Genomic DNA, 57,234 nt, shown 5'->3' on the forward strand with positions numbered 1-57,234 from the left:
CATGATCCGAACCCGCGCGGAAAAGCAGGGTGATAAATGGATCGTCAACGGCCATAAATGGTTCATCACCGGGGCCGGTGTTGCCAGTCATTTCATCCTGATTGCCAGAACATCCGATGACACACGTAAAGGCCTGACAGCCTTTATGTTCCATAAGGACCAGCCCGGCTGGGAAATCATCCGGCGGATCGCGATCATGGGACCGGAAGAACATGGCGGGCATTGTGAGCTGAAATTCAACGGGCTGGAAATTCCGGATGAAAATCGCCTGATGAATGTGGGGGATGGGTTGAAGCTGACCCAAATCCGCCTGGGCACGGCGCGCCTGACCCATTGCATGCGGTGGCTGGGCCTGTCACAGCGGGCCCTTGGCATTGCGCGGGATTATGTTGAAAACCGTGAAGGGTTCGGCATGCGACTGGCAGATCGTGAATCCGTGCAATTGATGCTGGGCGATGTCGCCATGCAGATTGAACTGGGGCGTCTGTTGACCATGCGTGCGGCCTGGACACTGGATCAGGGCGACAAGGCCCGCAAAGAAGTCTCCATGGCCAAGATTCAGGTGGCCGATACGCTGCATACGGCGGTGGATACTGCCATCCAGTTGAATGGCGCGCGGGGATATTCCAAGGACACGGTGCTGGAATGGATATATCGCTATGCCCGTCAGGCCCGCTTGGTCGATGGTGCATCGGAAGTTCACAAAATGGTGCTGAACCGTTTCCTGACGGCAGAGGGCGATGATTTCTGGCGGTGGGGCGTTTGATCATGCAGGGATTGTCCGCACAGGATAAGGAACGCCTGTGTCAGTGTTTGGCGGACGTATTTTCCGCCCGGTCAGTATCAATAGACGCAATGTCAATTCTGTCTGGTGGCGCGATCCAGGAAAACTGGGCACTGGACCTGACCATTACCGGGGGCCAGCGGGACGGGCATTTGTCGACTGTTTTGCGCACCGACAGCCCCACAGGGGTCGCAGTCAGCCTGTCACGGGCGCAGGAATTTTCGTTGCTTCAGGCGGCATGGGATGCGGGGGTTACTGTTCCCGAACCCTTGCTGTGCGTCACGGATATGGCTGTGATTGGCAAGGAATTCTGCCTGATGCGCCGGGTGGGCGGAACCGCCTTGGGACAGCGCATTACCCGCGATATGACCGTTGGCGGCGACCGGGAGGCCTTGACGGAACGTCTGGGGCGAGAGATGGCGCGTATTCATTCTATCACCCCACAGACCCATCAATTCGCATTCCTGGATGCACCACCTGATGATCCGGCGGCGGCGGAATTGGCGTCCATGTGCCGGTTTCTGGATGAAATGGACCGGCCGCGCCCTGTTCTGGATTGGACAATCCGGTGGCTACAGCGCAATCGGCCCGAACCGCAGGGCACTGTTCTGGCCCATCATGATTTCAGGACCGGAAATTATATGGTCGACGAATCTGGATTGACCGCCATTCTGGACTGGGAATTCGCAGGCTGGTCGGATCGGTGTGAGGATATCGGCTGGTTTCATGCCATGTGCTGGCGTTTTTCCGGTCGCGATAAACCAGCCGGTGGTATTGGCAGCAGGGAGGCGTTTGCCCGTGGATATGAGGGCGTCTCAGGAATCAAAATTGATCAGACACGTGTCTATTATTGGGAAGTTTACGCGCATCTGCGCTGGGCCGTGATTGCCCTTCAGCAGGGGGACCGGTATTTGGTCGGCGGGGAACGAACCCTGGATTTGGGACTTACCGGACGACGGCCGGCTGAAATGGAATTGGAAATGTTGCGCATGACTGCGCCTCACACTCTGGGAGAGGCCGCATGACGCCCGATAAGCCAGAATCGCAGGATTTACTGAAAGCCGCCCAAGATGTGATGAAATCGGTCCTGATCCCGGCGTTGCCAGAGGAAAACCGCCTGGATGCGTTGATGGTCCTTTCCATTATGGCAGGGGCACAGCGGGATCTGGCGGATCATGGTGGATTGGCGGAACGACAGGCCGCGCGATTGCAAAAGATTCTGCCGGATGGCGGCACTGTTCGGGATCTGTGTGCAGCGATACGCAAGGGTGACTTCGATCAGGGGGAGGCGGCACAGGCCTTACACGCCGTGTTGATGGAAGATGTTAGGGATCGCCTTGAACTGGTCAATCCGAAATACCTGAAAGCAGCGGGTTAGGACGGCTGCGGGTTAGATAAAAGCATCTTCCATCTCAACCCGACGCTCTGGTCCTTTGTATCTCGGGTCGATGCGGCGGCGTCGATCCGGTCCGAAATATGTCGGGGACCTGACAAATTTCTTCGGGTTCTTGAAGGTAGCATCCACCCGCTGTTTAATGGACTGCATGGTCAAGGGTTTGACCAGGAATTCAGAAACACCGGCGTCGCGGGCTTCATAAACCACCGGCAGGGAGGTTCTTTCGCTCATAATAATGATCGGAAGATAGCGGTTTGGACTTTCATCTGACAATCGAATGTATTTGGTCAATTCGATGCCATTCATGGGTTCCATATTCCAGTCAACGATCAACAGATCGGCGGTGTTCAAGGACAGTTCATCCAGAACGTGATGAGAATGGGTTACGGTCGTGATTCTAGAAATGCCGAATCCCCCCAGAATGAACCGTGTCATGCTGAGGATCGAACTGCTGCCATCGGCAATCAGGACTGAGAGATCGTCATAACTGTTAGGCATATCTGGCCAGCGCCCTTTGTATTCGGTTTAAAGAGTGCCCGATTGATTAAGGACAAAATGGTTCGCAACCGCCCAAGATGATTGATCATACAATCGTGCCCCGAATGATCGAGTTTGTCATCCAATAGGTTTCGTCATTTCGCAAATAGTGACTGGGATGCATGCGTGTTAACTGTTCCGAGGGGCGGTGTTTAGTTTGTCGAACTGCGCTGCTTGGTCCCTGGGGCTTGTTTTTCCGGGCGGAATGCCTCATACCCTTCGCCACGCAGTCGAATGACCCTCTCTCTTGAGGGTTTGTGCTGATGTAAAGTTTCATAGATCAGGTTTTGCGGCAGTGTGCCGTTTCACTTAAAATTCGAAAATAAGGCCTGGATGGCGCATAGATGTCAAAAGAAGAACTGATTGAATTTCAAGGAACTGTTGTCGAAAAACTGCCCAATGCAACATTTCGGGTAGAGCTGGAAAACGGGCATGAGATTATTGCCCATACGGCCGGCAAAATGCGTAAGTTTCGCATTCGGGTTATGGTTGGCGACAAGGTCGACGTGGAAATGACCCCCTATGACCTGACAAAGGGACGGATTACCTTCCGCCACAAGTAAGTTCCAATTTCTGTTATGAATAACGTTATGATCCCTTATTTTTAAAGGGGTTATTATGTCTATGCGATTGTCGAAAATTTTACTTTAAATCGTACTCTTTCTTCCTATCTGATGATGAATCATGAATAGGAAGGTAAGCACATGAAATATTTATTAAAATCACTGATTGTATTAGTGGTGATAATGTTTGGAAACACCACTTCTTTCGCACAAGACCAAGCCGTCATTGGAAAGGTTACGCGCCTGCAAGGCAGCGCAAGCGAACTGCGTGGGACAGCAGCCCAGTCGCTAGAGGCTGGGTCGTTAATTCACGCCGGGGCGGTGGTCGAAACCGGCGCGGAGTCGAGGCTGGAAGTCGTTTTCATTGATGCTTCTCAATTAACCATGGGCGGTGATGCGCGCATCCAGATGGATGAACTGGTATATTCCACATCCAACCCTGACGCTAGCGGCCTTCAGGCATTTGAGGTTCTTGCCGGAACCTTCCGGTTTCTTAGCGGGGCGGTTGGTCGCAATGACCCCCAATCTGTTCGGATCAGCACACCTGTGGCCACGATTGGTATTCGCGGGACGGATTTGTTCGGCGGGCCCTTGGAGGCTGGAATGCCGCCGGGACAATTGCATTATGGTTTCATGCTGATATCAGGTGCCATCGATGTTCGGGGGCGGCAGGGCACGGTCACTCTGGATGAACCCAATGAGGGAACGTTCCTTCCTATGTCGGGAGAGGCCGCGCCAACAGAACCGACCATATGGTCACAGAATGCCATTGATGAGGCCTATGCCTCCGTCGCCTTTGAATAAGGTTTAACCTGTTCAGGATGTCAGCTTGATCGATGCTTCGATCAGATGTGTCCGTAACAGTTTCACAGCACGGCGCGCGTCTCGTTGCTCTATGCAGCGATACAGCGCGTCGTGCTGTTCCAACCAATGGGGCTCGTTTGTCGCAAGGGTGGAATACTGTGCCCAATAGGCCTGAACGCTGGCTCGCAGCGACTCTATGATCTCCACCTGTTTAAGACGTCCTGACAGGCGGTAGATCGTTCTGTGGAACTCATTATCTGCCGCCCGCCAATCACCACCATCCGCTTCCAATCGACACAATCTTAGCGCCCGTCGGATGGCAGGAAGGTCTTCATTCTTTATGGCCTTTATCGCCCGGTCTAATGCGTCGCATTCCAGGATCAGTCGCAGGTCATAGATTTCTGTTATCTGGTCGGTTGTCAGCTTTGTGACAACTGCGCCGCGATTGGCTTCGATGCTGACCAATCCTTCGGAACTGAGTTTGAACAGGGCATCGCGTACTGGGACTCGGCTTACGGCGAACCTTTTTGCCAAGTCTTCCTGATGCAAATGGGTGCCGGGCAGGATCGTTCCCGCCTGAATATCCGCTTTTAGTGTTTCCACGATAGCATCTGCCAATGAGACCGATTTTCTGAGCATTGACAATGGCTTCATCCTGCATGTATAAATGTATACATTGAATTATAATCGATTCTTGCTTCTGTGCAACCATCCAGATGTGAAGGGAGGCTGAGGCAAAAGGCGGTTCATAAGGATCATCATGGCCGGAAAAACACATCACTATGAAATTACCGTTGAATGGACCGGCAATCGCGGGCAGGGGACGTCAAGCTACACGTCCTATGGCCGGGATCATGAAGTAAGAGCGCTGGGCAAGCCGCCAATATCGGGATCCGCGGACCCGGCCTTTCGAGGCGATAGCGAGCGCTGGAACCCTGAAGACCTGCTGGTCGCGTCTCTATCAGCCTGTCACAAGCTTTGGTACCTGCACCTGTGTGCTGTCTCGGGAATCGTAGTTAGTGCGTATGAGGACACGGCGACCGGTCGGATGGTGGAAGACCCCCAAAAGGGTGGCTACTTCACGGAAGTGACTTTACGCCCCAAGGTCACAATCACGGGATCGTGCGATATGGACCAGGCTCGGTCCCTGCACCATCAGGCCCACGAAAAATGTTTCATCGCGAATTCTGTTACATTTCCAGTTCTGTGTTATCCCGAAATCGTGCAGGCCTGACAAACCGCATTCCGTATTATTGGCGCAGAAAGAATTGAACCGGCAGAACCAGTTCCATTTGTTGCATCGGCATATCGTCGGGTATGCTGGGAAGCGGCTGGGCCCGCTCGATCATCGCCATCACTTCCTTGTCCAGCACACGATAGCCTGAGCTTTGTCGCAGTCGGTGCTCCAGCACTCGACCGTACCGATCAATGACAAAATACAACAGCGCGGTTCCTTCCTGGCCCCGTTTCTGGGCCGATCTGGGATATTCCTTGTGTCGCGCTAACCAGGCTTGCAGCGTAGCAATGTAATCGGCCGTGCTGCCAGGAATACCGCCAGCAGCCTGGGCATCCGCACTGCCTGCCTCTCGGCTGTTTTCGTGACCGGCCTTTCCCTGATTGCCCGAAACTGCCGCGGGGGCCGACGCGGTCTGCACCTCTTGTACCGGGTTTGGTTCGGCTGTCTGCACCGCTGGCGCTTCGACAGGCTTCGGCGTTTCTGGTTGTTCTGTGACCGGCTTTTGTGCAACCGGCTTTTCCTGCGGTTTGGGTCGCTGAGGCTCCGGCGGTTTTTCCGGCATGACAGGCAGCTCTTCAGATATGATTTCGATCACCTCCTCGGGTTCCGGCGGGGTGATCGGCTCCTGAACATCAACAACATCAACAGCCTCAGCGATTTCAATCACCTCTTGAGGGGGAGGGGGCGGCTCTATTGTTTGCACATCGGGCGGAGGATCCTGCGGGGTTACCGTTTCAACAGGCGCCTCGACCATTTCGGCCTCTGATACGTCAGGTTGGACGGGAACTGCGCTGCCCGGTGATCCCCCGATTGGCCCCAGGGATACCTCGATGCCGCCTGTCCCGGCACTAACCGCCCCAGGGGGTGGGTCGTTTTGCCATAATACTGCCCCCGCAACCCCGGCATGCAGAACCACAGCAAGACAAAGGCCCAGGGACCATTGATGCGGTTTGATCCAGTAGGTAGGCGCGGAGTCTAACGTTACGCTCATTGAAGCACTTCCGGTTCAGGGACAGGAACCGTCAGCAGTTTCAGGCGAGTGACACCGATTTTATGAAGCTTTTCCATCACACTGATAACTGCCGTCGCGTTGATTCCGCCATCGGCCCGCAACCGCACCAGAGTTTCCGGGTTTTCCGCAAGGCGTGGCGTCAGCGTCGCGATCAGGTCCGACTGTGACACAACCACGCCATCCAAGGCGATCTGGCCGTCTGATCCCATCAGGATCTGGACATCCATTTCCCCAGGAGAAGCCTGGCTGGCGGAGTGTGCCGGATCAATCTTGAAGGGATCACTGGCGCTCAGGCTGCCTGCCAACATGAAGAAAATCAGCAGCAGGAATACCACATTGATCAAGGGTAGGATGCGGTCATCCTCATTCTTTGGGCGTGGGGGGGTAAAATGCATGGCTTTATTGCCCCTGGCTCTGGATCAGGGACATATCCACCACATTGCTGGCCGCAATACGATCCAACAGATCAATGGCCTGTTGATAGGAAATTCCGGGCGCGGCCTTGACGATGACTTTCTGTTCCGGATTCTTTGCAACACGCGCGGAAATTTTCTCGCTCAAGACCGCCATAGAAACACGTTCCCCGGAAAGGCGAATGCCATCGGGGCGCAACTCAACCATCAGGGCCCCTTCCGCTGACGACCGCCCACGCGCATCACTTGGCGTATTCAGGTCAATTGCACGCCAATCCAGAAAGGAAGAGGCCAGCATGAAGAACACCAACAGGATGAAGACAACATCGATCAACGGCGTCAAACTGATCATGGGTCGTTTTCGCTGACCCTGTGCCGCAAGCGATGTTGGGATACCGGTATTCATGGACCCTATTCTCCTGCCAATGCGGGTACTGTATGGAATCTGGGCTGTTGACGGGATGAATTGGCCGCAGAAGCCGGCACCACCTCATCGGTGGACAGATCCTGTGTGAAAAGCTGGGTGACATAATTGTCCATGTTATGCGCCAGTCGGTCGACGCGGCGTTCCAGCCAGTTCAAAATGACAACAACAGGCATCGCCACGGCCAGGCCAACGGCGGTGGTCAGCAGGGCAACCCAGATACCACCGGACAAAATTGCCGGATTTACCTGATTTCCAGCAGATTCCAATTGTTGGAAGGCGGTGATCATGCCCAAAACCGTGCCAAACAAGCCCAGCAGGGGCGCCAGGGAGGCGATTACTTCGAGCGGCCGGAACCAGGCCCGCATATTCTGTAGAACATCGCCGCCATAGCGCATGACCTCTTCCCGGATCATGGTGTCGGGCAGGCCCCGATGATGCCCCCTGAGACCACGCGCGATTGCTTGTGCAACAGGGTTCCGCGATTTCCCTGCCGTCGAAATAGCCTCTTCAATGCGACCGGCGCGCCATAACGCCAAAGCGGTCTTTGCGGGTTTTAGGTCATTCAGGCGCGCATTTCTGAACTGCAACAGTTTCACCAGGATAATCGCAAGCGCTATGACCGACATTGCGACCAGAATCATCACAACCGGGCCGCCTGCCTGCAGGAAGTCATATGCCCGGTCCAGAAGGGTAGTATCCATCGCACCGTCTGGCACGGATCCATCCAGTGCGGGCGTCCCATCCAACGTGGTGGCATCTGCGCCAGTCCCCTGAACTGGGTCCTGTATCTCGGGAACAGGGGCGGGCGTTTGTGTTTCGGTTTCCATTGCGAATGATCCTCAGTTGCACATTTCGTCCGCACCATATTGTGACTGAGAAGCATTATCAAGGTAGGTTGTTGTGATTGATACTTTTTGTCGAAAGATCAAAATTAATAATGATCCAACAATCGAGCCTGTAATAATTGCCCGCGCCGTTCTGTCCCATTGATTGCGTTGCCTGTCCTATAGGGGCGGCAATGGTTTTCGCAGATCATTTAGGAAATTCGTGCATTTTCAGCATAAGACCACTGACATTTTATCCTGCGGTGCATGCATTGTGATTGTCCGCAAGGGGGCCACTTATGGGACGACGCCTATGGGGACTTTTTAAAGATCTTGGAGATATGACATGGACCACAGCCTTCCCTTGAGCACGGATATCCTGTTCCGGCCCTTGACGCTTAACGGCCTGGCGCTGAAGAACCGGATTGTGATGGCGCCGATGACGCGCAAGTTGAGCCCGAATGGGGTTCCTGGCGCAGCAGTAGCGGACTATTACCGCCGTCGCGCCGAAGGCGGCGTTGGTCTGATCCTTACAGAAGGCACCACAATCAATCGGCAGGCCGCGTCAAATGACTCTGGCATTCCGAATTTTCATGATCCGGAAAGTCTCGCAGGCTGGGCCAACGTCGTTTCTGCGGTTCATGCTGCAGGTGGGCGGATCGCCCCGCAACTGTGGCATCAGGGATTGGTGCGCCAGGCGGGCACGGGCCCTTATCCGAATGCACCTACAGAGGGGCCATCGGCCACCGTGCCGGGAAGCAAGGCGATGACGGACACGGATATTGCCGAGACAATCGATGCCTTTGCCACGGCGGCGGCAGCGGCCAAGAAGATCGGCTTTGATGCGGTGGAGCTGCATGGCGCGCATGGCTATCTGATCGATGAGTTCCTGTGGTCTGGCACGAATAGCCGCACTGACGGCTATGGCGGCGATGCCATCGCCCGCACGCGCTTTGCCACAGAGGTTATATCGGCCGTACGTGCTGCCCTGGGACCGAACTTCCCGCTGATATTCCGGTTCTCCCAGTGGAAGGGCCAGGATTACGATGCGCGTCTTGCGGAAACGCCAAAAGAGCTGGACGCCCTGCTGACCCCTCTGGCCGATGCGGGTGTTGATGTATTCCACGCCTCAACCCGTCGTTTCTGGCAGTCAGAATTTGAAGGGTCTGATCTGAATCTGGCTGGCTGGACCCGCAAGCTTACCGGCGTACCAACCATCAGTGTTGGCTCCGTCAGCCTGGGCGGAGAAGATTTCTTTGGCCAGATCCGGGGAGATTCCACCGGTGCCCCCATCGCCAGCCTGGACGACCTTGTCCAGCGGATGAGCGACGACGAATTCGACCTGATCGCCGTCGGCCGCGCCCTGATCAGCAACCCCGACTGGGCCAATCTGGTCCAGACCGGCAACGCGGACCAACTGCGCCCATTTGAGAAGAAGATGCTGGCGACATTGGACTGATGTGGTGGGAGTGCAATATGAATATCGATCCCGAGCCATGTCGTGGGATATCATCATAATTGGGAAAGTTCAGGAGAAATGGCGGGCCGTGCGGGATAGCGATGAGAACTATCTCTACTCCATAGCCCTCCATGACCCTGCAAAATAAATGTAAGCATGAAGTAATGGCCTTGACGACGCCTGACCGATGCCAACGGCCTGACGGTAGAAGGTGCGGATGATCTGGATCAGCTTTGCCCGGTACAACGGCTTTCTTGAGCCGGGGTTGGACGTGAAGTTCACAACGAGGTTGCGCCGATGCTCCGATACCGGCGCTTGATCAGTTGACTTGGATCAAACCCACCCGCGCTGCGTATGAGTACAGTCCATCCCACTCGATCCAAACGACGCACGCGCTCTGCCGCGCGCCGGGAGAAATCGAGTCGTCGCGCGGTTCGGTCGTGTTCCTTGTGCATCTTCTGGCCGATGCCACAGGAAGACGAAGGGAAGGCTGCGGCAGTTCGACCAGACAATAGCGTCAAGCACCTAGAAGGAAGAAGCGACATGCTGACAATCCACCACCTTTATCCGTCGCGCGCCGAGCGCATCCTGTTTCTGGCCCATGAGCTGGACATCGAACATGAGGTCGTCGCCTATCACCGGGATCCCGAGACACGGCTTGCGCCGCCCGAACTGAAGACGATCCATCCGCTGGGATCATCGCCAGTGATCGTGGACGATGGGCTGTGCATCGCTGAGTCGGGGGCGGCGGTGATGTATCTGACACGAAAATATGGCGGCGGCCGGCTGTTACCCGAACCGGGCAGCCCCGAGGCGATCCGCTGCGAGGAATGGGTGCATTTCAATGAAGCCACGCTCATGGCCTGGGTCGTGAACGTGATGATCCTGCAAATGGCGGGCGCGGCAGGAACGCCAACCCACGAATTCGCGACTTTACGGGTCGGCCGCTATATCGCCTATATGAACGATGCGCTGGAGGGGCGTGATTTTCTCTGCGGCGACGCGATGACCATGGCCGATATCATGACGGCCTTCTCGCTCGATTTCATGATGAATGTCTCGATGCCGGGCCTGTTCGATTTTCCCGGCATGGCCGAGGCCACGGCATTGACCGCCTACGCCGAGCGCCTGCGCGCCCAGCCCGGCTATCTCTACAGTCAGCGTCGGGACTTCTGAAGTCCCGGCGTCAGCACCGGAGGTGCTACGCTACCTGGTTTGGAGTGCGAGAACCGCGCTTGCGACGCAATGATCAGAAAACTCTATCTTATTGGTATTCAATAAAATACTTGACTTGGCATGCGGTAATCGGCGGAATTTGGCGGACAGGGTGGGATTCGAACCCACGGTACGGTTTCCCGCACGCTAGTTTTCAAGACTAGAGCCTTCAACCGCTCGGCCACCTGTCCGCTGTTCTGAGGGGTGAGCTGCCCATCAGGTGGCGGTGATTAGCATTATCGGGAGTGATCTATCAAGCCTGGATCACAGAAATTGTAACATTCTGTGCATTACTGTGTCTGAATGGGCAATTGCAGGTTGTCCAGGCTTTCAACGGGTTCGCCAAAATAGGGGCCGCTGCACAGCGCACCATCAATTTTTGACAACATCCGGGCGGCGGCGGATTCCAGGACGCCATCAAAAACGATTGAGATATCATGTTCGGCACAGCGATTCACCATGCCCGCCAGCATGCCAAGGCCCCGTTTCAACTGGTCCAGATTGGTCACAAAGCTGGGATCCAGCATGATGTAATCGGCGGGCAGGGCTTTCAGTTTCTCTGCCGTGACCGCGCCCACATCTTTGCCATACAGGGCGATGGAGAAACCGGCCCGGCGCAGGATATTGAGTGCCTGAACCTTTTCCCAGGGGATCTGATCCAAACCCGACAGGCGCAGGATAACGCGGCGCTGCGGGGCGCGGCTTCGGAAATCCAGCAGCATGCCTATCACATTGATATCCAGCAGGGAATGAATGGCGACATTAACCGCAACGCTGATGGAATCGACATCTGGATGGGTCAGAATGTACCGGCACTGGGCAATATCGACCTGGGTGCGCAGGTCCACATCCTCTTTGGTCAGCTTTAGAATTTCCGCGGCGCCCAAACCATCATCATCCAGATTTGCCCGGAATTCCGCGATCAGGTGATGCACGGTCCAACTTGCAATAGTGCAGACCGGCGCAAAGGCACAGGTCAAAACATCATCGGCGAGACACCTGTTTAACAGCGTTGTACGGGTTTCCCGCAGATCCAGATAGGACGCCTGACTGTCGGCCAAAGTATCAAAGATGACGGAATCGATTCCCGTATCGGCAAATTGATCAACGGCATGTTCCAAGGCCGTGCGAATTGCATCCGTTTCCATAGTCTCTGCGTCCAAAGCCACCGTTGAGGTGCCAATAGCAAGAGCCATGCCTTCCGGATCGATGTCTTTGGCGTAGGATTCAATTTCCGTGCGCAGACTGGATAAATCGGCATCCCGATTGTGGACCAGCCCGTATTTTCCGCGATCAACGCGCCCCAGAGAATCGCCGCCCAGGCTTTCGGCCTTTAATCGGGATTCGATGCGATCGGTAAAACGGCGCATCCCTTCCGCATCCAGGCCGGAAATCGATCCCAGGCGCCCGACATCGCCAATATCGACAAATGTCATGTCAATATCGGCCTCATTCTGCGCGGCACTGTCGATTGCACGTTGCACCGCGCCCACAAAGCCGGTGCGCGAATTTTTGGATTGGGGCCCATATTCCATGCGCGGATCCTGCACGAAATTCAGCCGGTAGAGATCGTTAAAACTTTGCGGTTTCCCGGTTACCTCAAACCCACTGACTGAGCCGGTTCGACCATCACGCATGAAAAAGATGCTGGGCGGCATGAATTCGCGCAATGCGGCATGGACCAGAATTTCACTGACCGCGAATTGCGATTCCTCTGCGGCGAATTCGACAATGGAATGGCCTTCTAGATCTTCCAGACTAGAACCCAGCCACCGATCCGCATTTCCCCGGGCCATGGATATGCGCCCGCTTTCATCGATATAGGCCTGGAATGTCCGCCGTTCCGCATCGCTGTCGGTATGGTCTTCTTGGCCGCTCATCTGCGGGTGCTGTTCCTGTTGCTGTCAGAGTGTTTTGATATTGTGAGTTATACCAGCATAAGGGGGCAATCAATTATCAATTGGCGATTCGTCGCATTTGATATTCCCGCAGTGCTGTATCAATTCAGAAGGGTCAATAGTAACATGACCTTGCGACCGGGTCTTGCAGTTCCAATCTGCAATGCCGTATGCGTAACAGTCCCTAGAAATTAAAGGCAGAAAAGCCAATCATGAGAAAATTCATCACCATCGGGTCGATTTCCCTGTTCATGGGCCTGGGCGGTGTCGCCCCTGGTTTCGCTCAGGACACCACAGTTGCGCAGGTTTCCACCGTTCCTGCCGACACAGTGCCGTTTGTTGTCTGGCTGGAGGGGGTGAAGGCCGAAGGGCTGGCGCGCGGGCTGAAACAATCAACCCTGGACGCAGCGCTGGATGGGGTCGAACCGATAGAGCGCGTGCTGGAACTGGACAAGCGACAGCCGGAATTCACCCGGACATTCTGGGGGTATCTGGAGTCCTTCATTACCCAAGACCGGATTGATCGGGGTAAGAAACTGTTGGTGACGCATGCGGATCTGCTGGAACGCGTCGCCCGGCAATATGGCGTTCAGCCGCGGTTTCTGGTTTCCTTCTGGGGAATGGAGACCAATTTTGGGGATTATACGGGCGGGTTCCCTGTGATCGGCTCAGTTGCGACCCTGGCCTATGATGATCGCCGGGCCGCGTTTTTCCGGGCAGAGCTGTTTCATGCGCTGACCATCCTGGATCAGGGGCATATCAGTGTGAAGGATATGAATGGATCCTGGGCCGGGGCCATGGGGCAGGTGCAGTTCATGCCATCCACATTTACCGGCTATGCGGTCGATGGCAATGGTGACGGGCACAAGGATATCTGGACCAATTTGCCCGATATCTTTTCGTCTGCTGCCAATTACCTGTCCCAGATCGGTTGGGACGACACGGAAACCTGGGGGCGGGAAGTTCAATTGCCCGACGGATTCGATCTTGATCTGGTTGATCTGAAAGCGCCGAAGCCGATTTCCGAATGGCAGGCATTGGGTGTGCGGCGCGCCGATGGACGGGACCTGCCACAGGCGGATATCGAAGGGGCCATCGTGCTGCCGGCCGGGGTGAAGGGACCCGCCTTCCTGGTCTATGGAAATTTCAATGCGATCATGACCTGGAATCGCTCCATCTATTACGCGCTGGCAGTTGGATATCTGTCCGACAGGCTGGACGGGAAGGGCCCGCTTGTGGCGCAGAAACCTGCGGATGATGCGCCGCTATATCGAAAGGATGTCCTGGACCTGCAGTATCTTCTGACAGCGGCGGGATTTGACACGGGCAAGCCGGACGGGATGGTCGGGCCAATGACCCGCGCTGCAGTCAAAGCCTATCAGAAGGCCAACGGCCTGCCGCCAGATGGATATCCGACGCAGGACTTATTATCAGATCTGCGGAAGCGATAGGGGGAGACGAGAGCATGCCGGATCATGGGGCGGTTGATAGGAGCGTCAGTGTGCCAGGGGTGTTAAGACCAAGTATGTCAGGAAAAAGACGCTTCGCGGGGCGCATTTCTGTTCTTGCCATTATTTTGATGGGGCTGAGTGGATGTGCTGAAATGCAATTCCTGTCCGAGGCGTCCAAGCAGGTAAACGGAACTGTTTCGCGGCCGCCCAGCGACCCTAATATGCCGGATTTGGGCAGCCGTTATAAGATTGGCAATCCCTATCAGGTTGGCGGGATCTGGTATTATCCTAAAGAGGATTTCACCTATGCGGAGGAGGGGATCGCGTCCTGGTATGGGCCAGGATTCGATGGCAAGCCCACGGCCAACGGCGCTATTTTTTATGAAAACAGGGTATCTGCCGCACACCGAACCCTGCCAATCCCTTCTATGGTGCGGGTGACAAACCTGGAAAACGGACGCTCCATAAAGGTGATTATCAATGATCGGGGGCCATTCGCGCACAGTCGGATCATTGATATGTCGCGCCGCGCCGCTCAGCTTCTGGGGTTCGAGCGCAAGGGGACAACCCTGGTTCGTGTCGAAATGCTGGAGCAGGAAAGCCGCCAATTGGTAGCAATGCTGAATGGGGGCGGTGTCGTGGCAAACAACACCATGACTCCAATCGCGTCCAGCGCACCGGAATCTCCTGCCCCGGCTGCGGCCCCGACAGCCCAGGTCAGTGGCGAGGATTTAGCCCCGCCGCCGGGCGTTGCCGTCTCTGAACCCAGTCAGGTCGCAAGCGCCCCCCGGGCGCCCGCAGACCCGGGAGAGCGCCCTGCAATCGTTGAACAATCGCTAGACAGCGGTACAGTGGAACAGATGCCTGTGGAGCCCAATCCGCATGTCTTCATTCAAGCCGGTGCCTTTGGGCAGTATGACAATGCCAATCGGGCGCGATCCATGCTGGGCTATCTGGGTCCGGTCATCGTGGAAGAGATCACACGATCTGAAACGCCGCTGTTCCGGGTGCGGATCGGCCCGTTGGCGGATGATGATAAGCTGGAATCTTTGTTGGTTGCGGTAATTCAGGCTGGCTATACGGATGCTGCGATTGTTGTTCCGAAGAAATAGACGTGATTTTGTCAGGATCCTGCCTGGATTTCGCCCCCGTGCTTGGGCACACTAAGGGCCGCCGCATACTTTAGGGTGTCGCATGGCAGTGTTAGGGTTGCCAATGTCGGCACCGGTATTCAACAGTTTGCCCGTTGTTAACGTTTGGAGGAACAATGTTCTCGCGCCTCGCCAAAATATCATTCGCCGCGCTTTTTCTGTCTGTCGGGTTTCTGATTGGCATGTCGGTGCAACCCAGTGCTGCACAAAGCAATGTCTATGACCTCGATACCAAAGCCAAACAGATGATATTGGTCGACTTCAAGACCGGAACAGTACTGTCGGGTAAGAACCAGGACGAGAAGATGTATCCGTCCTCCATGACCAAATTGATGACTGCTTATCTTGCGTTTGAACAATTGAAAAACGGAACATTGTCTCTGGATGATACGTTTTCTGTCAGCAAGAAGGCCTGGGAAACGGGCGGGTCCAAGATGTTCGTGCGGGTCGATACTCGTGTGCGGGTCGAAGACCTGTTGCGCGGGATTATCATCCAGTCCGGCAATGATGCGACCATCGTGGTGGCAGAGGGGTTGGCGGGCAGTGAAGAGGCCTTTGCCCGTAAGATGACCGACAAGGCCCGTGAGCTTGGCATGATGAACACCAATTTCAAAAATGCCAGCGGCCTTCCAGACCCGGACCATTATACAACGGCGCGTGATCTCGCGACTCTGGCGGCCGCCCTGATCCGGAATTTCCCGGAATATTATCATTTCTATTCTGAGACGGAATTCACTTTCTCGGATATCACTCAGCAGAATCGCAATCCGCTTCTGTATCGTGATGTCGGGGTGGACGGGCTTAAAACCGGCCATACGGAGGCTGCGGGCTATGGTCTGACGGCTTCTGCGGTGCGCAACGGACAGCGGTTGATTGTTGTCGTGAATGGGCTGGAGTCCACCCGCGAACGGGCACAGGAGCCAGAGCGTATTCTGGATTGGGGCTTCCGTGAATTTGGTACATTCCCCCTGTTCGCTGCCGGTGAAACCGTTGCCGATGCGACCGTCTGGCTGGGTACGGAAGCCCGCGTGCCTCTGATCGTGCAAGAACCTGTTTCAATCGTGATGCGTCGCGCCGTGCGGGATGACCTGAAGGTCACGCTGAAAACCCAGGAACCGATCGCCGCCCCGATTGAACCCGGCAGCGTTCAGGGCGAATTGGTGATATCCGCACCCGGCCTGGACACGATCACCGTACCTGTCGTTGCCGGCGAACCGGTTGAGCGTCTGGGATCGTTTGGGCGACTGCAATCGGCCGTGCAATATCTTGTGTTTGGTGAGTCCGGTCAGTGACAAATACGCCTGCGCCCTTACGTGGAAAATTCATTTCCCTGGAGGGGGGCGAGGGTGCAGGTAAATCCACGCAATGCGAGTTGCTGGCAAGTCATCTGCGCAAACGCGGGCTGGACGTCGTGCTTACGCGAGAGCCGGGCGGGACACCCGGTGCACAGGCGATCCGTGAATTGGTCGTTTCTGGGGCCGGGGATCGATGGAACCCGATCAGTGAAGCATTATTGATGTATGCGGCCCGCCGGGATCATGTGACGCGGTTGATAGAGCCGGCTTTGGCTGGGGGTTCTTGGGTTGTTTGCGACAGGTTCAGTGATTCGACCATGGCCTATCAGGGATATACGAAGTCATTGGGTCGCGACTGGGTGGAAACGCTGGATGCGCTTGTTTTGGGTGCATTTCGGCCCGACCTGACGCTGCTGTTGGATATTGATGCCAATACCGGCCTGATGCGCGCTGGCAATCGTGGTGGGCCTGACCGGTTTGAGAAGCTGGGGCTGGATTTTCACGTGGCGCTGCGCGAGGCGTTCCTGGATATCGCGCGCCTGGAACCAGATCGCATTGCGATAATTCAAGCAGATCAGACAATTGAGGCCATTGCCCGTGATATTGAAATCGCGGTGTCTCAGCGCTTGTTGTCCCGGGATCAGGCATTATGAAAAAGCCTCTCGATGAGGATGAAATCGACTCCTATGCGCCGCGTCGAAATCCGGACCTGTTCGGGCATCAAGAGGCGGAAACCACGGTTGCGACGGCCTGGGAGTCGGGGCGTTTTCCCCATGCCTGGCTGGTCTGTGGGCCGCAGGGAATTGGTAAGGCGACCCTGGCCTATCGCATGACCCGCTGGGTCCTGGCGGGTGGCGTTTCGGATCAGGGGGGCGGCATGTTTGGTGATGCGCCGCGCAGCCTGTATCTGCCGCCGGAAGCCGGTACCTTTCGCCGGGTCATTTCTGGGGGACACCCGGACTTTCGCGCTTTGTCCCGGCCAGAGGGTAAGGCCAGCATCCCCGTCGATGATGTGCGCACAATTCTGAATTTCATCCATCAGACCCCGGCGGAGAGCGCCTGGAAAGCAATCGTCGTTGATAGTGCTGATGAATTAAATACGTCGGGTGCCAATGCGATCTTGAAGGTGTTGGAGGAACCGCCGCCCCATACGATGTTTGTGCTGGTCAGCCATGCGCCAGGCCGGTTGCTGCCAACCATCCGGTCGCGTTGCCGAAAGCTGGTTCTGTCGCCATTGAGCGACGATATTATGCTGAAACTGCTGGCCCAGCACGCACCGGAGGTTTCTGAGACCGATGCGCGTCTTTTGGTGCAACTGGGGGAGGGCAGCATTGGCACCGCCCTGGATTATGCCCAGGCGGGCGGCATTGATCTGTATCGCGCAGCGATGGTTCTGTTGTCCAATCCGGCCCAACCGGATGCCAAACAACTGTATGGTCTGGCCGATATGTTGTCGGTTAAGTCAGCCGAGCAGAGCTATAATGCCTTTCGCACAATGCTGGATTGGTGGATGAAGCGCGCGATCCGTGCCCAGGTCACGGGAGAGCGCCCGCCAGTCGTGCTGAAGGAAGAAGAAAAGGCCCTGGATCGCTGGGATGCGTTGGGCGGCCTTGAAACCTCCATGCAGCTATGGGAAAAGCTTACCGGCCTGCTTGCCCAATCGGACAATCCGGCCAATCTGGATAAACGTCAGTTGATCGTATCCGCGTTCCTGGAAGTCCAGAAGGCGGCGGCTCAGCGGCACTGACACTTTGGTGAGCCCGAACTGGATCAATATGACGCCCGACCCTAAGAAGACTTTCTATATCACGACTGCGATTTCCTATGTGAATGGACCGCCCCATCTGGGTCATGCCTATGAGGCGATTTCCTGTGATGTGATCGCCCGGTTCAAGCGGTTGGATGGCTATGACGTGATGTTCCTGACCGGCACCGACGAGCATGGTCAGAAGGTGGAAAAAACGGCCAAGGCCAAGGGGGTTGATCCCATGGCCTTCAGTGACGGCATTTCCGCCCAGTTTCAGGCGATGGCGACAGAGTTGAACATCTCCAACGACGACTTTATCCGCACGACGGAACCCCGCCATTTCGCCAGCGTTCAGGAGATATGGAAGCGCATCGCCGATAAGGGCGATATCTATCTGGATAAATATGCCGGCTGGTATTCTGTCCGGGACGAGGCGTATTTTGGCGAAGACGAGCTGACCAAAGGCGAGGGGGAGAATAAGGGTAAATTCTTTGCCCCCTCTGGCGCCGAAGTGGAATGGGTGGAGGAGGAGTCCTATTTCTTCCGTCTGTCAGCCTATGGCGACAAGCTGCTGGCGCATTATGAAGCAAATCCGGATTTCATCCTGCCGCATTATCGCCGCAACGAAGTGGTGAATTTCGTGAAACAGGGGCTGACGGATCTGTCCGTTTCGCGCACCAGTTTCAATTGGGGCATTCCGGTGCCGGGCGATGACAAGCATATCATGTATGTCTGGCTGGACGCGCTGACCAATTATATCACCGCGACCGGTTTTCCCGATGAAGCCTCTGAAACCTATATGAAATTCTGGCCCGCCGATATTCATGTCATCGGCAAGGATATCATGCGGTTCCACACGATTTACTGGCCTGCCTTCCTGATGTCCGCAGACCTGCCGTTGCCCAAGCGGGTGTTTGGGCACGGTTTTCTGAATATCGAAGGCCAGAAGATGTCCAAATCCTTGGGCAATGTCATCACGCCCCAGGCGATTGTTGGTGAATTCGGGCTGGATCAGGTGCGCTATTTCCTGATGCGCGAAGTGCCCTATGGCAATGATGGGTCGTTTTCCAAGGAAAGCATGGTCAACCGCATCAATTCCGATCTGGCGAATGATCTGGGCAATCTGGGACAGCGGGTTCTGTCCATGATCGCCAAGAATTGCGACGGCAAGGTTCCAACACCCGGCCCGTTCACGCCGGAAGATGAGGCCTTGTTGTCTGCCGCTGCCCAAGCTTTGGTTGATATGCGCAATCAGATGGATGCCCAGGCCATCCATAAGATGCTTGAGGCTGTTTGGAAGGTTGTGGGTGACGCCAATCGCTATGTGGATGCCCAGGCCCCCTGGACCCTGAAAAAGACCGATTTCGCGCGCATGGAAACGGTGCTGTATGTACTGGCCGATGTCATCCGTGTGCTGGGAATTTATGTGCAATGTGTCGTGCCGGCCTCTGCCGAGACCTTGCTGGGGCAGTTGGCTGTCCCCATGGATCAGCGCAGCTTCGCTGATACCGATGCGCGTCTGGTGCCGGGAACAGCATTGCCAACCCCATCGCCCGTATTCCCACGCTATGTAGAAGCAGAGGAGGCGTAAGCCTGATGCTGGTCGATAGCCATTGCCACCTGGATTACCTGCAGCGCGACGGGCGAGACCTGAATGAGGTTGTGGCTGCCGCGCAACGGGCCGGGGTTGGAACATTGGTGACAATCTGCACAAAGGTGCGTGAATTCAATGTGATTCGCGGTATCGCTGATGCGCATGATGAGGTGTGGTGCACCGTCGGCATTCATCCGCATGAGGCGGAAAAAGAGCCGGAGGTCACGACCGAACAACTGGTGGACTTCGCCCGGCATCCAAAAGTCGTGGGGATTGGGGAGACGGGGCTGGACTACTTTTATGAACACAGCCCCCGGGATATCCAGAAGCGCAGCTTTCGCGCCCATATTGCGGCGTCCCGAGAAACAGGTCTGCCGCTGATCGTCCATACCCGCGATGCCGACGAGGATACGATTGAAATTCTGGAAGATGAAATGGCCAAGGGTGCATTCCCTGGCGTCATTCATTGTTTCAGCAGCAGCAAATGGCTGGCGGAACGCTCTGTCGCCATGGGATTTGCGATTTCCATCTCCGGCATTCTGACCTTTAAATCTGCGGAAGATATCCGAAACTCCGTTGCGGCGGTGCCATTGGAAAACCTGCTGGTTGAAACCGACTCCCCCTATCTGGCCCCGGTGCCAAAGCGGGGGAAACAGAATGAACCGGCCTATGTCGTGCACACGGCGGAAAAACTGGCGGATCTGATGGGGGTTACGGGGGAAGAACTGGCAACCCGCACCACGGATAATTTCTTTCGCTATTTCAGTAAGACCAGACGCCCTGGAGCAACCGCATGAAGGCACGGATTTTGGGCTGTGGCTCTTCTGGTGGGGTCCCGCGTCTGGGAACCGGATGGGGGGCCTGTGACCCGAAAGAGCCGCGCAATCGCCGGACCCGCTGTTCCCTGCTGATCACAGACGGGGATCGCCGCATCCTGATCGACACTGCGCCGGATATGCGGGAACAATTGCTGCTGGCCGATGTGCATTCCCTGGATGCCGTTTTCTACACCCATACGCATGCGGATCAGGCGCATGGAATTGATGACCTGCGTGGCCTGTCTTTGTTAAGCCGCAGTCGGGTCCCCGTCTATGCGGTGCCAGAAGTCATGGACTTGTTGAAAGACCGCTTCAATTATTGTTTCAAACAGGTGAAGGACTATCCGCCCATCCTGGATTCACATGTCCTGGAGGGGCCGGTGGATGTCGCCGGGTTTCCGGTCACGCCGTTCCAGGTCCGCCATGGATCGATTGATGCCACGGGCTATCGCGTTGGCGATATTGGATATATTCCGGATGTGTCGGACATTCCTGACGATGGCATGGCGATTCTGCACGGCGTATCGGTGTTGATTGTTGACGCCCTGCGGTATCGTCCCCATCCCAGTCATACGCATTTGGACAAGACCCTGGCCTGGATAAGGCGGATACAGCCACAGCAGGCTATTCTGACCAATATGCATGTCGACCTGGACTATCGTACCCTGGTGCATACATTGCCTTCCGGGGTCATTCCGGCCTATGACGGGTTGGAAGTCGAGGCTTAAGAAACCACTCTGTACGGGAGAATTAAAATGGCGAAAGTTGCATTCATCGGTTTGGGCGTTATGGGCTATCCAATGGCAGGCCACTTGAAAACCAAGGGTGGACACGATGTAACCGTCTATAATCGCACCTTCGCCAAGGCGGCCAAATGGGTGGAAGAATTCGGCGGCACCGCCAAGAAAACCCCACGGGAAGCAGCGGAAGGGGCAGATATTGTCTTGTGCTGTGTCGGCAATGACGATGATTTGCGCGGTGTCATTCTGGGTGAGGATGGCGCATTTGCAGGGATGAAGGCCGGCAGCATCCTGGTAGACCACACCACGGCCTCAGCCGATGTCGCGCGGGAGCTTTATGCAATTGGCAAAGAGCAGAAGATCGGGTTTATCGATGCGCCTGTTTCCGGCGGTCAGGCTGGCGCTGAAAATGGCGTGCTGACCGTGATGTGCGGCGGCGATGAAGATGTCTATGCCAAGGCAGAAGGCGCGATCAACAGTTTCGCGCGGTCCTGCCTGTTGATGGGTGAGTCCGGGGCTGGACAATTGACCAAGATGGTCAATCAGATCTGCATCGGCGGATTGCTGCAGGGCCTGTCTGAGGCGATGAATTTCGGCTCAAAGGCCGGTCTGGACATGGAAAAGGTGATCAACGTCATTTCCAAAGGCGCAGCCGGGTCCTGGCAGATGGAAAATCGCGGCAAAACCATGGTCGATGGCAAGTTCGATTTCGGGTTCGCGGTGGATTGGATGCGTAAGGATTTGGGTATCTGTTTGGCTGAGGCCAAAAACAATGGCGCCCGCTTGCCGGTGACCGCTCTGGTCGATCAGTTTTATGCTCAGGTTCAAGGGCGTGGCGGCAATCGATGGGACACATCCAGCCTGATTCATCTTTTGGCGAATGACTGATCTGTGAATAGGGATTAAAGTCCCTGCCATGACAGATTGGTTACAAAAAACGAGCGACTGGCTGGTCACCGAAAGCCTGAAAGGCACACGGGCCGACCGCCTGATGAAACGTCTGTGCGAACAGATGGTTGAAGGCGGAATCCCCTTGATGCGGGGGGCCATCGTCTGTGGTCAACTGCATCCCCTGTTCAAGGCTTTCGCAGTCAACTGGAATCGGGAAGAGGGCCTGGTCCGGGACAGATTCAGCTATGATTCCGAGAACAATCAGGCCTGGTTGATGAGCCCCTTGAAGGCCGTTATGTCGACGTCCCGTCCGGAAATACGCGCGCGCCTGTATTTGGGGGAGGGCGTGAACGAGTTTCCGGTCCTGAAGGAATTTAAAGAACGCGGTTTTACGGATTACTTATGCATCCGCACCGGCTTTTCCCTTCCCGAAGAAACGGCATTGGCGAATATGGATGGCTGTATTGCGACATTTACCTCCGATGCGCCAGGGGGGTTTTCAGATGAGCATATCGCCGCGATCAAACGCTTGTTTCCGCGTTTTGCAATGGCCCTGAAGACGTATGTCCGGGAAACCACGGCGCAGAATCTGGCATCGACCTATTTGGGCAGCCATGCGGGCGACCGGGTTTTGAATGGTCACATGCAACGGGGCGATTGCGAAAAGATCCGCGCCGCTGTCTGGTTTTCCGATATGCGGGGATCAACTGCGACCGCCGATTGGATGGAGCCAGAAATATTTCTAGATCGCCTGAACCGCTATTTTGAGTGCACGGCAGGCTCGGTCCTGGACCATGGCGGAGAAGTGCTGCGCTTTATCGGGGATGCCGTTCTGGCGATTTTTCCAATCAATGGGCCAGGCGGCGCGGAACGGGCTGGGCGCATGGCCGTAGCCGCCGCAAAAGATGCCGTTCTTCGCATGGATGCAATGAATAAGAACCCACCAGAAGATGATCCAGATCCGATCCAGTTCGGTCTGGGGCTGCATGTCGGTGATGTTCTGTATGGCAATATTGGTGTACCGGAACGGTTGGAATTTTCGGTGATCGGCGCAACGGCCAATGAATCAGCTCGATTGCAGGATTTGACTAAGACTCTGGACCGCCAGATTGTCGCCTCAGACGCCTTTACTGCCCTTGTTGCCGCCAACTGGGAAGCCATGGGCAGCCACCGCCTGCGCGGCGTCAGCGACCCCCAGCCGGTTTATGCCCTGACGCCCTAGAAGCATCGGATCAAGCGTCCATATTCTCACCACCCGCACAGATCTCATCCTGAGGAGGGGCTGTATCGGCGTATCCATTATCAGCATCGTCACCCCGGACGTGATCCGGGGTCCAGAGCGGCAGGCGCGATTGATGCGTGTGGCCCTGGATACCCGCCTGCGCGGGCATGATGGGGAGGGGGTGGTGCTTGCAGAAAGGCACCCTTCGAGACGCTGCGCTCCTCAGGGTGAGTGCACGTTTTATGTGTCCATATTCTCACCACCCGCACAGATCTCATCCTGAGGAGGGGCTGTATCGGCGTATCCATCATCAGCATCGTCACCCCGGACGTGATCCGGGGTCCAGAGCGGCAGGCGCGATTGATGCGTGTGGCCCTGGATACCCGCCTGCGCGGGCATGACGGGGTGGGGGCGGTGCTTGCAGAAAGGCACCCTTCGAGACGCTGCGCTCCTCAGGATGAGTTCAATTTTTATGTGTCCTTACCCTCACCACCCACACAGGTCTCATCCTGAGGAGGGGCTGTATCGGCGTATCCATTATCGATATTGTCACCCCGGACGTGATCCGGGGTCCAGGGCGGCAGTCGCGATTGATGCGTGTGGCCCTGGATACCCGCCTGCGCGGGCATGACGGGGTGGGCAACCGGGGCGGCCACGGTGACAGAGGGGGGATTGGCCGGGAAGGTTGCCTTCTGGATAATCCAGGTCTCAGTAAATTTCCTGCTTCATGCGTTCTGGATAGTCGTTGTCATAGGTTTTACCGTCGAATGTGCCTTTGCTGAGTGTGCTGAGAATCTGTCCTGCGGAGGGCAGGGCGTTGCGGTCCAGCCGTGTGTCCGGATTCCACAGCTGGGATCGCGCCAGGGCCTTCTGGCATTGGAAATAGACACGATCAACCTGCACCTGAAGCACACTGCGAGGCGGCTTTCCCTGCATGATGAAACGATCCAGCAAGTCAGGATCGACGCTGATTGTGGCGCGGCCATTGATGCGAAGGGTCTCCCCAATACCTGGGATCAGAAACAGCAGCGAAACTCTTGGGTCGCGGACGATATTGCGCAGGGAATCGATGCGGTTATTGCCACGTCGGTCCGGGATCAGGACGGTTCGGCTATCCGTGATGTGAACGAATCCGGCGGGGTCGCCCCGGGGGGAGCTGTCCAGACCTTCCGGCCCGACGGTGGAGAGCACAACAAAGGGGGAGGCTTCGATAAAGGCGCGATAGTGATCGGATATATAGTCGATTTCTTTGATCAGGGAGGTTTCTTTGGGAACTCCATACAGCGCTTCCAGATCCTCAACTGTGCTGAGTGTGTGATCGGATGCCGTCATCTGTTTCTCCTGATTTAAGTGTTAGTTGCGTCCAGAGGCGAAGCGCACGGCCTCCTGCGTGGCGCGCACCAGGGCCTTGGCCTTGTTCACGCATTCCTGATGTTCTGAGGCCGGGTCGCTGTCCGCAACAATGCCAGCCCCGGCCTGAACGATCATCTTGCCATCCTTGACGACGGCGGTGCGCAGCACGATGCAAGTATCCATGGACCCGTCGGCCCCGAAATAGCCGATGCAACCGGCATAGATGCCCCGGCGATCCGGTTCCAGTTCCTCAATGATCTGCATGGCGCGCACCTTGGGCGCACCTGATACTGTGCCAGCGGGAAACCCCGCCATCAGTGCGGTCAGGGCGTCCACGCCGTCTTTTATCTGGCCTTCCACATTGGACACGATGTGCATGACATGGCTGTAGCGTTCGACAATGAATTTGTCTGTGACATCAATGGTGCCGATCTTGCTGACCCGCCCAACATCATTGCGGCCCAGATCCAGCAGCATCAGATGTTCAGCGCATTCCTTGGGGTCGCCCAGCAGGTCCTGTTCCATTCGTTGATCTTCTGCGCGGTCCGCGCCCCGGGGGCGTGTTCCTGCAATGGGGCGGATCGTAACCTTGCCATCGCGCAGACGGACCAGAATTTCAGGGCTGGACCCGACAATCGCAAACCGTCGAAAGGCCATGAAAAACAGGAAGGGGGATGGATTCGTGCGCCGCAGCGCGCGATACAGCGAAAAGGGTGGCAGGTCGAACGGCATTTCAAACCGCTGTGACAGCACGACCTGAAAAATATCGCCGGCCAGGATATATTCCTTCGCCTTGGCGACCATGGCCTGATAGGCCTGTGGCGTCATATTCGCGACGGGCTCAATCCCCGCATCCTGAGCAGATCGCCCAGCCGTGGCATAGGGCAGGGGGCGTTCCAGGCTGTCGCGCATTTCTGACAGGCGTTCCAGGGCTTTTTCATACGCCGCACCGGCCCCAATTTCCGGGTCCGGGCGAACCGGCGTCACAAAGGTGACGATGTCTTCGATACTGTCAAAGACTGCAACCAGGGTCGGTCGGATGAAAATGCCGTCTGGCACCTCCAGTACGTCCTTATTTTCATCGGGGAAGGGCTCCACCAGGCGCACACAGTCATATCCCATATAGCCCACCAACCCGGCCGCCATTGGGGGCAGCGAGTCGGGCATCTCCATCTCGCATTCCTTATGCAGGGAACGCAGCGAGTCGAGGGTGGGCAGAGAATGCGCCTCAAACGCATCGGGATCAATCAGGGCACGTCGATTGACCTGGGCCTTATCGCCAAAGCAACGCCAGATCAGGTCCGGCTTCATCCCGACAAAGGAATACCGCCCGCGAATGGCGCCCCCTTCGACGGATTCGAACAGGAAGGCGTCGGCGCGTCCATCGGCCAGCTTCATATAGGCAGAAACAGGCGTCTCTAGGTCTGCGACCAATCTGGTATAAACGACCTGTGGCTTCCCTGCTTCATAGAGCCGCTTGAAACTCTCTATATCGGGAAAGCATTCCATGATCAGCGATACACTCTGTCGATGACTTCGGGGTAGGTTGTTGTCTCAATTTCCTTTTGCAGGGCGACCCCTAACTGTTCGACTAGATCATTAGACATGCCAACAGCCAGCGCATCGGAAATGTTCTTGCGGAAATCACCGTCGACCGCTGCCTCGGCGGGGGTGATCTTGGTCAGGCGCGCGATGACGAAGGCATCATCCTGCACGCCATATGCAGCCTTACCAGTGTCCAGCCCGAACAATTCACTGGCCAAGGCATCTGGAATGCGCGCACCGCCCGCAGCTTGCCCATTGCGGGCAAAGTTTTCGATGGTGTTTACCTCGGCGTTATTGCTGGCTGCAATCATGGCAACATCACCGGCTTCACCCAATTGCGCGGCCAAGGTCTGGGCGCGCAATTCTGCGGCCTGATAGCGGGCGTCTTTCATCCATGCGGCTTTGACCTCGTCCCGCACAGAGGGAAAATCCGGAATTGCCGCCGGGGTGATGTTGTCCACGCGCAGCATGAACATGGCGTTGGATTCTGTGGTTTCCAGGAAACCGACATCACCGGCTTTCAGGTCGTCGGCGAATGCTTTCTGCAAGAAGGTCAATCCTGCGGGAAGGTCGGCGAGGGGAGTGCCGTCGGGGCCCCGACCCTGGGCATCAACCGCATCGATTTTTTTAGCCTCAATTCCAATTGAAGCCCCGGCTTCTTCCAGTGTCATGCCCTGCGCAAAGGCGTCTTCCAGCTTCTTGCCATAATCGAACACTTCATCATAGGCGCGGTCCAGGGCGAGGTCGCGGGTGATTTGATCGCGTACTTCATCCAATGTGGGCTCGCTGCCTTCCTGGATGGTGTTGACGATGGCAACGGACCATCCGAAAGCCCCTTCGAAAGCACTGGTTACGCCGGGTGCTTCCAGAGAGAAAGTCGCCTCAGCAAGCGCGTCATTGGGAATGCCCTGGCGGCTGAATTGGCCCAATTCAATAAGTTGTAGGCCCATTTCTGCGATCTTGTCCTTCAACTCTTCCACAGGGACGGCTGCTAAGGTTTCGGAGGCCGCTTTCGCATCTTCTTCAGAGTTAAACAAAATCTGGCTGATATCGCGTTGTTCCGGCTGACCTAATTCACCAAGGCGGGCTTCATAGGATGCCTGAATATCATCCTCTGATACATCAATTGTGCCGGCAATCGCTTCCGGAGAGATCAGAACATAGGTCATGCCGCGCAATTCAGGACGGCGGAAATCTTCCTTCCGTTCGTCATAGAAAGCTTGCAGTGCGGTATCATCCGGTTCGGATGGCGCATCCACTGATGCGATGGGAAGGGTTAAGTATTCAGCGGACCGGCGTTCCCCAAAGAAATGATAGATGCGATCAACCAGGGCTTCGGGGGCTGCGCTGCCGGCGGTGACCGCGCCCAGCAGTTGTGACCGTGCAATTTCGTGGCGGACCAGTTCAACCATCCCAGGTTCTGTCAGGCCATTCTGTTGCAGCGCTGTTTCAAAGCGCAGGCGGTCGAACTTGCCATCACTGCCCTGGAATGTCGGGCGGGTTTGGATCTCAGTGCGCACCATATCATCGCTGGCCGTTAAATCTTTACGATCGGCCTCTGCCTCATAAAGCGTGCGCAAGGTCATGTTCTGCAGGACATTGTTGGCAAGATTTAACTGGCGGGCAACATCGCTGTCGATTGAATCGAGGCGTTGAGTCTGAAGGAAACGCTGATAGGCGATGTAGAATTCCTGGAAACTGATGTCACGGTCGCCGACTTTTGCCACCGTATCCCCATTGGCGCTGTTGCCCAGTCCTTCATAGGACGACACGCCCCAGCCCAGAAAGCTCAGAACCAGGAGGCCTAGAATAGCCTTGGCAATCCAAGAGCCGGTGGATGCGCGCATCTTTTGTAACATGATTTCACTCGTCGCAATGGTTTCAGGAAAGCGGTTCTACCATGGGACAGGTCCCAAATCGAATTCGCCCGGATCATAAGGGGGCGTTTCGACCCCCGCAATCGCAAATGCCAACCCATCTGCCAAGGAAATTCGCAGTATTTTCCGATACCGTCGCCCTTTTCTGCGGATTGGTTCTACAGATTGGCGTTCTTAGATGGGCGTGGTAAACCCGTGGCGCAAGATATTCCCATAACCAGCTAAGGATCCTTTAGACCCATGAGCAGACGCCCCCTGATTGCCGGAAACTGGAAAATGAATGGACTGTTAAGCGATGGCACCGCCCTGGCGCAGGCCGTGGCGCAGGGCGGAAAGGATGCGCCCTGCGATATTCTGATATGCCCCCCAGTAACATTGTTGGGGGCCGTTAAATCGGTTCTGTCCGGTTCTGCTATTCAACTGGGCGCACAGGATTGCCATTGGCAGGAGAAGGGGGCCCATACCGGCGAGATCTCCCCCCAGATGCTGGTCGATGTTGGATGCAGCCATGTCATTCTGGGCCATTCTGAACGCCGTGCCGATCATGGCGAAACCGATTCCCAGGTGGCGCAGAAAGCCAGTGCTGCCCATCAGGCCGGTTTGATCGCGGTGATCTGTGTTGGCGAAACGGAGGCACAGCGGGATGCGGGTGATACGATGTCGGTGATCTCCGCCCAACTGGATGGATCTGTTCCCCAGTCCGCAACGTCTGAGAACACGGTCATAGCCTATGAACCGGTTTGGGCCATCGGGACGGGTCGCACCCCAACGGCACAGGAAGCCAATCAGGTGCACGCCCATATTCGCGCCCATCTGCACGGTCGTTTGGGGGATGCAGGAACAGCGGCCCTGCGCATTCTGTATGGTGGATCCATGAAGCCCGGTAACGCGGCGGACCTGTTGGCGCAGCCCGATATTGATGGCGGATTAATCGGGGGGGCAGCCCTGAAAGCCGAGGATTTCTTGAGCATCGTTGCTGCGGCAAAGGCGTGATCGCAAGGAAAACCACTTTCGGGCTTTAAATTCAGGCACTGACGCGTTACATACCCCACAATTCAAAGGCATCTGTATATCGGGTGTCGAAACCGAGTTTCTTGAGTGAGGCCTAGACCGCGATGGAAAATATCATTCTGATCGTTCACCTGTTGATTGCCATTGCATTGATTGGCGTCATTTTGCTGCAACGCTCCGAAGGCGGCGCGTTGGGCATGGGCGGTGGTTCCGGCGGTGGTGGCGGTGGCATGTTCTCTGCCCGTGGGGCGGCAAATGCCCTGACCCGGACAACGGCCATTCTGGCAGCCTGCTTTATTGCAACCAGCCTGACATTGGCGATTTTGGCGGGCGGCCACAAGAACACCGAATCGATTTTCGATTCGGCCCCTGCTGAAACCACAGCACCGGCCCCCGTCGATGATGGAACGCCTGTCGTCCCCACATCGGAGTGATCGGTAAAAATACAATGATATCAAGGAAGGCGGCGCAATTGCCGCCTTCTTCTTTGGGTCGGATTTCGCATCCGTGCGGATCAGGCTTGTCAGACGAAAGCCAAAGGATACAGTGATCTCCCATGTCGGCACGATACATCTTCATAACAGGCGGCGTGGTCTCCTCACTGGGTAAGGGTTTGGCCTCAGCCGCGCTTGGCGCGCTGTTGCAAGCGCGGGGCTATAAGGTCCGGCTGCGCAAACTGGATCCCTATCTCAATGTCGACCCCGGTACGATGAGCCCCTATCAGCATGGTGAATGCTATGTCACCGATGATGGGGCAGAAACGGATTTGGATCTGGGCCATTACGAGCGCTTCACCGGCGTTCCGGCCCGCCAATCGGACAATGTCACCACAGGTCGAATCTATTCCGATGTAATTGCCAAGGAACGGCGCGGTGATTATCTGGGCGGTACGGTTCAGGTCATCCCCCATGTCACCGATGCGATTCGCGACTTTGTCGTATCCGATATCACCGATGAAGACTTTGTCTTATGCGAAATCGGCGGCACGGTTGGCGATATCGAAGGCCTGCCATTTCTGGAAGCCATCCGCCAGTTGGGCAATGAATTAGGGCGCGAGCGGGCCTGTTATATCCATTGCACGCTGTTGCCCTATATCGGGGCAGCGGGTGAATTGAAGACCAAACCGACGCAGCATTCCGTGAAGGAACTGCTGTCGGTCGGGATTCAGCCAGACATTCTGCTGTGTCGGGCAGAGCGGGACATCCCCCAGGGGGAGAAACGCAAGATCGCGCTGTTCTGTAACGTGCGCGAAAGTCGGGTTATCTCTGCCCTGGATGTCGACACGATTTATGCCGTGCCACTGACCTATCATCGGGAAGGCCTGGATGTTGAAGTTCTGAGCTATTTCAACATGATGAAGGAAGGTCAGGAAGAAGAGATCGACCTGAGCCGTTGGAGCGATATCACCCGCACCGTGCGTGCGCCAGAGGGCGAAGTCACAATTGCCGTGGTTGGCAAATACACCGTCCTGCTGGATGCCTATAAGTCGCTTGCCGAAGCGCTGGTGCATGGCGGCATCGCCAATAATGTGCGGGTAAAGCTGAACTGGGTCGAATCGGAGATCTTTGAGACCGACGACCCCGTGCCCTATCTGGAAAACGTGCATGGCATTCTGGTGCCGGGCGGATTTGGGGAGCGGGGGTCGGAAGGCAAGATTCAGGCCTGTCGTTTTGCCCGCGAACGCAATATCCCCTATTTTGGGATTTGCTTTGGCATGCAGATGGCCGTGATAGAGGCCGCGCGGCATCTGGCCGGCATTGAAGATGCCTCTTCGACCGAATTCGGCCCCGCGAAACATCCTGTCGTCGGCCTGCTGACCGAATGGAAAAAGGGCAATCGCGTCGAAACCCGTGGCGAGAATGATGATAAGGGCGGTACCATGCGTCTGGGGGCCTATCCCTGTATTCTGGAGCCGGGATCGAAGACACAGGAAATTTATGGCGAGCGTCAAATCTATGAGCGCCACCGTCATCGTTATGAAGTGAATGTCGGCTATCGTGAAAAACTGGAAGCGGTTGGCTTGAAGTTCACGGGCATGTCCCCAGATGGCATTTTACCGGAAATCGTGGAGCGGGAAGATCATCCCTGGTTCATCGGCGTTCAATTCCATCCGGAACTGAAGTCAAAGCCGTTCGAGCCGCACCCCCTGTTTGCGGGCTTCATTGAGGCCGCCGTGAAGACCAGCCGTTTGGTCTGATCGCAGCCCCGTCTTATCAAGGATCGTTCAGATGCAGCAGCATACCGTCACGCTTGGCCAGATCGAAATTGCCAATCACAAGCCGTTCGTGCTGATCGCCGGGCCCTGTCAGATGGAAAGCCGCGATCATGCGATGGATATGAGCGGCCAACTGAAAGAAATCTGTGACGGTCTTGGGATTTCCCTGATCTATAAGACCAGCTATGACAAGGCGAACCGCACCTCCCTGAAGGGTCAGCGCGGCATGGGTCTGGATAAGGCGCTGGCGGTGTTTCAGGAAGTCAAAGACACCTATAAAATTCCCGTGCTGACCGATGTTCATGAGCGGGATCATTGTGCGGTCGTAGCCGATGTCGTCGATGTCCTGCAAATCCCAGCCTTCCTGTGCCGCCAGACCGATCTGCTGATCGCGGCGGCGCAAACCGGGCGGGTGGTGAATGTGAAAAAAGGTCAGTTCCTGGCCCCCTGGGATATGAAAAATGTCGTCGCCAAACTGGTCGACAGCGGCAATTCCAATGTTCTGGTGACCGAACGCGGCGCAAGTTTTGGCTATAACACGCTGGTCACCGATTTCCGCAGCCTGCCGACAATGGCGCAACAGACCGGTATGCCCGTTGTCTTTGACGCCACCCATTCGGTGCAACAGCCAGGCGGGCAGGGCACGTCCAGCGGCGGCCAGCGCGAATTTGTGCCGGTCCTGGCCCGTGCGGCGGTGGCCGTGGGCGTAGCGGCCCTGTTCATGGAGACCCATCAGGACCCGGACAATGCGCCGTCCGATGGCCCAAACATGGTGCCCATCGACCAGATGGCAGATTTGCTGCTGACCCTGCAGAATTACGACCGGATTACCAAAGCCACTCTGTCGGCGTAATCCGATGGGGGATGTTTCGCTGGAAACTCTTGTCCCTATTCTGGCGATTTACCTGCTTGCTGGATTTTCCAAAGGGATTGTCGGGCTTGGCCTGCCAACCATCGGGATCGCTTTGGCGACGATATTCGTCGGACTGGACACGGCCCTGGCCTATGCCACACTGCCGGTTGTTTTGACCAATTTGTATCAGGCGCTGGTGGGGGGGCATTTCACGCAAGTTTGGCGTCGCACATGGCCGCTTATGGTGATTGCATCCCTCTTCACCGCTTTGGCGACAGGATTGTTCACCCTGGTCGATCAGAATGTTCTGACGATCTTTCTGGGCACAATTCTGATCGTGTATTCAGCCCTGACCCTGAAGACGATCACGCTGTCGCCGCCGGGGCGTCATGATGTCTGGATTTCACCGATCATAGGCGCGGTGACCGGGATTGTGACCGGGATAACCGGGTCTTCCGTCGTGCCGGGTGTTCTGTATCTGCAATCCCTGAACTTACCGCGGGATGCCTTTGTTCAGTCGCTGGGTATCCTGTTCACGGTCACCTATATCGGCCTGATCATCGGTCTTGGTCACCATGATATCCTGACAAGCAAGGTCGTCGGTGTCTCTGCTATCGCCATCATCCCCGCCCTTATCGGAATGACGCTTGGGATGCGGATCCGGCGGCGCATTCCGGAAGAACAGTTTCGCACGGTCTTCCTGTTGGTCATTCTGCTGCTTGGCGTCTATCTGTTCTTGCGTTCCTTATGGCGCTTTTTGTAACCACAGCCCGGCGATTGCCCCAGATAAGTTTGGGCGCTATAAGTCGCGCGACTTAACGTATAGCCCTTCTGGAGGATACCTGCATGACCGCAATTATTGACGTACATGGCCGCGAAATTCTGGACAGCCGGGGCAATCCCACCGTTGAGGTTGAGGTGACCCTGGAAGATGGGTCCTTCGGTCGGGCCGCTGTGCCGTCGGGTGCCTCCACTGGCGCACATGAGGCGCATGAATTGCGCGATGGCGGGTCGCGCTATGGCGGCAAGGGCGTGCTGCAAGCCCTGGAAGCCGTGAACACCGAACTCTATGACATGATGATGGGCATGGAAGCGGAAGAGCAAGTCCTGTTGGACCGCGCGATGATTGAACTGGATGGCTCCCCCACGAAAAGCCGCTTGGGCGCGAATGCCATCCTGGGGGCCTCGCTGGCAACCGCGAAGGCCGCTGCTGCTGCGGCAGCACTGCCTCTGTATCGCTATGTCGGGGGCACATTCGCCAGCCGCCTGCCGGTTCCGATGATGAACATCATCAATGGTGGGGCGCATGCCGATAATCCCATCGACATCCAGGAATTCATGATCATGCCGGTCGGTCAGGACAGCTTTGCCGAAGCCCTGCGCTGTGGGGCCGAAGTTTTCCAAAGCCTGAAGGCGCAACTGAAATCAGCCGGTCACAATACGAATGTCGGGGATGAGGGTGGTTTTGCCCCCAATCTGTCGTCAGCGACAGAGGCCCTGGACTTTATCCTGAAAGCCATTGAATCCGCAGGCTACGAGACCGGCCGCGACGTGGTACTGGCCCTGGACTGTGCCTCAACCGAATATTACATCGACGGTGCCTACAAGATGGTCGGGGAGGGCAAGACCCTGACCTCTGCCCAGCATGTCGATTATCTGGCCAATCTGGTCGCGAACTATCCGATCGCGTCGATTGAAGATGGCATGGCCGAAGATGACTGGGACGGCTGGGCCTTGTTGACCAACAAGATCGGGAAATCCTGTCAATTGGTCGGCGATGATCTGTTCGTAACCAATCCTGCACGCCTGCGCGATGGTATCGCCAAGGGAACGGCCAATTCGATCCTGATCAAGGTGAACCAGATCGGCACCCTGACGGAAACCCTGGAAGCCGTCGAAACCGCCCATAAGGCGAAATACACAGCCGTCATGTCCCACCGGTCCGGCGAGACAGAGGATGCGACGATTGCCGACCTGGCGGTCGCCACCAATTGCGGCCAGATCAAAACCGGCTCGCTCAGCCGTTCCGACCGTTTGGCAAAATATAACCAGTTGCTGCGCATCGAAGAAGAGCTGGATACAGCCGCAGTTTATGACGGATCCGCGTTCCAGCGCTGATCTGTAAATATACCGTCTGCGGCCCCTTTTTCAGGATAACCGCAAAGGGCGCAGAGAAGGCGCGAAGGACGCTGAGACGCCACTCTTTTCGTCACCCCGGACGTGATCCGGGGTCCAGGGCGGTAAGCGCGATTGATGTTTGTGGCTCTGGATACCCACCTACGCGGGAGAGACGGGGATATGAGTTACATTCTCATCCTGAGGAGGCGCGATAGCGCCGTCTCGAAGGATGCGCTGTAAGGGAGGTGGTTACAGACAGATCACCCCTCGAGACGCTTCGCTCCTCAGGGTGAGGATTCTCTTGACTAAATCAGCGTCACCCCGGACGTGATCCGGGGTCCAGGGCGGCAGGCGCGATTTATGCGTGTGGCTCAGGGTACCCGCCTGCGCGGGTGTGACGAGATGGTAAAGATGAACCGCAAAGAGCGCGGAGGAGGCGCAAAGGGCGCTGAGGGGGTTGTGGGCTATGGCATTCCACTTCTGACCTTAAACACCATTCTCATCCTGAGGAGGCGCGATAGCGCCGTCTCGAAGGATGCGCTGTAAGTCCGTTCTTCCAGCGGGCTCCCCCTTCGAGACGCTGCGCTCCTCAGGGTGAGGGAGTATTTATCTTGAAATACCGTCATCCCGGACGTGATCCGGGGTCCAGGGTGGCAGGTGTGATTGTACAGGCGCGCGTTATCTTCCGTCTTAGACTCGCTTTGGTGAGAAGCAGTCGCTGTTTCGGGATGCAGTTTGGAGAGGGGAGGGGGGATACATATGGGGTATCGACAGGCACCGCCATGTCGGCAATTTTGACCTTTAAGGCGCGGCATTTGCTTTTAGCGCCTGATTTTCCGCCATATACCATATCATGACTCACCTACCACTGCTTGAGTTCAGGGGTCCTCTGATAGGCAATATATGCCACTGAAATAGGTAAAAAATTCCTACTAAGTCATTGAAAATATTGCCCATTGACGCGGACTCGGTTCCGTGATTCAAGGGGTGTGCTATGACTCTATTCGATGAACTTCATAGGCGCTTCCGCCATATCGCGTTCCCGGCCTTGGGGGCGTGCGTTCTCGTTTACTTTGCCTATCATACAATCCAGGGGGATCGCGGTCTGTTGTCCCTGATGCGCGTGTCCAATGAAGTGGAGCGTGCGCAGCATGCCTTGAATAATCTGCGGGAGCAGCGCCTGACCCTGGAGCATCGTGTCGGGCTGTTGGATCGGCGCAGTCTGGATCTGGATATGCTGGAAGAACGGATGCGCCTGGACCTGCAAAAAATCCATGAGAATGAAGTCGTCATTTTCCTGACGCCTAACAGCTAGTCATATCGCGCCCAAGCAGTGACCTTGTATATTTGGTGGATGGGGCGTAGCTGTTAAATTCATGACAAATTATTGACCGGGTTTACGTGTGCGTCATGCTGCACTGCGTCAAAAAAAGTGTGTTTCAATCAATTCAACTTAAATTCAGTTAAGTATCACTTTATTGTGGTAAATCAATTATTTGCCTAGGCTATTGATTTGCCCCCTGAAACCAAGTACCGATTCCAATGGATGTTTCGGGCAGGCTTGAAATCAAACGGGTTGCGCCCTTGAAACGAAAAAATTGGTCGGGCTTTCCGTGTTCATTGACCGGATGGCCCGCCGTAAATTGGATCTCTGTGAGAGACCTGAACGAGGGGACAACCGATGGCGAAAAAGGCGACCGCGAAACGTGCGGCTGGCAAAGCGGCTTCTAAGTCTGCACCTGCCAAGACGGCAAAAACCAGCAAAAGCGACTTGATGGATTATTATAAGAACATGCTTCTGATCCGCCGTTTTGAGGAAAAGGCGGGGCAATTGTATGGCATGGGTCTGATCGGTGGGTTTTGTCACCTCTATATCGGGCAGGAAGCTGTCGTGACCGGCATGCAGGCCGCCACAAAAGAGGGCGATGCGGTTATCACCTCGTACCGGGATCATGGTCACATGCTGGCCTGTGGCATGGATCCGAAGGGCGTCATGGCAGAATTGACGGGGCGTGAAGGGGGTTATTCCAAGGGCAAGGGCGGTTCCATGCACATGTTCTCCAAGGAAAAGCATTTCTATGGCGGGCATGGCATCGTCGGTGCACAGATTCCCCTTGGCACCGGTATCGCCTTTGCCATGAAATACAATGAAACAGACAATGTCTGCATGGCCTATACCGGTGATGGCGCGATGAATCAGGGCCAAGTCTATGAGGCTTTCAACATGGCCGCCCTTTGGAAGCTGCCGGTAATCTATGTCATTGAAAACAATAAATATGGCATGGGAACCTCTGTAGAGCGGATTTCCGCGTCGGGTGCCAATCTGCATGATCGTGGTAAGGCTTACGGCATTCCAGGCGATGAAGTGGATGGCATGGATGTGGTCGCCGTGCATGAGGCAGCCGAAAAGGCCGTGGCACACTGCCGTGCTGGAAAAGGACCGTATATCCTGGAAATGAAGACCTATCGCTATCGCGGGCATTCCATGTCGGACCCGGCGAAATATCGCTCAAAGGAAGAGGTCAACAAGGTGCGGTCCACCTCTGACCCGATTGACCGGGTGAAGGCAACATTGATCGATGATGGTCACGCCAGCGAGGAGGACCTGAAAGAAATCGACAAGCAGGTCAAGGCCGTCGTGTCGGATGCCGCAGATTTCGCTCAATCCAGCCCAGAGCCGGATGAGAAAGAATTGTGGACCGACGTGCTTTTGGAAGCCTGAACAGGCACCGCTGACAGATAAGGATATTAAATAAATGGCTATTCAACTGCTGATGCCGGCGCTGTCGCCCACAATGACCGAGGGCACCCTGGCGAAATGGATTGTGAAAGAAGGCGATACCGTTGCTGCCGGTGATGTGATGGCAGAAATTGAAACCGACAAGGCGACGATGGAATTCGAGGCGACCGACGAGGGCGTGATCGGCAAAATCCTGGTTCCGGAAGGCACCGAAGGCGTTGCCGTCAACGAACCCATCGCGATCCTGTTGGAAGAGGGCGAAGACGCCAGCGCTGCAGAGGATGCGGCAAAGGAGGCTGAGTCTGCGCCGGCGGAAAAGAAGTCACAGTCCAGCAAGGAAGAGGCCCCGGCCGAGAAGGCACCTGCTGCACCCAAGGCGGCTGAAGCGCCTGAGCCCGAGCCGGAATGGGATGGTGCGATGAAATCCCAAACCGTGCGCGAGGCGTTGCGCGATGCCATGGCCGAAGAAATGCGCCGCGACGGCCGGGTGTTCCTGATGGGGGAAGAAGTCGCCCAGTATCAGGGGGCCTATAAGATTTCTCAGGGTCTGCTGGATGAGTTTGGCGACAAGCGTGTGATCGATACGCCGATTACCGAACACGGCTTTGCCGGTCTGGGCGTCGGGGCGGCCTTTACAGGGTTGCGGCCGATTGTCGAATTCATGACCTTTAACTTTGCCATGCAGGCGATGGACCAGATCATCAATTCTGCGGCGAAGACCTTGTATATGTCGGGTGGTCAGATGGGGGCACCCATCGTGTTCCGGGGCCCGAACGGGGCTGCGGCGCGGGTCGGTGCCCAGCATTCCCAATGCTATGCCAGCTGGTATGCCCATTGTCCGGGCTTAAAGGTCGTATCGCCCTACAGCGCGGCGGATGCGAAAGGGTTGCTGAAATCTGCGATCCGCGATCCGAACCCGGTGATCTTCCTGGAAAACGAGATCCTGTATGGCAAGACCTTTGATGTGCCGGACACCGATGATTGGACGGTTCCGTTGGGCAAGGCAAAGATTGTTCGGTCCGGAACGGATGTCACCATCGCGGCCTTCTCCATTATGGTTGGAAAAGCCCTGGAAGCAGCGGAGACCCTGGCAGAGGCAGGGATCAGTGCGGAGGTTATTGACCTACGCACCATTCGCCCGCTGGACACCGCGACAGTTATCGAGTCTGTGAAGAAGACGAACAGATTGGTTTCGGTTGAAGAAGGCTGGCCCTTTGCCGGGATCGGGTCGGAATTGGGCATGATGCTGATGGAACAGGCCTTTGACTATCTGGATGCCCCGGTGGCACGGGTTGCGGGTGCGGATGTCCCGATGCCCTATGCTGCCAATCTTGAGGCCCTGGCGCTGCCACAGGCTGATCACATCGTCCAGGCGGCCCGCGCCGTTTGTTACCGCTAAGGGCAGGAAGGGGATACGACAATGGCAATCAAGATCCTAATGCCGGCGCTGTCGCCGACCATGACAGAGGGCACATTGGCGAAATGGCTTTTGAAAGAGGGCGATAGTGTTGCGTCCGGCGACGTGATGGCGGAAATCGAAACCGATAAGGCAACGATGGAGTTTGAAGCCGTCGATGAAGGCATTATCGCCAAGATTCTGATTGAAGGCGGTACTGAGGGTGTCGCGGTCAATGAACCCATCGCGATTCTGGCCGAAGAAGGCGAAGACGTTGAAACCGCGATTGCGTCTGTAGGCGATTCCAAGCCGGAGGCTGCGGCTGCGAAAGGGTCCGAACCGGCAAAGACGGAAAAGGCGGCTGAAAAGCCTGCATCGAAAGCCGAACCCGCACCCGAGAAGCCTGCCGAGAAGCCAGCCGAAAAGCCAGCCGCATCCTCTGGGGATCGCATATTTGCCTCCCCCCTGGCGCGGCGTATGGCGGAAAATGAAGGGCTGGACCTGGCGAAACTGTCCGGGTCAGGCCCCCATGGTCGCATTGTGAAGCGTGATATTGAAGACGCCTTGTCGTCTGGTACTGGGAAGGCGACCGCCGCATCCGACACGGCGCCGGCAGATGCGCCCAAAGCAGCAGCCCCGGCAGCGGCGAAAGCAGCGGCCCCGGCGGCGGCGGTGCCCTCAGCGGATGATCCGATCTTCAAGATGCTGCCGGAGGCAGAGGCTGTCCCGCATTCCAATATGCGCAAGACCATTGCCAAGCGCCTGACAGAATCGGCCCGTGATATTCCGCATTTCACCCTGCAGGTGGATGTCGAAATCGACAAGCTGTTGGCGATGCGCAAGCAGTTGAACGAGCGGGACGGGGCGGACTACAAGATTTCCGTCAATGATTTCGTCATCAAGGCGACGGCGCTGGCCCTGACCCGTGTGCCGGATTGCAATGTCGCCTATACCGACAGCGCGATCCTGAAGTTCGAAAAGGTCGATATGGCAATGGCGGTTGCCATAGACGGTGGACTGATCACACCGATCATCAAGGATTGCGCCTCTAAAGGTCTGGCAACGATCTCCAAGGAAGCCAAATCATTGGCTGCCAAGGCCCGCGACGGGAAACTGTCCCCGGAAGAATATCAGGGCGGCACGTTTACGATTTCCAATCTGGGCATGTTCGGAGTGAAGACCTTTACCTCCATCATCAATCCACCTCAGGGCGGCATTCTGTCCGTCGGGGCAGGGGAGCAACGCCCTGTCGTGAAGGATGGTGCGCTGGGCATGGCCACTGTGATGTCGCTCAGCCTGGCGGTCGACCATCGCTGCATTGATGGGGCGACTGGTGCGGCCCTGGTGAAAGAACTTAAAGCGCTGATCGAAGACCCGATCGCCCTGATGCTGTGAACGGAGGCCCCTAATGGCGGATACCAATTTTGATGTTGTGATTGTTGGGGGTGGTCCGGGTGGCTATGTCGCGGCGATCCGTGCGGCACAGCTGGGCATGAAGGTCGCCGTGGTGGAAGCCAACCATCTGGGCGGTATCTGTCTGAATTGGGGCTGTATCCCGACCAAGGCACTGCTGCGCTCTGCGGAAATCTATCATTACATGAAGAAGGCCAAGGATTATGGCTTAAGCTGTGACAATCCAGGCTTTGACCTGGATGCCGTGGTCAAGCGCAGCCGAGGTGTTTCCAAACAGTTGAATCAGGGTGTCGGCCATCTGTTGAAAAAGAACAAGGTTACCGTGATCGATGGCTGGGGCAAACTGGCCGGCGGATCCAAGGGGGCCCGCAAAGTGGCGGTCACGAAGGATGGCAAGGCCGTGACGGAACTGACTGGAAAGCATGTCATCCTGGCAACCGGTGCCCGTGCCCGGGAACTGCCGGGGCTGGAGGCAGATCATAAGCTGGTCTGGACCTATAAGGATGCGCTTGTGCCCGATACCATGCCCAAGAAGCTGCTGGTCATTGGATCTGGCGCAATCGGGATCGAATTTGCCAGCTTCTTTAATACGCTGGGCGCGGAAACCACGGTTGTCGAAGTGATGGACCGGGTGCTTCCGGTAGAGGATGCCGAAATTTCCGCCTTTGCCAAGAAAGCCTTTGAAAAGCAGGGGATGAAAATCCTGGCTGGCGCATCGGTCAAAGAGTTGAAGCGCGGTAAGGATTCGGTGACCTGTGTCGTCGAACAGAAGGGCAAGACCCAGGAAATCACTGTCGATCGTGTGATTTCAGCGGTTGGTATCGTTGGCAATGTCGAAGATATCGGTCTGGAAGGCACCAAGATCAAAGTCGACAAAACCCATATTCAAACCAATGAATGGTCTGAAACCGATGAACCTGGTGTGTATGCCATCGGGGATCTGACAGGCCCGCCCTGGCTTGCCCATAAGGCGGAGCATGAAGGCGTGATCTGCATTGAGAAAATTGCCGGTCTGAAGGGCGTCCATCCCCTGGCAGTGGAGCGAATTCCTGGCTGCACCTATTGCCATCCACAAGTGGCCTCTATCGGTCTTACCGAAGAAAAGGCAAAGGCGGCAGGCCATGATGTCAAGGTCGGCCGGTTCAGCTTTATCGGCAATGGGAAGGCGATTGCACTGGGGGAACCTGAAGGCCTGGTCAAGACTGTGTTCGATGCAAAGACTGGGGAGCTATTGGGTGCCCATATGATCGGCGCGGAAGTGACCGAATTAATCCAGGGCTATTCGGTCGCAAAAACCCTGGAGACGACAGAGGAGGACTTGATGCATACGGTCTTCCCGCATCCCACATTGAGTGAAATGATGCATGAATCCGTTTTGGACGCATATGGGAAGGTCATTCATATGTAGTTTTATCTATCTGTTTTTTATGTGGAAAATCCGATCAGGGCATTCCCCATAAATTCACAGAGTAATTAATTAAAAATTAAATAAAATTTTAGATGTTTTGTCTTCTCTGTTGCGCGGTTCTGTGGCACGTGTACACTCAGGTCAATAGGGGTAGACAAAGCAATGGATATTGTTGAGAGAGGGGCCGGAACGATGAAAGCCACCGAGCATCCGCATATCGCGGAAGTTCGTCGAGAACTGGTGTATGAAAACAATCGTTGGCGTCATCTGATGATCGTTGTGACGGACCTTTCGCTTGACCCCAGTGATCCCGGACATGATGCAAAAACATTGAATGAAATCATCCAATTGGTCGCCAATTCCGCAATTGAAAATAACAGCGGCTATCATGGTATTGTGGTTCGCAATCCTTAATGCGCCACCAATGATGGGCTGTTGCGCTTAAATCTAATTTTATTCTCTAAATATCATCTGTTTTTCCTACTTTATTGCGGCACAGGCTTGACCCAACCGGTGTGACTCCTCAGTTTGTGAGGCATCATGATCCGCTGAGAAAGGCGTGTTTCGCATGAGTGAGCCAATAGAAAAATCAGCCGCAGCCCTGCGCCACCCAGAAAAGCGCAATCGGCCGGATAATCCCATTCAACGCAAGCCCGATTGGATTCGGGTAAAAGCGCCGGTCAGCAAGGAATATCAGGCGACCCGCAAGATCGTTGAGGACCACAAGCTGGTCACGGTCTGTCAGGAAGCCTCATGCCCGAATATTGGAGAATGCTGGGCCAAGAAACATGCGACCTTCATGATCATGGGGGAAATTTGCACCCGTGCCTGCGCGTTTTGCAATGTCAGCACGGGACGCCCAAACAGCCTGGATGTGTTTGAACCATACCGGGTGGCCGATGCAGTCGAAAAACTGGGCCTGGAACATGTCGTCATCACGTCGGTAGACCGCGATGATCTGGCGGATGGCGGCGCGGAACATTTCGCACAAACCATTCTTGCCATTCGGGAGAGAACCCCCGGCACGACAATTGAAATCCTGACGCCGGACTTCAAGGGCAAGAAGGGGGCCCTGGACGTTGTCGTAGCGGCGCGCCCCGATGTCTTTAATCACAATCTTGAAACTGTGCCGCGGCTGTATCCGACAATCCGTCCCGGCGCGCGGTATTTCACCTCCTTGCAGCTGCTCTCGGAAGTGAAGGAGATGGATCCATCGATATTCACAAAATCCGGCCTGATGGTTGGATTAGGCGAAACGAAAATTGAGGTCCAGCAAGTGATGGATGACTATCGGGCAGCGGATGTCGATTTCCTGACGATTGGTCAATATCTGCAGCCGACTTTGAAACATGCCGCCCTGGACCGGTTTGTGACGCCAGATGAATTTGCGGCCTATGCCACGATGGCGCGTGCAAAGGGGTTCCTGATGGTTTCGTCCTCGCCATTGACGCGATCCAGCTATCATGCGGGTGATGATTTCCAGCGTCTGCGGGCGGCACGGGAGGCAAAGCTGGCGGCGGGGGCTCCTCATGCCGCTGAATAGCGCGTGTCACGTGCTTCAGCCAAATTCAATGACAATCCAATATTCAGAGCGCCCTTAACTCTATGCCAAGACATGCTGAGAAACGCAGCCTGCCATATCGCGCTGAGGATATGTATTCCCTGGTCGCGGATGTCGGACGTTATCCTGAATTCCTGCCCTGGTGTCGCGCTGCCCGCATACGCAGTCAATCAGATACCCTGTTGATTGCGGATCTTGTGATTGGGTTTAAAGGGGTGACCGAACGGTTTACCAGCCGGGTCACGCTGGATCGTGATGCCATGTTGATTAAGACCGCCTATGAAGACGGTCCTTTCAAGTATCTGGATAACAGCTGGAAATTTATAGAGAAACCCGATTCGGATGGCTGCATTGTCGAGTTTCATGTGGATTTTGAGTTTCGGTCTAAACTGTTGCAGGCAATGATAGGGCTGGTTTTCACCGAAGCTGTTCGGCGCATGGTCTCAGCCTTCGAATCCCGCGCTAAAGATTTGTATGGCCCACAATCGTAGTTTCTACAGGGGGCGTCACGCCATCGCCATGAACAAGAAACTGCTATTGTAGTAAGTCACGATTTCTGTTCATGATGGCCCGGATAGACCAACAGCGAAACTTGCGCCCAGAATTCTAGTGCCATGCGATATCTTGTGGCCTTTCGCCGAGTCATGTATCTCATACACATTAAACTAGGGATTATCCCTAGTTTCGACGCAGTGTGGGAGGGATGCCGGTGATCACAACGGCGCAGATCCGGGCCGGTCGGTCACTGTTAAACATCAAACAGAGCGAACTTGCCAAGGCGGCAGGGGTCTCTCTGGCGACCCTGAACAATATCGAGCGTGGTATCGGGGACCCAAGGGCCAGCACATTGGAAGCCCTGGAGCGCGCCCTGTTTCAGGCTGGCGTTGAGACCGAAACCGATGGCAGCACGGAAACGGTGCGCCTGCATCGCCTGGCCCGGCCCAGCGCTTACGAGACCTATCACGCCAGTCAGCGGATTTTGGAAAGCCTGTCGCGCGACAGCCTGCTGAAGGTCCAGCATATATTGTTTTATACGCGCCGTGATCATGCACTGCGGGATGCGGAGGACGCAGTCAAATTGTGTCTGCTGTTGGAAGGACGCGTGCGCACGGTGCTGTTTGATCAGGTCAGCTTTACCTTTTCAAACGGGGGACGGGCGGCGGAAACGTCCGGCATCCTTCTGGCAGCCTTCGCGTTGCATGGCGATAAGCTGTCGATGTTGGATCGACCTATCGAAGACACGACCCTGGCACCCTTAGCGGATGCGGTTGAGCGATTGAAACAGACGCCCTGGCAGCCATTGCAACATCCCAAGGCGCTGATCGATACATTTGATGATTGGGATGAGAAGCTGGAGCGTTATGGCAGTCGCACCGGCCATCCTCTGGGCGATCTGGTGCGGCTTGTCGGGCCGGGGCAGGTTGTGCCCGCCCTTAACAAGCCTGCCTGACTGCTAATGCAAGGGCGGCAAGCACCGTGGCGCGCCGAACCGCAGCGCGATCACCTGGGAAGTGATGTTCCTCAACGATCGTCTGTTTATCCCGCATGGCACACCCGATAAAGACAAGGCCCGCCGGTTTGCGTTCTGAGGCACCGGGGCCAGCAACACCTGTGACCGCAATGGCAATCTGTGCCTGACAGCGGGAGAGGGCCCCTTCCGCCATCTGTTGCGCAACAGGCTTGGAAACAGCGCCGGGCCCACCCGGACCCAACAGGGCCGCATCCACGCCCAGCATTTCTGTCTTTGCACTATTGGTATAGGTGATGAAACCACGATCCACGACGTCAGACGATCCCGGAACAGCGGTCAAGACCGCGCCAATCATCCCACCCGTACAGGATTCTGCTGTGGCAATCATATAGGATGAGGCCCGAAGTCGATCTAAAGTTTCTTCCGCGATATCATATAGTTCCGAATCCATCATAAAGTATCGATCCAAGTTATGAGGAACCCCAGGCCAAACAAGCACGCCACGGCGTAAAAGCTGGCGATAACATCGTCTATCATGACCCCAAATCCGCCGGAAACCTGACGATCTGCCCAGCTGATCGGCCAGGGTTTCAGAATATCAAAGAACCGGAACAACAGAAACCCGGCCAGGACATGCTGCCAGGTGAAGGGAACGAAGGCCAGCGTGATCCAGACGGCGACTACTTCATCCACTACAATTTCAGAGGCATCGTGGGATCCTTTCACCTTGTCATATTCATTTGCGGCCCAAACCCCAATGGGAAACAGGATCACAGCGGCAGGCAGCAGAAACCAGCTTTCGCCAAAATGAACGATGGCCCAGGCAAAGGGAATGGCAGCCAGGCTGCCCCATGTTCCGGGGGCGGGCTTTAACAAGCCGCTGCCAAACCAGGTAGCGATCAGGAGTGCAGGGCTCATGAAACATCCTCTTTGGGCATTAAAGAAACCGTGGCGACGGCTTGACAGGCAATGCCTTCCCCGCGCCCCGTGAATCCCAGCTTTTCTGTTGTCGTGGCTTTCACAGATACGCGGTCCAGCGACAGGTGCAGGATATCCGCAATTCGTTCCCGCATGGCCTGTCGATGGGGACCAATGCGCGGCGCTTCACAGATCAGGGTCGCATCGATATGCAGGATGCGCCCGCCGGATTGGGCAACCAGCATGGCGGCATGGCGCAGAAACTGGTCGGATGCCGCCCCGCGCCATTGTGGATCACTGGGGGGGAAGTGGTCGCCTATATCACCTTGTGCAATTGCCCCCAGCAGGGCGTCTGTGATCGCATGCAGGCCGACATCGGCATCACTGTGCCCTTTCAATTGCTGTGAATGGGGAATCCTGACACCACATAACCACACAGCATCACCGGGTTCAAATCGATGCACGTCAAAGCCGGTGCCGGTTCGGGCTTCCATTAATGATGCCATTTTCTGTTCGGCCTCCTGAAAGTCGCGCTCTGTCGTCAGCTTAACATTGGCAGCATCCCCCTCTACCAACTGTACCGCACCGCCTGCCAGTTCCACCAGGGCGGCGTCATCGGTTGCTTCTGGTCCATTCTGTGCGGCGCGGTGCAGGTCTAAGATGGTTTCTAGGTGAAACCCCTGAGGTGTTTGCGCGCGATACAATCCCTGTCTTGATACTGTTGCCTGTATCGTCTGACCGTTCTGTGATTGTTTCAGCGTATCGATTACAGGCAGGGCGGGAATTGCAGCGCCCACCTGCACCGTTGCTGCGATCACCCGATCCATTAGCGAATGGCTGACAAAGGGTCGCGCAGCGTCGTGGATCAGGACCAGATTGGACGGAAACATTACATGAGACAATGCCTCTAACCCTTTTAAAACACTGGACTGTCTTGTGTTTCCACCGTGCTGGATTTGAATATCAGGGAGGCCAGCCAGGGACTGGGCGCATAATGCTTCCTGTCCCTCGCCAATGACGACAATGATTTTACCCAGGCCGGGATGGGTGCGAAATTGATCAATCGTTCTGCGCAAAACAGGAACGCCAGCCAGGGGGCGATACTGCTTGGGGAGGGTGCCGCCAACACGCAGTCCCTGACCCGCAGCGACGATCACAGCGTGAAAAGTGCAATCTGCTCTAGGCGCTGTCTCAGAAGGCATAAGCAGGTTTCCAATTCATTTTCAGGCATATGTGGTGCGACACAGATGTCTTAGGATTGTCGTTTCAGGCAGGCGCGCTGGATGCTATATACCCCACCATGATAATAGAGTCGCCCGTCTTTCAAATCATCGCTCTGTGTTGCCTGGGTCCTGCTATATGGGCATCGGTCCGGGACTGGCCGCGTAATACTGTGTATTGGGCGGTAATTGGGCTTGCAGTGCTTGGTCCGGCGGTTTGGTGCTTTGGGGTGTTACAGGCAGGGTGGCGCACGGATTTTTCCTTCACGATCTGGGTTTCGGTTGCGACCACACTGACCTTGCTGATGACACTGGCCCTGCGGCTGGAGGCGGCGCGCCGTCTGATCGTTCTGGCGCTGCCCTATCTCGCTTTTCTGATTGGCTTTGCGATTCTGTCAAATCGGGGGGACCACAGCCTTGCCCAACCGCCTGATATCTGGGTGATCGTTCATATCATCGTCGCGGTCATGACTTATGCGCTGTTGACCCTGGCTGCGGTTGCGGCCCTGGCGGTGTTCATTAAGGAACGTGCCTTGAAGGCAAAACGCAGCGGCGCGGTCGCGTCGGCTTTGCCATCCGTTGCGGAAGGTGAAAGCCTGCAAGACCGCCTTATGGCAACCTGCGAGGGTGTGCTGGGACTGGGTCTGGTCACGGGCATCGCAATTCATGTGGAACATGGACAACGTTTGCTAGAACCGGATCACAAAACTGTCCTGACTTTTGCCGCCTTTGTTGTGATTGGCGTGTTGTTGATCCTGCAACGCTATAGTGGATTGCGGGGGCGGCGCGCGTCCCAATTTGTCATGATGGCGTATCTGTTGGTGACTTTGGCCTATCCCGGCGTGAAGTTCGTCACCGACGTTTTGTCCGGATAAATCGACGCATATCCTACAATTTTGCGTAAATTGTCTGGTAAGACCATTTAATCCACGTTAAAACCCACGATCCGTAACTGCCTAAAGAATGGGCGTTCATTGTGACTGCACAGAAAAACAGCAGCACGCTTTCAGGGTTGTCTGTCGGCCCCCACCGCATTGAGACGCCGGTTTATCTGGCGCCTATGTCGGGCGTGACAGACCTTCCTTTTCGGACCGTGGCCCAGGAACTGGGCGCGCAAGCCGTCGTTTCTGAAATGATTGCCAGCGGTGAAGCCATCCGTGAAACGCGCGGCACATTGAAGCGTGCGCGCGCCGGTAGCGGGGCAGGCCCGCATATCGTCCAATTGGCCGGCCATGATCCGGCAATCATGGCGGAGGCCGCGCGCCTGTGCACGGATTTAGGCGCCGATATCATTGATCTGAATTTTGGATGCCCCGCTAAAAAGGTGACACGCAAGCTGTGCGGATCTGCCCTGATGCGCGACCTGGATCAGGCCCTGGCGATTGTTGACGCTGTGGTGGCTGCTATTGACGCACCCGTCACGATAAAGATGCGGACCGGCTGGGATCAGGAATGCCGCAATGCGCCCGACTTCGCCAGGCGGGCTGAGAATGCAGGCGTTCAACTGGTCACGGTTCATGGGCGCACCCGGGAACAGAAATATACCGGCAGCGCGGATTGGTCCTTTATCCGGACGGTCAAGGCCGCAGTCACCATTCCGGTAATCGCCAATGGGGACATAAAGAGCTTTGCCGACATCGATGCCTGTCTGACGGCCTCTGGTGCGGATGGAGTCATGATCGGTCGCGGCGCGCAGGGGCGCCCCTGGTTTCCGGGACACGCCATCACCTATCTGCGCGACGGTGTTGTAAAGGCGGAGCCATCATCTGCCCACCGGCGTGATATTCTGTTGCGGCATCTGGACGGTATTTTGAGCCACCACGGCATCGATATTGGATTGCGCATCGCCCGCAAGCATATCGCATGGTCAATTGCGGGATTGGGCGGGGCGGCCGCCTTTCGGTCCCAGGCCATGGCTGCGGAAGATTACAGGGCCGTACAGGCGATCATTCGGACCGCCTTTGAAACAGAGCAAGAGTGTCTGGGGGAGGCCGCTTAGTGTTGAATGCGATCAAAAATACCTTTGGGGGTGGCCCAGCGCGTCCTGGCGCTGACAGTGTTATCGATTCCATTCCAGATCCGATCATTGTTGTCGACGAACATAACGATGTCGTCTTTCTGAACGCTGCCGGTCAGAATTTCCTGCAAGGGTCGGAAACGATGCTGGTTGGCGTCAATCTGCAGGATTTGATCCCCCATGACAGCCCGATCCTGGCAGTCGTTGATCGTGCCCGGCGGGTTGGCAGTTCCATGACCGTGCACGGTGTCCGGCTGTCCACGCCGCGCCTTGGGGCGCATACGGTTACCGTTGATGCGGCCCCCTTGGCAGATCGGCGGGATTGCATCGTCATCACGGTCAAGGAACATTCCATCGCGGGCAAGATTGACCATGCCATGACGCAACGGGGGGCGGCACGTTCTGTCACCGCATTGGCCGCGATGTTGGCGCATGAGGTCAAAAACCCGCTGTCTGGCATTCGCGGCGCGGCGCAATTGCTGGAAAGCATGGTACCCGCCGAAGACCGCCAGCTGACCATTCTGATCACCGAAGAAACCGACCGGATCGTGAAATTGCTGGATCGGATGGAGATATTCTCCGACCGCCCGCATTTAATCCGTGAACCGGTCAACATCCATCAGGTGCTGGACCGTGTGCTGGAAATTGCCCGCAATGGCTTTGGCAAGGGAATGCGGCTGATTTCCAACTACGATCCCTCGCTGCCTCCGATTTTGGGGGACAGGGATCAACTGGTGCAGATATTCCTTAATCTGGTAAAGAATGCGGCAGAAGCGGCGGCAGAAGGGTCGCCGGGCGATCCTGAAATCACTGTATCAACCGCCTATCGCCATGGCGTTCGTCTGGCAGTTCCTGGCCTGGACGCCCCGATGCATCTGCCCCTGGTGGTGTCAGTCCGGGACAATGGCAACGGCATAACCGATGATTTGCGCCCGCATCTGTTTGATCCCTTTATCACAACGAAATCCGGCGGCTCCGGTCTGGGGTTGGCGCTGGTGGCGAAACTGGTATCGGAACATGGCGGCGTCATAGATTTTGAAAGTCGCCCGCGACGGACCGTCTTTTCCGTGATGCTGCCTGTTCTGAGGGCTGAAAAGAAGCTGCCGAAAACCGGTAGGAAGGAGTAATCGCGATGGCCGGCGAAACAATCCTTGTCGCGGATGATGACCGGGCAATCCGCACGGTTGTCACGCATGCGTTGACGCGTCAGGGCTATGAAGTGCGCGCCACGGGCAATGCCGCGACCTTGTGGCGTTGGGTATCAGAGGGGGAGGGCAATCTGGTCGTAACCGATGTCGTGATGCCCGACGGCAATGGTCTTGACCTGATCCCGCAGATTCGAAAGATCCGCCCCGATCTGCGGGTTATAGCGATGAGCGCGCGCAATACCCTGTTGACCGCCGTCAAGGCGACGGAGCGCGGGGCTTTTGAATATCTGCCCAAGCCTTTCGATCTGACGGTTCTGGTGGATACAGTCGGGCGTGCCCTGAAGTCCCAGGTCAGCGATCCAGGCGATATCGCGCCCAATGATTCGGAAGAAGAGCCGATGCCGCTGATCGGGCGGTCGGCGGCGATGCAGGATGTGTATCGCGTGATCGCGCGACTGACGGGTACGGACCTGTCGGTGCTGATCAGTGGCGAATCCGGCACCGGCAAGGAACTGGTCGCCCGTGCCTTGCACGATTTCTCCCGCCGCAAGAATGGACCATTTGTGGCGGTCAATATGGCAGCCATTCCCCGTGACCTGATCGAAAGCGAACTGTTCGGGCATGAGCGCGGTGCCTTTACAGGCGCAACACAGCGGAAGTCCGGGCGGTTTGAGCTGGCAGAGGGGGGGACCCTGTTCCTGGACGAAATCGGCGATATGCCGCTGGAAGCCCAAACGCGGTTGCTGCGGGTGCTGCAAGAGAGTGAATACACCATGGTCGGCGGGCGCAATCCGATCAAGACGGATGTCCGGATCGTCACCGCAACGCACCGGGATTTGCGTCAACTGGTCTCTCAAGGCCTGTTCCGGGAAGATTTGTATTATCGATTGAATGTTGTGCCCATTCGATTGCCGCCGTTGAGGGAGCGTCGCGAAGATGTGCCCGATCTGGTGCGGCATTTTCTGATCAGCGCTGCGGAATCGGGGCTGCCCCTGAAGACCCTGACAGAGGCGTCAATGGAGCGTCTGATGCGCCATCGCTGGCCGGGCAATGTGCGCGAACTGGAGAATCTGGTACGCCGCCTGGGGGCCCTATACGCACAGGATCGCATTGATCAGGAAATTATCGAGGCGGAATTGGGCGAAGCCCCCAGTTTCACCGGGCCACAAGAGGCACAAGACCCGGGGTCGGAAAGCCTGTCGGATGCCGTTCATCGCCATCTGACAGTTTATTTCGACACACATGGCGATCAATTGCCAGCGGCCGGCCTGCATGCCCGTATCTTGCGCGAGATTGAGCGCCCTTTAATCGAAATCAGTTTGCATGCGACCCGTGGCAATCAGGTCAGAACCGCAGAGTTGCTAGGCCTGAACCGAAACACTCTGCGTAAGAAAATTCGGGATTTGGATATCTCTGTCGTTCGCGGTGGCAAGGATGCATGACAGCTTCGCAGTCGCGCGCGCAGACTCCGCTTGCAGACAGGCCGCCTAATTGTGCTAAACCTGCTTGGCGATGACCATGCCGGAATCTGACGAGTCTCACCCAAAGCAAGCTGCCTCTGGCTCCTGGACGGAGCAGTTGAAGGCTATGATGCGCCGTCTGTCTTCCTCAAAGCGGGTGACACGCCTGTTTGGTATCGCATTGATGTCTGCAGCGGTTCTTGCCGGTTTTGGGACCTATGCTGCCTTTACCGGGGCCACGCCGTTGGGTGCCGGTCCCAGTACCCTGGTGGTGATGATCTATATCGATTTGATCATCATGCTGTTGCTGGGATTTGTCGTGGCCAGGCGCATTGTTGCACTGTGGTCCGATCGACGACGGGGATCGGCTGGGTCGCGCCTGCATGTACGGCTGGTCGCTTTGTTTGCCGCCTTATCGGTCACGCCAGCCATCATCGTCTCCACCTTCTCTCTGATGTTTTTTGATCTGGGGATTGAAACCTGGTTCAGCGAGCGGGTGCGCACCGCTGTCACTGAGAGCCGGGCGGTGGCTGAATCCTATCTGATTGAGCATCGCAATAATATCCGCACGGATGCCCTGCGCATGGCGCGCGATCTGAACAGGGATGCCCGTCAGTTACAGTTGAACAACGCAGTTTTGAATCGCACGTTGGAAATTCAACTGCGCGTTCGGGATCTGACCGAGGCTATTATCTTTCAGGGAACGTCCCGGGAAGTGTTGGCACGGGCCGGGCTGACCCTATTGCTGGAATATGAGCCAGTTGCTGCGCAGGATCTTCAGGCGGCGGCCAATGGGGATATTGTTGTGATCACCGGCGGCGCGGATGATCGGGTTCGGGCCTTGTTGAAGCTGGATGCCTTTACCGATAGTTATCTGTTTATCGGTCGATTGGTCGACCCGCAGGTAATTTCCCGCATTGAACAGGTGCGCGGCGCGGCGGCACAGTTTGAACTGTTGGAATCCCAACGCAGTGATATTCAGTTATCCTTTGCCCTGGCCTTTCTGGTGGTTGCCTTGCTTTTGCTGTTATCAGCGATTTGGATCGGTCTGACATTGGCGACGCAGCTTTCCGCGCCCATCAGTGCTTTGATCGGTGCAACAGAAAAAGTGCGGGCAGGGGATCTGGATGCCCGTGTTGTGGAATCCGAAGGCGATGATGAATTGGCGCTGCTCAGCCGGGCCTTCAACCGCATGACGTCTCAGTTATATTCGCAGCGCGAAGAGCTGATGGAAGCCAATCGCCAGATCGATGGTCGGCGTCGGTTTTCTGAGGCTGTTTTGGCTGGGGTCAGTGCCGGTGTGATCGGTCTGGACCGTCAAGGCCGCATTGACCTGCCCAATCGCCGGGCAACGGAATTATTGGGCATGGAGCCGGAAAGCCTGATTGGGGAGCGACTGACCGATATTCTGCCCGAATTGCATGCAGCCCTGGACTCCGCGCGCCTGGCCAGTGTGGGGCGCCCGGTGGAGGCGCAAATCAAACTGAATGCTCATGGTGAAACCCGCACCCTGTTCGTGCGGATCGTTGTGGAGCGCGAAGCAGGGCAATTGCAGGGGTATGTTGCGACATTCGATGATGTGTCACCGCTTGTCTCCGCCCAGCGAAAGGCCGCATGGGCCGATGTTGCACGCCGTATCGCCCATGAGATCAAAAACCCGCTGACCCCCATCCAACTGTCCGCCGAACGATTAAAGCGGAAGTATCTGAAAGAGATAACGACCGATCCGGCGATCTTTGAAGGCTGTATCGACACAATTGTCCGTCAGGTGGATGACATTGGGCGCATGGTGGATGAGTTTTCTTCCTTCGCGCGGATGCCAGCACCATCGATGCGCAATCAGGATATTGTCGATATCTGTCGCCAAAGCCTGTTCCTGCAACGCAGTGCGAATTCTGATGTTGAGTATAGTTTTGACGGCCCCAGCACGCCGCTTATTCTGCGCTGTGACGGACGGCAATTAAGCCAGGTCCTGACGAATCTGCTGCAAAATGCCCATGATGCGATTGAAGGGCGCTTTGAAGCGGCGAAAGCTCGCGGCGAAGACGAATCGACGCAAGATAAGGGACGCATAGCTCTTTCCATCCAGGCTGAGGACGGGCATGTTCGCATCGCGATACAGGATAATGGGAAGGGACTGCCGACGGAACAACGCGAACGCCTGACGGAACCTTACGTCACGACCCGCAAGAAGGGGACTGGTCTTGGGTTGGCGATCGTAAAAAAGATCATGGAAGATCACGGCGGAAGTTTAAGTCTGGACGACGCTCCGGAACAGGGGGCCTTGATCACAATGATCCTACCGATGATAAAAGACTTGGATCAGAAAGAGTCTTCCGATGATCCTTCGGAACCATCAGAGTCCGAAAACTCGTCGCCGGCATCCTCAAACCAGTCCTCCAAAGGGTCTGTAACCGATGGCTTATGATATACTGATTGTTGATGATGAAACCGATATTCGGACCCAGATATCCGGGATTCTGGAAGATGAAGGCTATCAAACCCGCAGCGCGTCGAATTCTGCGGAAGCCTTAGCAGCGGTTGCCAATCGCCAGCCATCGCTGATGATTCTGGATGTCTGGTTGGCCAATTCCGAATATGACGGCATTCAAATACTGGAAATTGTACATCGCGACCATCCCGGCCTTCCCGTGGTGATGATCAGCGGTCATGGCACATTCGATATGGCCGTGTCCGCCACCAAAAAGGGCGCGTATGATTTCATCTCTAAACCGTTCAAGACTGATGTGTTGCTGCTGACTATCGAACGGGCCCTGACAGAATCGCGCCTGAAGCATGAAAATGAATCGCTGCGCAAACTCTCGCCTTACGCGATGCTGGATGACCTGGTTGGGAAGTCTTCCGCGATAGCAGAGGTACGGCGCGCCGTTGAGAAAGTGGCCCAGACCGATAGCCGTGTTCTGATTTCCGGCCCGCCCGGCAGCGGCAAGGGGGCGATTGCCCGCATGCTGCACAGTCGATCCCTGCGCAAGAATGGCCGTTTCGTCGTATTGACCTGTGCGACGCTCAGCGAAGATACGCTTGAACAAGCGCTGTTTGGGATCGAGGCGACGAAATCACACCCCCGGCGGATTGGCGTGCTGGAAGAAGCCCATGGCGGAACACTGTTGTTGGACGAAGTCGCCGATATGGATATGGCAACCCAGCTAAAAATGGTTAGGGTTCTGCACAATAGACGGTTTCAGCGCATTGGCGGTGATACTGTGGTAGAGGTGAATTCCCGAGTTCTAGCCACCACAACCCGTGACCTTCAGGCGCTGATTGCGGAAGGAAAGTTTCGCGAGGATTTGTTCTATCGCCTGAATGTGGTTCCGATTCATGCGCCTCCGTTGAGTGACCGACGGGAAGATATTCCGTTGCTGGCGGTGCATTTGATGGAACGCTCCGCCGCTGCGAAAAGCCGATCACCCCGCATTTTGGGCGCGGATGCATTGACGGCCCTACAGGGGCATGATTGGCCTGGCAATGTCTGGGAATTATCTAATGTCATGGAGCGTTTATTGCTGATGGCGCCGGGCGGATCGCAGGATCATATTCATGCAGAAGCGGTCGGACAGGCAATAGGGGCCGCTGCGGGAACCGCATCGCGGTGGGATCATGCACCAGAGGTGATGAGCCTGCCATTGCGCGAAGCACGCGAAGCGTTTGAACGGGAATATCTGGTCTTTCATCTGGCCCGGTTTGGCGGCAATATTTCGCGCACGGCAGAGTTTGTCGGCATGGACCGCGCCGCTTTGCACCGGAAGCTGAAGGGGCTGGGCGTTGCCGGTGCCAATCGCGGTCGGTTGGATGACAAGGAATAAGTCGCCTTTCACGGTCCCCGTCCGGGACCGGAAACTGCGCAAGGGAGCCTGAATATGAAGGTTGTCATTTGTGGTGCCGGCCAGGTCGGTTTCCATATTGCCAGATATCTGTCCGGGGAAGACAACGATGTAACCGTTGTTGATCAATCCCCCGAATTGATTGGTAAGATTAACGATCAACTGGATGTTCAGGCCTTTGTCGGCCATGCCTCGCATCCCGATGTCCTGGAACGGGCAGGGGCGCGGGATGCCAATATGCTGATCGCGGTTACCTTCACCGACGAGGTGAATATGATCGCCTGTCAGGTGGCCCATACCTTGTTTAACGTGCCGACCAAGATCGCTCGGATCCGGCAACAGAGCTATTTGAACCCGATGTGGTCCAATCTGTTTGCCAGGGATCAATTGCCGATTGATGTCATTATCTCCCCGGAAATTGAGGTCGCGCGTGCGATTGCCCGGCGCATTCGCGCACCCGGCGCCTTTGATATGATCCGCATGGGCGATGACAAGGTGCGTGTGATCGGCGTGCGATGCGATGACAAATGCCCGGTCATCCACACGCCATTGCGTCAGTTGACCTCCTTGTTTCCCGATCTGAACATCACGGTCTTGGCGATTTTTCGCAATGAGACCATGCATATCCCGTCTGCCGACGATCAGATGCTGCCGGGGGATGATGTTTATTTCATTGCTGAAACCGACCATGTTCCCCGCGCCATGTCCGTCTTTGGTCATGAGGAGAAGGAAGCCCGGCGCATTCTGATCGTGGGGGGCGGGAATATCGGCACCACCCTGGCAGAAGAATTGGAATCCAGTTCCGACGGGTATTCCGCCAAGATCGTTGAAATGGACAAGAACCGCGCCCGTCAAGTGGCGGAAGTCTTGCCGACAACGGTTGTTATCCAGGGTGATGCGCTGGATCATGAGATCTTGGAAGAAGCTGGCATTCGCAATGCAGAAGCGGTCGTTGCCGTCACTGATGACGATGAAACCAATATTCTGTGTTCCCTGCTGTGTAAGCGATTTGGCGTGGATCGGGCAATTACCCTGGTGAACAAGAACTCCTATGGTCCCCTTATCACGACATTGGGGATTGATGTTGTCGTCAGCCCGCGTGAAATCACGGCGTCCACCATTCTGCAGCATGTCCGACGGGGCCGCATTCGTCAGGTGCACAGCCTGCGCGACGGTTTTGCTGAATTGATCGAGGCGGAAGCGATGGAAACATCCAGCCTGGTCGGGGAGGCATTGCGCGATGCCAAACTGCCAAACGGCGTCATCATCGGGGCGATCATCCGGGGGGATGAGGTGATTATCCCTCGGCCCGATACGGTGGTTCGAACGAAGGACCGGGTGGTGCTGTTGGCGGCTGCCTCTGCCGTTAAGAAAATGGAAAAGATGTTCGCTGTAAGACTAGAATATTTCTAATAGAAAGCTGATTCGTGAATTCTTCTGACCTGCCGCCGCCAAAAGCCATTTTGTATGACTGGGACAACACTTTGGTGGACACCTGGCCGGTTATTCATGGCGCGATGAATGGTCTGTTTCGCAAAATGGAGATGCCGGAATGGACGCTGGCTGAAACCCGAAACAGGGTGCGCCATTCGATGCGTGATTCCTTTCCCGTCATGTTCGGGGATCGGTGGGAAGAAGCGCGCGACATCTTTTATGCGGAATTCGAAGCCATCCATATGCAGGCGCTTGTTGCGGCCCCTGGCGCAGCGTCTTTTCTGCACGCCGTTCATACAAAGGGCATTCCACAGGCTGTGATTTCCAACAAGCAGGGGCGGTTCCTTCGCAAAGAAGCTGCGCATCTGGACTGGGATGTGTATTTTCACGCACTGGTGGGGGCAGGGGATGCGGCACGCGACAAGCCATCCCCGGAACCGGTTTCCATGGCGTTACAGGGATTGCGCGATGCAGGCGGCGATTTACAGCCCGGACCGGATATCTACTTCATCGGTGATTCTGGTGTGGATATGCAAATTGCCCATGCAACAGGGCTGACGCCAATCCTTATTCATGCCGATCCGGACCTGGATGGGGAATATGCGGATTGCCGGCCTGCGCGAATATTTGGCCATTTGGACGCACTGCACGCTTTTTTGGCGACGGATCGTTCCTATATCTGATAGTGTGCGTTAAATCTGGTGGGGACCAAGATCCTGCCACACAAATACGACAACTCTTAAACCCGGGCTTTTT

The 57,234-nt window shown here is 56.1% G+C and carries 54 protein-coding genes and 1 tRNA gene (1 of these 55 cut by a window edge); 41 read left to right on the top strand and 14 right to left on the bottom strand.

Features of this window, described 5'->3' with window-relative positions; genetic code table 11:
• The 3 genes in view from ACOSDR_RS13140 to ACOSDR_RS13150 are tightly spaced (at most 2 nt apart) and all read left to right on the top strand, a layout consistent with a single transcriptional unit that may run on beyond the window.
• On the top strand, positions 1-766 hold the 3' portion of the coding sequence (locus ACOSDR_RS13140) for an acyl-CoA dehydrogenase family protein (RefSeq protein ID WP_420723914.1). 434 nt of this gene lie to the left of the window's left edge; 766 of the gene's 1,200 nt are visible here — the last part of the coding sequence; the start codon falls outside the window, past its left edge; the stop codon is at positions 764-766.
• A 2-nt stretch (positions 767-768) separates the two neighbouring features.
• The gene (locus tag ACOSDR_RS13145; RefSeq protein WP_420731556.1) at positions 769-1,809 is read left to right on the top strand and encodes a phosphotransferase family protein; all 1,041 of its coding nucleotides are present in this window, start codon (positions 769-771) and stop codon (positions 1,807-1,809) included.
• Positions 1,806-2,162 carry a DUF6285 domain-containing protein gene (locus tag ACOSDR_RS13150; RefSeq protein ID WP_420723916.1) on the top strand — a complete coding sequence of 119 codons (357 nt, stop codon included), beginning with the start codon at positions 1,806-1,808 and terminating at the stop codon, positions 2,160-2,162. The genes ACOSDR_RS13145 and ACOSDR_RS13150 overlap by 4 nt, the downstream gene beginning before the upstream one ends.
• Positions 2,163-2,174: 12 nt before the next feature.
• Here the strand turns inward: ACOSDR_RS13150 and ACOSDR_RS13155 are convergent, their stop codons facing one another.
• Complete coding sequence (locus ACOSDR_RS13155) at positions 2,175-2,678, bottom strand: response regulator (RefSeq protein ID WP_420723917.1); 504 nt, start codon at positions 2,676-2,678, stop codon at positions 2,175-2,177.
• Between the two features lie 383 nt (positions 2,679-3,061).
• Here ACOSDR_RS13155 and infA point away from each other — a divergent pair, with 383 nt between their 5' ends.
• The gene (infA, locus tag ACOSDR_RS13160) at positions 3,062-3,280 is read left to right on the top strand and encodes a translation initiation factor IF-1 (RefSeq protein ID WP_169624207.1); all 219 of its coding nucleotides are present in this window, start codon (positions 3,062-3,064) and stop codon (positions 3,278-3,280) included.
• A 141-nt stretch (positions 3,281-3,421) separates the two neighbouring features.
• A complete protein-coding gene (locus ACOSDR_RS13165; RefSeq protein WP_420723918.1) occupies positions 3,422-4,084 on the top strand; it encodes a FecR family protein in 663 nt (220 codons plus the stop codon).
• Between the two features lie 12 nt (positions 4,085-4,096).
• On the opposite strand, the gene ACOSDR_RS13170 is transcribed toward ACOSDR_RS13165, so the two are convergent.
• Positions 4,097-4,687 carry a GntR family transcriptional regulator gene (locus ACOSDR_RS13170; RefSeq protein ID WP_420731557.1) on the bottom strand — a complete coding sequence of 197 codons (591 nt, stop codon included), beginning with the start codon at positions 4,685-4,687 and terminating at the stop codon, positions 4,097-4,099.
• Positions 4,688-4,844: 157 nt separating this feature from the next.
• Here ACOSDR_RS13170 and ACOSDR_RS13175 point away from each other — a divergent pair, with 157 nt between their 5' ends.
• Positions 4,845-5,318 carry an OsmC family protein gene (locus ACOSDR_RS13175; protein WP_420731558.1) on the top strand — a complete coding sequence of 158 codons (474 nt, stop codon included), beginning with the start codon at positions 4,845-4,847 and terminating at the stop codon, positions 5,316-5,318.
• 16 nt (positions 5,319-5,334) lie between these two features.
• Here ACOSDR_RS13175 and ACOSDR_RS13180 read toward each other — a convergent pair whose 3' ends face one another.
• Genes ACOSDR_RS13180 through ACOSDR_RS13195 form a run of 4 tightly spaced genes read right to left on the bottom strand, consistent with a single transcriptional unit; the run spans position 5,335 to position 8,000 of the window.
• On the bottom strand, positions 5,335-6,312 hold the full coding sequence (locus ACOSDR_RS13180) for a TonB family protein (RefSeq protein ID WP_420723921.1): 978 nt from the start codon (positions 6,310-6,312) through the stop codon (positions 5,335-5,337).
• Positions 6,309-6,728 carry an ExbD/TolR family protein gene (locus tag ACOSDR_RS13185; protein ID WP_420731559.1) on the bottom strand — a complete coding sequence of 140 codons (420 nt, stop codon included), beginning with the start codon at positions 6,726-6,728 and terminating at the stop codon, positions 6,309-6,311. Before ACOSDR_RS13185 ends, ACOSDR_RS13180 begins: the two co-directional genes overlap by 4 nt.
• Before the next feature lie 4 nt (positions 6,729-6,732).
• Positions 6,733-7,152, bottom strand: a complete 420-nt coding sequence (locus tag ACOSDR_RS13190) for an ExbD/TolR family protein (RefSeq protein WP_420723923.1) — start codon at positions 7,150-7,152, stop codon at positions 6,733-6,735.
• A 5-nt stretch (positions 7,153-7,157) separates the two neighbouring features.
• Positions 7,158-8,000 (bottom strand): MotA/TolQ/ExbB proton channel family protein, encoded by an 843-nt coding sequence (locus tag ACOSDR_RS13195; RefSeq protein ID WP_420723924.1) that lies wholly within the window; start codon positions 7,998-8,000, stop codon positions 7,158-7,160.
• Positions 8,001-8,343: 343 nt separating this feature from the next.
• On the opposite strand from ACOSDR_RS13195, the gene ACOSDR_RS13200 reads away from it, so the two are divergent.
• On the top strand, positions 8,344-9,456 hold the full coding sequence (locus ACOSDR_RS13200; protein ID WP_420723925.1) for an NADH:flavin oxidoreductase: 1,113 nt from the start codon (positions 8,344-8,346) through the stop codon (positions 9,454-9,456).
• A 543-nt stretch (positions 9,457-9,999) separates the two neighbouring features.
• Positions 10,000-10,632, top strand: a complete 633-nt coding sequence (locus ACOSDR_RS13205; RefSeq protein ID WP_420731560.1) for a glutathione S-transferase family protein — start codon at positions 10,000-10,002, stop codon at positions 10,630-10,632.
• 140 nt (positions 10,633-10,772) lie between these two features.
• Here ACOSDR_RS13205 and ACOSDR_RS13210 read toward each other — a convergent pair.
• Positions 10,773-10,862, bottom strand: a tRNA-Ser gene (locus ACOSDR_RS13210).
• A 99-nt stretch (positions 10,863-10,961) separates the two neighbouring features.
• Positions 10,962-12,551 carry an EAL domain-containing protein gene (locus ACOSDR_RS13215; RefSeq protein WP_420723945.1) on the bottom strand — a complete coding sequence of 530 codons (1,590 nt, stop codon included), beginning with the start codon at positions 12,549-12,551 and terminating at the stop codon, positions 10,962-10,964.
• A 230-nt stretch (positions 12,552-12,781) separates the two neighbouring features.
• On the opposite strand from ACOSDR_RS13215, the gene ACOSDR_RS13220 reads away from it, so the two are divergent.
• The 10 genes from ACOSDR_RS13220 (at position 12,782) to ACOSDR_RS13265 (ending at position 23,478) form a co-directional block, all read left to right on the top strand.
• Positions 12,782-14,020, top strand: a complete 1,239-nt coding sequence (locus tag ACOSDR_RS13220) for a lytic murein transglycosylase (RefSeq protein WP_420731561.1) — start codon at positions 12,782-12,784, stop codon at positions 14,018-14,020.
• 74 nt (positions 14,021-14,094) lie between these two features.
• A complete protein-coding gene (locus ACOSDR_RS13225; RefSeq protein WP_420731562.1) occupies positions 14,095-15,132 on the top strand; it encodes a septal ring lytic transglycosylase RlpA family protein in 1,038 nt (345 codons plus the stop codon).
• Positions 15,133-15,287: 155 nt separating this feature from the next.
• A complete protein-coding gene (locus ACOSDR_RS13230; protein WP_420731563.1) occupies positions 15,288-16,463 on the top strand; it encodes a D-alanyl-D-alanine carboxypeptidase family protein in 1,176 nt (391 codons plus the stop codon).
• Positions 16,460-17,119 carry a dTMP kinase gene (gene tmk / locus ACOSDR_RS13235; protein WP_420731564.1) on the top strand — a complete coding sequence of 220 codons (660 nt, stop codon included), beginning with the start codon at positions 16,460-16,462 and terminating at the stop codon, positions 17,117-17,119. Before ACOSDR_RS13230 ends, tmk begins: the two co-directional genes overlap by 4 nt.
• A complete protein-coding gene (locus ACOSDR_RS13240) occupies positions 17,116-18,213 on the top strand; it encodes a DNA polymerase III subunit delta' (RefSeq protein WP_420731565.1) in 1,098 nt (365 codons plus the stop codon). Before tmk ends, ACOSDR_RS13240 begins: the two co-directional genes overlap by 4 nt.
• 28 nt (positions 18,214-18,241) lie before the next feature.
• Entirely contained in the window at positions 18,242-19,804 is a 1,563-nt protein-coding gene (metG, locus tag ACOSDR_RS13245; protein WP_420731566.1) for a methionine--tRNA ligase, read from the top strand.
• A 5-nt stretch (positions 19,805-19,809) separates the two neighbouring features.
• Entirely contained in the window at positions 19,810-20,604 is a 795-nt protein-coding gene (locus ACOSDR_RS13250; protein ID WP_420731567.1) for a TatD family hydrolase, read from the top strand.
• On the top strand, positions 20,601-21,353 hold the full coding sequence (locus ACOSDR_RS13255) for an MBL fold metallo-hydrolase (protein WP_420731568.1): 753 nt from the start codon (positions 20,601-20,603) through the stop codon (positions 21,351-21,353). The genes ACOSDR_RS13250 and ACOSDR_RS13255 overlap by 4 nt, the downstream gene beginning before the upstream one ends.
• A 27-nt stretch (positions 21,354-21,380) precedes the next feature.
• Entirely contained in the window at positions 21,381-22,253 is an 873-nt protein-coding gene (locus tag ACOSDR_RS13260; protein WP_420731569.1) for an NAD(P)-dependent oxidoreductase, read from the top strand.
• A gap of 28 nt (positions 22,254-22,281) precedes the next feature.
• On the top strand, positions 22,282-23,478 hold the full coding sequence (locus tag ACOSDR_RS13265; protein ID WP_420723955.1) for an adenylate/guanylate cyclase domain-containing protein: 1,197 nt from the start codon (positions 22,282-22,284) through the stop codon (positions 23,476-23,478).
• Positions 23,479-24,186: 708 nt separating this feature from the next.
• Here ACOSDR_RS13265 and ACOSDR_RS13270 read toward each other — a convergent pair.
• Genes ACOSDR_RS13270 through ACOSDR_RS13280 form a run of 3 tightly spaced genes read right to left on the bottom strand, consistent with a single transcriptional unit; the run spans position 24,187 to position 28,235 of the window.
• Positions 24,187-24,810 carry a pyridoxamine 5'-phosphate oxidase family protein gene (locus tag ACOSDR_RS13270; RefSeq protein WP_420731570.1) on the bottom strand — a complete coding sequence of 208 codons (624 nt, stop codon included), beginning with the start codon at positions 24,808-24,810 and terminating at the stop codon, positions 24,187-24,189.
• 21 nt (positions 24,811-24,831) lie between these two features.
• Positions 24,832-26,340, bottom strand: coding sequence for an anthranilate synthase component I (gene trpE / locus ACOSDR_RS13275; protein ID WP_420731571.1), 1,509 nt, complete (start codon positions 26,338-26,340; stop codon positions 24,832-24,834).
• 2 nt (positions 26,341-26,342) lie between these two features.
• Entirely contained in the window at positions 26,343-28,235 is a 1,893-nt protein-coding gene (locus ACOSDR_RS13280; RefSeq protein WP_420731572.1) for a SurA N-terminal domain-containing protein, read from the bottom strand.
• Between the two features lie 258 nt (positions 28,236-28,493).
• Between ACOSDR_RS13280 and tpiA the strand changes: the two genes are divergently transcribed.
• From tpiA to ACOSDR_RS13355, 15 genes are all read left to right on the top strand, one after another.
• Positions 28,494-29,246 (top strand): triose-phosphate isomerase, encoded by a 753-nt coding sequence (gene tpiA / locus ACOSDR_RS13285; protein ID WP_420731573.1) that lies wholly within the window; start codon positions 28,494-28,496, stop codon positions 29,244-29,246.
• Between the two features lie 122 nt (positions 29,247-29,368).
• Positions 29,369-29,698, top strand: a complete 330-nt coding sequence (gene secG / locus ACOSDR_RS13290; RefSeq protein ID WP_420723960.1) for a preprotein translocase subunit SecG — start codon at positions 29,369-29,371, stop codon at positions 29,696-29,698.
• Between the two features lie 122 nt (positions 29,699-29,820).
• A complete protein-coding gene (locus ACOSDR_RS13295) occupies positions 29,821-31,461 on the top strand; it encodes a CTP synthase (protein WP_420731574.1) in 1,641 nt (546 codons plus the stop codon).
• A gap of 31 nt (positions 31,462-31,492) precedes the next feature.
• A complete protein-coding gene (kdsA, locus tag ACOSDR_RS13300) occupies positions 31,493-32,332 on the top strand; it encodes a 3-deoxy-8-phosphooctulonate synthase (RefSeq protein WP_420723962.1) in 840 nt (279 codons plus the stop codon).
• A 4-nt stretch (positions 32,333-32,336) separates the two neighbouring features.
• Positions 32,337-33,095 (top strand): sulfite exporter TauE/SafE family protein, encoded by a 759-nt coding sequence (locus tag ACOSDR_RS13305; protein WP_420731575.1) that lies wholly within the window; start codon positions 32,337-32,339, stop codon positions 33,093-33,095.
• Positions 33,096-33,178: 83 nt separating this feature from the next.
• Entirely contained in the window at positions 33,179-34,450 is a 1,272-nt protein-coding gene (gene eno, locus ACOSDR_RS13310; RefSeq protein WP_420731576.1) for a phosphopyruvate hydratase, read from the top strand.
• A 994-nt stretch (positions 34,451-35,444) separates the two neighbouring features.
• The gene (locus tag ACOSDR_RS13315) at positions 35,445-35,765 is read left to right on the top strand and encodes an FtsB family cell division protein (protein WP_420723965.1); all 321 of its coding nucleotides are present in this window, start codon (positions 35,445-35,447) and stop codon (positions 35,763-35,765) included.
• Between the two features lie 366 nt (positions 35,766-36,131).
• Positions 36,132-37,172, top strand: coding sequence for a pyruvate dehydrogenase (acetyl-transferring) E1 component subunit alpha (gene pdhA / locus ACOSDR_RS13320; RefSeq protein WP_420723966.1), 1,041 nt, complete (start codon positions 36,132-36,134; stop codon positions 37,170-37,172).
• Positions 37,173-37,206: 34 nt separating this feature from the next.
• Positions 37,207-38,589 (top strand): pyruvate dehydrogenase complex E1 component subunit beta, encoded by a 1,383-nt coding sequence (locus ACOSDR_RS13325; protein WP_420731577.1) that lies wholly within the window; start codon positions 37,207-37,209, stop codon positions 38,587-38,589.
• Between the two features lie 21 nt (positions 38,590-38,610).
• On the top strand, positions 38,611-39,981 hold the full coding sequence (locus ACOSDR_RS13330; RefSeq protein WP_420731578.1) for a pyruvate dehydrogenase complex dihydrolipoamide acetyltransferase: 1,371 nt from the start codon (positions 38,611-38,613) through the stop codon (positions 39,979-39,981).
• Between the two features lie 13 nt (positions 39,982-39,994).
• Positions 39,995-41,407, top strand: coding sequence for a dihydrolipoyl dehydrogenase (gene lpdA, locus ACOSDR_RS13335; protein ID WP_420731579.1), 1,413 nt, complete (start codon positions 39,995-39,997; stop codon positions 41,405-41,407).
• A 192-nt stretch (positions 41,408-41,599) separates the two neighbouring features.
• Complete coding sequence (locus ACOSDR_RS13340) at positions 41,600-41,821, top strand: hypothetical protein (protein WP_420723970.1); 222 nt, start codon at positions 41,600-41,602, stop codon at positions 41,819-41,821.
• Between the two features lie 154 nt (positions 41,822-41,975).
• Entirely contained in the window at positions 41,976-42,950 is a 975-nt protein-coding gene (gene lipA, locus ACOSDR_RS13345) for a lipoyl synthase (RefSeq protein WP_420731580.1), read from the top strand.
• Positions 42,951-43,012: 62 nt separating this feature from the next.
• Entirely contained in the window at positions 43,013-43,459 is a 447-nt protein-coding gene (locus ACOSDR_RS13350; RefSeq protein WP_420723972.1) for a type II toxin-antitoxin system RatA family toxin, read from the top strand.
• A 218-nt stretch (positions 43,460-43,677) separates the two neighbouring features.
• A complete protein-coding gene (locus ACOSDR_RS13355; protein WP_420731581.1) occupies positions 43,678-44,418 on the top strand; it encodes a helix-turn-helix domain-containing protein in 741 nt (246 codons plus the stop codon).
• On the opposite strand, the gene ACOSDR_RS13360 is transcribed toward ACOSDR_RS13355, so the two are convergent.
• Genes ACOSDR_RS13360 through ACOSDR_RS13370 form a run of 3 tightly spaced genes read right to left on the bottom strand, consistent with a single transcriptional unit; the run spans position 44,402 to position 46,559 of the window.
• Positions 44,402-44,893 carry a CinA family protein gene (locus ACOSDR_RS13360; RefSeq protein ID WP_420731582.1) on the bottom strand — a complete coding sequence of 164 codons (492 nt, stop codon included), beginning with the start codon at positions 44,891-44,893 and terminating at the stop codon, positions 44,402-44,404. The two genes, ACOSDR_RS13355 and ACOSDR_RS13360, sit on opposite strands and share 17 nt — an antisense overlap.
• Positions 44,890-45,357: a phosphatidylglycerophosphatase A gene (locus tag ACOSDR_RS13365; protein WP_420731583.1), complete on the bottom strand. Its 468-nt coding sequence runs from the start codon at positions 45,355-45,357 to the stop codon at positions 44,890-44,892. The genes ACOSDR_RS13360 and ACOSDR_RS13365 overlap by 4 nt, the downstream gene beginning before the upstream one ends.
• Positions 45,354-46,559 carry a bifunctional 2-C-methyl-D-erythritol 4-phosphate cytidylyltransferase/2-C-methyl-D-erythritol 2,4-cyclodiphosphate synthase gene (locus tag ACOSDR_RS13370; RefSeq protein WP_420731584.1) on the bottom strand — a complete coding sequence of 402 codons (1,206 nt, stop codon included), beginning with the start codon at positions 46,557-46,559 and terminating at the stop codon, positions 45,354-45,356. The genes ACOSDR_RS13365 and ACOSDR_RS13370 overlap by 4 nt, the downstream gene beginning before the upstream one ends.
• A 218-nt stretch (positions 46,560-46,777) precedes the next feature.
• Between ACOSDR_RS13370 and ccsA the strand changes: the two genes are divergently transcribed.
• The 8 genes from ccsA to ACOSDR_RS13410 all read left to right on the top strand — a co-directional run bounded on the left by ccsA (position 46,778) and on the right by ACOSDR_RS13410 (position 57,161).
• Positions 46,778-47,452 (top strand): cytochrome c biogenesis protein CcsA, encoded by a 675-nt coding sequence (gene ccsA, locus ACOSDR_RS13375; protein WP_420731585.1) that lies wholly within the window; start codon positions 46,778-46,780, stop codon positions 47,450-47,452.
• Between the two features lie 101 nt (positions 47,453-47,553).
• Complete coding sequence (gene dusB, locus ACOSDR_RS13380; protein WP_420731586.1) at positions 47,554-48,576, top strand: tRNA dihydrouridine synthase DusB; 1,023 nt, start codon at positions 47,554-47,556, stop codon at positions 48,574-48,576.
• Positions 48,576-49,721: a two-component system sensor histidine kinase NtrB gene (locus tag ACOSDR_RS13385; protein WP_420723979.1), complete on the top strand. Its 1,146-nt coding sequence runs from the start codon at positions 48,576-48,578 to the stop codon at positions 49,719-49,721. The genes dusB and ACOSDR_RS13385 overlap by 1 nt, the downstream gene beginning before the upstream one ends.
• A gap of 5 nt (positions 49,722-49,726) precedes the next feature.
• Positions 49,727-51,184, top strand: coding sequence for a nitrogen regulation protein NR(I) (gene ntrC, locus ACOSDR_RS13390; protein ID WP_420723980.1), 1,458 nt, complete (start codon positions 49,727-49,729; stop codon positions 51,182-51,184).
• A gap of 76 nt (positions 51,185-51,260) precedes the next feature.
• Positions 51,261-53,630: an ATP-binding protein gene (locus ACOSDR_RS13395; RefSeq protein ID WP_420731587.1), complete on the top strand. Its 2,370-nt coding sequence runs from the start codon at positions 51,261-51,263 to the stop codon at positions 53,628-53,630.
• Entirely contained in the window at positions 53,620-55,026 is a 1,407-nt protein-coding gene (locus ACOSDR_RS13400) for a sigma-54-dependent transcriptional regulator (protein ID WP_420723982.1), read from the top strand. The genes ACOSDR_RS13395 and ACOSDR_RS13400 overlap by 11 nt, the downstream gene beginning before the upstream one ends.
• A 54-nt stretch (positions 55,027-55,080) precedes the next feature.
• Positions 55,081-56,457, top strand: coding sequence for a Trk system potassium transporter TrkA (trkA, locus tag ACOSDR_RS13405; protein ID WP_420723983.1), 1,377 nt, complete (start codon positions 55,081-55,083; stop codon positions 56,455-56,457).
• Positions 56,458-56,471: 14 nt separating this feature from the next.
• Positions 56,472-57,161: an HAD family hydrolase gene (locus tag ACOSDR_RS13410; protein ID WP_420731588.1), complete on the top strand. Its 690-nt coding sequence runs from the start codon at positions 56,472-56,474 to the stop codon at positions 57,159-57,161.
• Positions 57,162-57,234 lie beyond the last annotated feature (73 nt).

Source organism: Hwanghaeella sp. 1Z406, assembly GCF_048892425.1.
Taxonomy (GTDB): domain Bacteria; phylum Pseudomonadota; class Alphaproteobacteria; order UBA8366; family Aestuariispiraceae; genus Pacificispira.

Excerpts from the sequence above, each read along its gene's own strand:
- ACOSDR_RS13360 (WP_420731582.1), bottom strand. The coding sequence starts at position 44,893 with ATGATGGATTCGGAACTATATGATATCGCGGAAGAAACTTTAGATCGA.
- ACOSDR_RS13295 (WP_420731574.1), top strand. The coding sequence starts at position 29,821 with ATGTCGGCACGATACATCTTCATAACAGGCGGCGTGGTCTCCTCACTG.
- ACOSDR_RS13155 (WP_420723917.1), bottom strand. The coding sequence starts at position 2,678 with ATGCCTAACAGTTATGACGATCTCTCAGTCCTGATTGCCGATGGCAGC.
- lpdA (WP_420731579.1), top strand. The coding sequence starts at position 39,995 with ATGGCGGATACCAATTTTGATGTTGTGATTGTTGGGGGTGGTCCGGGT.
- ntrC (WP_420723980.1), top strand. The coding sequence starts at position 49,727 with ATGGCCGGCGAAACAATCCTTGTCGCGGATGATGACCGGGCAATCCGC.
- metG (WP_420731566.1), top strand. The coding sequence starts at position 18,242 with ATGACGCCCGACCCTAAGAAGACTTTCTATATCACGACTGCGATTTCC.
- ACOSDR_RS13240 (WP_420731565.1), top strand. The coding sequence starts at position 17,116 with ATGAAAAAGCCTCTCGATGAGGATGAAATCGACTCCTATGCGCCGCGT.
- pdhA (WP_420723966.1), top strand. The coding sequence starts at position 36,132 with ATGGCGAAAAAGGCGACCGCGAAACGTGCGGCTGGCAAAGCGGCTTCT.
- ACOSDR_RS13370 (WP_420731584.1), bottom strand. The coding sequence starts at position 46,559 with ATGCCTTCTGAGACAGCGCCTAGAGCAGATTGCACTTTTCACGCTGTG.
- eno (WP_420731576.1), top strand. The coding sequence starts at position 33,179 with ATGACCGCAATTATTGACGTACATGGCCGCGAAATTCTGGACAGCCGG.
- ACOSDR_RS13200 (WP_420723925.1), top strand. The coding sequence starts at position 8,344 with ATGGACCACAGCCTTCCCTTGAGCACGGATATCCTGTTCCGGCCCTTG.
- tpiA (WP_420731573.1), top strand. The coding sequence starts at position 28,494 with ATGAGCAGACGCCCCCTGATTGCCGGAAACTGGAAAATGAATGGACTG.
- lipA (WP_420731580.1), top strand. The coding sequence starts at position 41,976 with ATGAGTGAGCCAATAGAAAAATCAGCCGCAGCCCTGCGCCACCCAGAA.
- ACOSDR_RS13255 (WP_420731568.1), top strand. The coding sequence starts at position 20,601 with ATGAAGGCACGGATTTTGGGCTGTGGCTCTTCTGGTGGGGTCCCGCGT.
- ACOSDR_RS13190 (WP_420723923.1), bottom strand. The coding sequence starts at position 7,152 with ATGAATACCGGTATCCCAACATCGCTTGCGGCACAGGGTCAGCGAAAA.
- ACOSDR_RS13165 (WP_420723918.1), top strand. The coding sequence starts at position 3,422 with ATGAAATATTTATTAAAATCACTGATTGTATTAGTGGTGATAATGTTT.
- ACOSDR_RS13145 (WP_420731556.1), top strand. The coding sequence starts at position 769 with ATGCAGGGATTGTCCGCACAGGATAAGGAACGCCTGTGTCAGTGTTTG.
- trpE (WP_420731571.1), bottom strand. The coding sequence starts at position 26,340 with ATGGAATGCTTTCCCGATATAGAGAGTTTCAAGCGGCTCTATGAAGCA.
- ACOSDR_RS13365 (WP_420731583.1), bottom strand. The coding sequence starts at position 45,357 with ATGAGCCCTGCACTCCTGATCGCTACCTGGTTTGGCAGCGGCTTGTTA.
- ACOSDR_RS13215 (WP_420723945.1), bottom strand. The coding sequence starts at position 12,551 with ATGAGCGGCCAAGAAGACCATACCGACAGCGATGCGGAACGGCGGACA.
- ACOSDR_RS13325 (WP_420731577.1), top strand. The coding sequence starts at position 37,207 with ATGGCTATTCAACTGCTGATGCCGGCGCTGTCGCCCACAATGACCGAG.
- ACOSDR_RS13220 (WP_420731561.1), top strand. The coding sequence starts at position 12,782 with ATGAGAAAATTCATCACCATCGGGTCGATTTCCCTGTTCATGGGCCTG.
- ACOSDR_RS13175 (WP_420731558.1), top strand. The coding sequence starts at position 4,845 with ATGGCCGGAAAAACACATCACTATGAAATTACCGTTGAATGGACCGGC.
- ACOSDR_RS13265 (WP_420723955.1), top strand. The coding sequence starts at position 22,282 with ATGACAGATTGGTTACAAAAAACGAGCGACTGGCTGGTCACCGAAAGC.
- secG (WP_420723960.1), top strand. The coding sequence starts at position 29,369 with ATGGAAAATATCATTCTGATCGTTCACCTGTTGATTGCCATTGCATTG.
- ACOSDR_RS13180 (WP_420723921.1), bottom strand. The coding sequence starts at position 6,312 with ATGAGCGTAACGTTAGACTCCGCGCCTACCTACTGGATCAAACCGCAT.
- kdsA (WP_420723962.1), top strand. The coding sequence starts at position 31,493 with ATGCAGCAGCATACCGTCACGCTTGGCCAGATCGAAATTGCCAATCAC.
- ACOSDR_RS13340 (WP_420723970.1), top strand. The coding sequence starts at position 41,600 with ATGAAAGCCACCGAGCATCCGCATATCGCGGAAGTTCGTCGAGAACTG.
- ACOSDR_RS13270 (WP_420731570.1), bottom strand. The coding sequence starts at position 24,810 with ATGACGGCATCCGATCACACACTCAGCACAGTTGAGGATCTGGAAGCG.
- ACOSDR_RS13150 (WP_420723916.1), top strand. The coding sequence starts at position 1,806 with ATGACGCCCGATAAGCCAGAATCGCAGGATTTACTGAAAGCCGCCCAA.
- ACOSDR_RS13350 (WP_420723972.1), top strand. The coding sequence starts at position 43,013 with ATGCCAAGACATGCTGAGAAACGCAGCCTGCCATATCGCGCTGAGGAT.
- ACOSDR_RS13205 (WP_420731560.1), top strand. The coding sequence starts at position 10,000 with ATGCTGACAATCCACCACCTTTATCCGTCGCGCGCCGAGCGCATCCTG.
- ACOSDR_RS13260 (WP_420731569.1), top strand. The coding sequence starts at position 21,381 with ATGGCGAAAGTTGCATTCATCGGTTTGGGCGTTATGGGCTATCCAATG.
- ACOSDR_RS13250 (WP_420731567.1), top strand. The coding sequence starts at position 19,810 with ATGCTGGTCGATAGCCATTGCCACCTGGATTACCTGCAGCGCGACGGG.
- ACOSDR_RS13395 (WP_420731587.1), top strand. The coding sequence starts at position 51,261 with ATGCCGGAATCTGACGAGTCTCACCCAAAGCAAGCTGCCTCTGGCTCC.
- infA (WP_169624207.1), top strand. The coding sequence starts at position 3,062 with ATGTCAAAAGAAGAACTGATTGAATTTCAAGGAACTGTTGTCGAAAAA.
- ACOSDR_RS13330 (WP_420731578.1), top strand. The coding sequence starts at position 38,611 with ATGGCAATCAAGATCCTAATGCCGGCGCTGTCGCCGACCATGACAGAG.
- ACOSDR_RS13400 (WP_420723982.1), top strand. The coding sequence starts at position 53,620 with ATGGCTTATGATATACTGATTGTTGATGATGAAACCGATATTCGGACC.
- ACOSDR_RS13305 (WP_420731575.1), top strand. The coding sequence starts at position 32,337 with ATGGGGGATGTTTCGCTGGAAACTCTTGTCCCTATTCTGGCGATTTAC.
- ACOSDR_RS13195 (WP_420723924.1), bottom strand. The coding sequence starts at position 8,000 with ATGGAAACCGAAACACAAACGCCCGCCCCTGTTCCCGAGATACAGGAC.
- ACOSDR_RS13315 (WP_420723965.1), top strand. The coding sequence starts at position 35,445 with ATGACTCTATTCGATGAACTTCATAGGCGCTTCCGCCATATCGCGTTC.
- trkA (WP_420723983.1), top strand. The coding sequence starts at position 55,081 with ATGAAGGTTGTCATTTGTGGTGCCGGCCAGGTCGGTTTCCATATTGCC.
- ACOSDR_RS13225 (WP_420731562.1), top strand. The coding sequence starts at position 14,095 with ATGTCAGGAAAAAGACGCTTCGCGGGGCGCATTTCTGTTCTTGCCATT.
- ACOSDR_RS13280 (WP_420731572.1), bottom strand. The coding sequence starts at position 28,235 with ATGTTACAAAAGATGCGCGCATCCACCGGCTCTTGGATTGCCAAGGCT.
- ACOSDR_RS13230 (WP_420731563.1), top strand. The coding sequence starts at position 15,288 with ATGTTCTCGCGCCTCGCCAAAATATCATTCGCCGCGCTTTTTCTGTCT.
- ACOSDR_RS13185 (WP_420731559.1), bottom strand. The coding sequence starts at position 6,728 with ATGCATTTTACCCCCCCACGCCCAAAGAATGAGGATGACCGCATCCTA.